Below are 55248 nucleotides of genomic sequence, written 5' to 3'. Positions count from 1 at the left end.
TGGGGTGTCGCCCGCGCTGCGGGACGTGCTGCGTGGGGTGCTGCTGGAGGCGCGCGTGACGGACTCCGCCGCGGGGCTCCAGGCGGCGCTGCGCGGCTGCATGGGGCGCGGCGTGGAGTGCCACGGGCCGGACGCGGTGGTGCGCGAGCTGGCGGCGCTGCCGGGCTCTGGGCCGCTGTCGCCGGTGGACGTGTACGTGGGCGCGGCGTCGGTGATGACGGCCTCCGCGTCCGTGCGCGGGCGCACGTTGCCGTCCTGAAGACGCCAGGAGACTTCGTGCGAGCGCCGGACATCCCGTGATGTTCCGGTGGGTGGCCTTCGTGTGGACTGACGAACGTCGCGCGCCGGGTGCGTGTGAAACGCGACGGGGCGCGAACGGGAGGCTGGTGGTCGCGTGAGGCGACACCCACAGTCGCGCGCGCCTCCGGCCCGTGCATCCGCGGAGGCTCCACGCTGGATGGGGGGAGGGCATGGCTCCGTTGTTCCGCCCGGGGACCGACTCGGTGCTGCGGGCGATCATCGCCCTGGCTCTGGGTGTTCCCGCGGTGTCCCTGGCGGGCCTGTTGCTCCTCGCGCGCAACCCGCTGGGCCGGGGCTCGTTCTCGCCCCGCGAGCAGCCGCTCCCCTTCGACCACCGTCACCACGTCGGCGACGAGGGCATCCCGTGTGGCTACTGCCATGAGGGCGCGTGGCGCTCGCCGGTGGCGGGAGTGCCGCCCACGCAGCGCTGCCTGGGGTGCCACGCGCAGGTGTGGAACGAGAGCGCCCGGCTGGAGCCGGTGCGCGCCAGCGGCTTCGACGACACGGCGATTCCGTGGAACCGGGTGCACGCGCTGCCGGATTACGTCTGGTTCAGCCATCAGATCCACGTGAACAAGGGCGTGGGCTGCGTCACCTGCCACGGCCGCGTGGACACCATGCCGGCGGTGGATCAGGTGGCGCCGCTCACCATGGGCTGGTGCCTGAGCTGTCACCGCGACCCGACGCCGTGGCTGCGCCCCGTGTCCGAGGTCGCGAACCTCACGTGGCGTCCTCCCGGAGACCCGAGGGAGACGGGCCGCGCGGTGCAGGCCGCGCTCGACGTGAACCCGAGGACGGATTGCAACACATGCCACTTCTGACCGACCCCGCACGGACGGATGTCCCTGACGCGCCCGCGACGGACGGGACGGAGCCGGTGCGCGCGTGGAGGAGCCTGGAGGAGTGGCACGCGGGAGGAGCCGGCCGCGAGGCCGTGTCGCGCGAGCATCCCCCGGGCGCGATGTCTCCACCCGAGGGCGTGGCCCGGCGCACCTTCCTGCAGCTCGCGACCGCGTCGCTGGCGGCGGCGGGCTTCAGCGGGTGCTTCCGTCAGCCGCCGGAGAAGATCCTCCCGTATTCGACGCCACCCGAGGGCCTGACGCCGGGAGTGCCGCTGCACTTCGCCACGGGGATGGAGTGGAACGGGCGCACGGTGGGCCTGGTGGTGGCGAGCCACGAGGGGCGGCCCACGAAGGTGGAGGGCAACCCGCTGCACCCGGCGAGCCTGGGCGCGGCGGGCATCTTCGAGCAGGCGGCGCTGCTGGGGCTCTATGACCCCGCGAGGGCGAAGGCGGCGCGGCTGCAAGGCGTGGAGGCCGCGTGGGGCACCGTGAGGGACGCGCTGCGGAAGCAGGCCGAGCGCCAGGACGGAGGCGCGGGGCTGCGCTTCCTGGTGGAGCCCACGGGCAGCCCGCTGGTGCAGGCGCTGTACGCGCGCATCCAGGCGCGCTTCCCGCGGGCGCGGATCATCCCCTGGGGCGTGGCCCTGGCGGACGGGCGCCGCGAGGGCACGCGGCTGGCGTACGGCAGGGTGCTGGACGTGGTGCACGACGTGGGGCGCGAGGTGGTGGTGGCGCTGGACGACGACTTCCTCGCGACCACGCAACCCGGGCACCTGCGCGCGGCGCGGGACTTCGTGAACGCGCGCAAGCCGGAGGCGATGAACCGCCTGTGGGTCGCGGAGAGCACGCTGACCGTCACGGGCGGCTTCGCCGACGAACGGCTGCGGATGCGGCCGTCGCAGGGCGTCGCGCTGATGCTCGCGCTGGCGGCGGAGGTGGGGAGGGGGCTGCGCGGGATTGCCCCCGCGAACCCCTCGCGCGGAGTCACGCCGGCGTTGGCCTCGGGGCTGGCGGGGCTGAGCGCTCCGCCCACCGCGCTGACGGACGCACAGCGCGCCTGGGCGCTCGGCGCCGCGAGGGACCTGCTCCTGCACCGGGGGCAGGGCCGGGTGACGGTGGGCGCGTGTCAGCCACCGCGGGTGCATGCGCTGGCGTTCGCGCTGGACGAGGCGCTGGGCAACACACCCCGGCTGCTCGAACCCGTGGCGCTCCCGGACGGAGACCCGGGGGCGCTGAGTTCGCTCCTGGGGGAGCTGTCCGAGGGGAAGGTGGACACGCTGCTCATCACGGCGTGGAACCCGGCCTGGACGGCGACGGTGGACTCGGACTTCGCGCGCCGTCTGGAGCGCGTCCCCTTCCGCCTGTACCACGGCCTCCACGAGGACGAGACGGCGGTTCGCTGCCCCCACTTCGTTCCCGCGACACACGCCTTCGAGTCCTGGCGCGATGGCCGTGCACCGGACGGCACCGCGTCCGTGCTGCAACCGCTCATCGCACCCCTGTTCCCCGGCGCCGTGTCGGAGGTGGAGCTCCTGTCCGTCTTCGCGGGCCTGGACTCGCAGGGCCCTTACGAGCTGCTCAAGTCCTTGTGGCGTGAGCGCTCGGGCGCACCGGCGGACTTCGAGGCGCGCTGGGAGACGTGGCTCGCGGACGGTGTCATCCCGGAGACCCAGGCCGCGCCCGCGCGGGCGGTGCTGGACGAGGCCGCGGTGTTGAAGGCTGTCCGGGAGGCCGCAGGGCCGAAAGCACCCGAGGGCATGGAGCTGTCCCTGGTGCTGGACGCGCGGCTGTACGACGGCCGCTTCGCGGGCAACGCGTGGCTCCAGGAGCTGCCCGAGCCGGTGACGAAGCTCACCTGGGACAACGCGGCGCTGCTCTCCCCCGCCACCGCGCGGACGCTGGATTTGGAGAAGGGCGACGTGGCGCGCATCGAGATGCTGGGCCAGGTGGTGGAGGTGCCCGTGCTGGTGCTGCCCGGCCAGCCGGACAACACGGTGACGCTGGCGCTGGGCCACGGCCGCGAGCGCGTGGGGCCGGTGGGCCAGGGCGTCGGCGTCAACGCGTACAGGCTGCGGTCCAGGTCGATGCCATGGGGAGGGACCCTCACGAGCCTCACCCGCACGGGACGGCACCACGCGCTGGCGGTCACGCAGGAGCACTGGAGCATGGAGGGGCGCGACCTGGCGCTCCAGTTCACGCAGGCGGCCTTCAGCGCTAAGCCCCAGGCGCTCGAGTTCCTCCAGGAGAAGCAGGAGCGGCTCTATCCGCCCAACGCGCTGCTGAAGAGCGACCGCCACCAGTGGGCCATGGCCATCGACCTGCACCGGTGCACGGGGTGCAGCGCGTGCATGGTGGCCTGCCAGGCGGAGAACAACGTGCAGGTGGTGGGGCGCGAAGGCGTGCTCAAGAGCCGGGAGATGCACTGGCTGCGCATCGACCGCTACTTCCTGGGCGACCCGGACGACCCGGGCTTCATCTCCCAGCCCGTGGCGTGTGTGCACTGCGAGGCCGCGCCCTGCGAATACGTGTGCCCGGTGAACGCCACCGTCCACTCGGACGAGGGCCTCAACCAGATGGTCTACAACCGCTGCATCGGCACGCGGTACTGCTCCAACAACTGCCCCTACAAGGTCCGCCGCTTCAACTACCTGGAGTACCAGCGGCGGGAACCCCTCACGAAGCTGCGCCAGAACCCGGACGTGACGGTGCGCTCGCGCGGGGTGATGGAGAAGTGCACGTACTGCGTGCAGCGCATCGAACGGGCCCGCACCGTCGCGCGCGCGGCGCACCGGGACGTGCGTGACGGCGAGGTCCGCACCGCCTGCCAGCAGGCCTGCCCCACGGAGGCCATCACCTTCGGGGACCTGCTCGCTCCGGAGTCGCGCGTGCGCCGCGAGCACGAGGACCCGAGGCACTACAAGCTGCTCAACACGCTGGGCACCCAGCCGCGCACGGTGCACCTGGTGCGCCTGAAGAACCCGGCGCCGAAGGGAGGCGCATGAGCACGGCCGACCCGCAGGTGCCCGCGCCCGGGGACCCGCTCACCGAGCACCCGATATTGGAGGGGCGCCACTCCGACCGCGCCTACAGCGAGTCGCTGCTGGCCTTCGTGCACCGCCCCGCGGGCCGGACCTGGTGGGCGCTGCTGGGGCTGGGGCTGGCCGGGACCACGCTGCTGGTGGTGGCGATATGCGTCACGCTCTTCGTGGGCGTGGGGACGTGGGGCAACAACATCCCGGTGGCGTGGGCGTTCGGCATCACGAACTTCGTGTGGTGGATTGGGATTGGCCACGCGGGGACGCTCATCAGCGCCATCCTGCTGCTGTTCCAGGAGAAGTGGCGCGGGTCCATCAACCGCTTCGCGGAGGCCATGACGCTCTTCGCGGTGACGTGCGCGGGGCTCTTCCCGCTGCTGCACCTGGGGCGGCCGTGGAAGTTCTACTGGCTGGTCCCCTATCCCAGCAGCCTGCGGGTGTGGCCGCAGTTCCGCTCGCCGCTGACGTGGGACATCGCGGCGGTGGGCACGTACCTCACGGTGTCGCTGCTGTTCTGGTTCGTGGGGTTGATTCCAGACCTGGCCACGGCGCGCGACACGGCGAAGACGCCCCGGGCGCGCTTCTGGTACGGGCTGGCGAGCCTGGGGTGGCGGGGCTCGGCGAAGCACTGGCGGCAATGGCGCACGGGATACCTGCTGCTGGCGGGGCTGGCCACGCCGCTGGTGGTGAGCGTGCACACCATCGTGTCCTTCGACTTCGCGGTGGCGCAGCTGCCGGGCTGGCACACGACCATCTTCCCGCCCTACTTCGTCGCGGGCGCGGTGTTCAGCGGCTTCGCGCTGGTCATCACGCTGTTGATTCCGGCGCGCAAGGCGCTGGGCATCGAGCACGTGGTGACGCCGCTGCACCTGGACAACATGGCGAAGGTGCTGATGGCCACGGGGTGGATGGTGGCCTACGGCTACATCCAGGAGCACTTCTTCGCCTGGTTCAGCGGGAACCCCTTCGAGATGCACGCCACGGAGGCCGAGTTCTTCGGGCCGTACGCGCCGCTCTTCTGGATGCAGCTCTTCTGCAACGTGCTGGTGCCGCAGCTGTTCTGGTTCTCCCGGCTGCGCACGAACGTGGGGGTGCTGTGGGTGGCGGCGCTGCTCATCAACGTGGGGATGTGGACGGAGCGCTTCCTCATCGTGGTGGCGTCGTTGAGCATGGACTTCCTGCCGTCGTCCTGGGCGGCGTACCGGCCCACGTGGGTGGACTGGAGCCTGCTGGGTGGCTCGGTGGCGTTCTTCGGCACGGCGTTCCTGCTGTTCCTGAAGTTCGTGCCAGCCGTGTCGGTGAGCGAGATGAAGGAGCTCCAGCGCGAGGTGGACGCGTCGCTCCAGTTCCGGCGTGAGCAGGGCACGCGGCCAGGCGGTGCGCCATGAGCCGCCACTGGGTGCTGGGAGAGTTTGGGTCCAGCGAGGCCCTGGTGGACGCGCTGAAGGACCTGCGGGCGAGGGGCTTCGAGCAGCTGGACGCGCACACGCCGTTCCCGGTGGATGAGACGTTCGAGGCGCTGGGGCTGAAGCGCTCGTGGTTGCCGTTGCTGACCTGTGTGGCGGGATTGAGCGGGGCGGTGTTCGCGTACGTGACGCAATGGTTCACGAACGCGGTGGACTATCCGTTGGACGTGGGAGGCCGGCCGCTGCACAGCGCGCCCACGAACCTGCCCATCACCTTCGAGCTGGGAGTGCTGAGCGCGGCGCTGACGGTGTTTGGCGCGCTGATGCTGTTCTTCGGCTTCCCGCACGTGACGCACCCGGTGTTCGACGTGGAGTCCTTCCGCAGCGCGTCCGTGGACGGCTTCTGGGCGAGCGTGGCGGTGGACGGCGAGGACGCGCCGAAGGTGGAGGCGGCGCTGCGCGAGCTGGGGGCGCGGCAGGTGTCGGTGGTGGAGGAGGGCGCGCGATGAAGCGCTGGGCGCTCATGGTGCTGCTGGGCTGCATGTCCGCGTGCGACGACACGGACCCCATGGCGTCGCAGCCGCGAGCGGGGGCGTTCGCGCCGAGCGGGTTCTTCGATGACGGCCGCGCCATGCGGCCCCTGGTGCCGGGGACGGTGGCGCAGGAGTGGCGCAAGCAAGAGGACCCCGCGTTGAAGCAGGGCCTCACGACGGACGGGCGGTGGCTTCAGGCCGTGCCGGTGCCGCTCACCCGGGGACTGCTGGAGGAAGGGCGCACGGCCTATGAGACCTGGTGCGCGGTGTGCCACGGGCTGACGGGGGATGGGGACGCCATCGTGGCCAGGAAGATGCCGCAGCGCCGGCCGCCCGGGCTGTTCGTGCCGCACGACCACGCGGGCCAGGTGGTCTACGGAGTCGTGGAGGGCGAAGCCCCGTACACGGGGACGCAGGCCGTGACCGCGAGGGTGGGGCCGGAGGCGTTCCCGCTGCCCAGGAGGGTGGACGGGGAGGGCGCCGTGAGGGACACGGCCGGCGCGGGGCCGCCCGCCGGGACGCCGGGCCACGGGGTGACGGTCAGCGCCGCGGACGCGGCCCTTGCCCGCCAGCATGCGCTCATCGGGCCGCGAGGCATCGCGATGGAGGGGCGGCTCACCGAGCGCTCCACGGCGGGAGACCTGCCGCACCCGCCGGGCTTCTACTTCGAGGTCATCTCCCACGGCTTCGGCGTGATGCCCGCATACGGCCCTCAGCTCACGCCCCGTGAGCGCTGGGCCGTGGTCGCGTACCTGCGAGCCCTGGGCCGCAGCCAGCGCGCACCGCTCACCGCCGCACCGGCCGACGTCCAGGCGCGGCTGCGCCAGGAGGTTCTTTCGCGATGACGCCTCCCGTGCTTCCACGCTTCGAGGGCGGACAGCGCGCGCGGGTCATCAGCGCGGCGCTCGGAGTCCTGGGCCTTGGGGCCACCGCCATCGGTGCCTTCCTCGACGTGCGCCATGCCCTGGCGGGGTACCTCTTCGGGTTCACCTACTGGCTGGGGCTGAGCCTGGGGGCGCTGTTGCTGCTCGCCTCCTTCCACGCGTCCAAGGCGCGCTGGCCCGTGGTGCTGCGCCGCGCCCTGGAGGTCACGGCCGCCATCGCACCGCTGTTCCTCCTGCTCTTCGTGCCGCTCGTGCTGGGGATGCGGCACCTGTTCCCGTGGGTCGAGCCTTCCGCGGACCTGGGCGCGCACACGTTGCATGTGCTCGACCACCGGCGGCTCTACAACAACGTGCCCTTCTTCCTGGTGCGCGCGGTGCTGTACTTCCTCACCTGGGGAGTCGTGGGGTGCCTGCTGTACCGCTGGTCCGTGCAGCAGGACTCGACGGGCGACGTGCGCTGGACGCTGTGGCAGCGGCGGCTGGGCGGGGGCTCGCTGCCCGCGCTGGGCCTCACGTTCTCCTTCATGACGCTGGACTGGATGATGTCGCTGGATGCGACATGGCAGTCCACCGTCTACGCCGCCTACGTCTTCTCGGGCGCCTTCGTGGGCGGGCTCGCCCTGATGATCGTCGCGGGCGCGGCCACGCGTGACACGCGCCACTTCGGCAGCCTGCTGTCCCCCGGCCACTACCACCGGATGGGCACGCTGCTGTTCGCCTTCGTCTGCTTCTGGGCCTACATCGGCTATTCGCAGTTCATGCTCATCTGGGTCGCGGGCCTGCCCGAGGAGGTGAGCTGGTACCGCGTCCGCCTGGAGGACGGTTGGGCGGTGCTGTCGCTCGTGCTGCTCCTGGGCCACTTCGTCATCCCCTTCGGGCTCCTCTTGTCGCGCGAGCTCAAGGCGCGGCCCCGGCCGCTGGCGGCCGTGTCGCTGTGGATGCTCTTGATGCATGCCGTGGACGTGGCGTGGCTGCTGTTCCCCGCGCTCTTCCCGGAGCACGTCGTCATTCCGTGGACGGCATTCACCGCGTGGGTGGGCGTGGGCGGGCTGTCCGTGGCGGCGGCCCTCTGGCTCTCGCGCGGCGCCTATCCCGTGCCCGTGGCGGACCCCTACCTCGTCCACTCGCTCCAGGTGCGCCCGCCATGAGCGAAACCCGTCCGCCGCCGCCAGAGCTGGAGAAGCTGCCCACCGCGTGGCTGGTGCGCGTTGGCGCCGCGGCGCTGGCGCTGCTCGCGTCGGCCAGCGTCGCGGCGTGGGCCCTGTGGGTCCTCTGGCGCCCCGGAACCGAGCGCCCCCTCCCCATGCCCCCGAGCACCCAGCAGGTCGGCATGATTGATCAGCCCCCCTTCTCGCTGGACCGGAGAGCGGACGCGCTGAAGGCCCGGCAGCGCGAGCGGCTGGAGGGTTACGGCTGGGTGGACATGGACGCGGGCGTCATCCACCAGCCCATCGACGCGGCCATGCGGCAGCTGCTCTCCGAAGCGGGAGGGGGCGCGCGATGAACGAGCTGCTGCGCCGGCTCTTCTTCCTCCCGGAGCAGGGCTCCACCTTCGCGGTGAAGGTGGACCACCTGCACTTCGTCCTGCTCCTCACGACGTTCGCGGTGGCGGTGGGCATTGGCGCCGTCGGCATCCTCTTCCTCGTGCGCTACCACCGGCGCACGGCGTCGGACGCCACGCCGCATGTGGTGGCGGCCCCGTGGATGGAGGGGTTGTTCATCGGCGTGCCGCTGTCGCTGTTCCTGCTCTGGTTCGTCCTGGGCTTCAGGCAGTTCGTCTGGGTGATGAGCCCGCCCCAGGACTCGCTGGACGTGTACGTCACCGCCAAGCAGTGGATGTGGAAGTTCACCTATCCCGGAGGCCCCAGCGCCATCGACACGCTGGTGGTGCCCGCGGGCCGGCCCGTGCGGCTGCTGCTCACTTCGCGCGACGTCATCCACTCCTTCTACGTGCCGGACTTCCGCATGAAGCGTGACGCCGTGCCCGGCCGCTACACCGACATCTGGTTCGAAGCGCCGAAGCCTGGCCGCCACCTGGTGCTGTGCGCGGAGTACTGCGGGCTGGACCACTCGGTGATGCGCGGCGAGGTGGTGGTGCTGTCAGCCGGGGACTTCGAGGCGTGGCAGGACGCGCAGCGCCGCAACCTCCCCGTGGCCGCGCTGCCCGGCGCGCGCGCCCCGGAGTCCATGGCCGTCCGAGGAGAACGCGTCGCCGCCGCGCAGGGCTGCCTGCAATGCCACACGGTGACGGGCGCGCCGCACATCGGTCCCACGTGGCTGGGGTTGTACGGCCGGATGGAGCCGCTGGAGGGCGGAGGCACCGTGCTCGCGGACGAGGCGTACCTCACCGAGTCCATGATGGACCCCCTGGCGAAGGTGGTGGCCGGCTACGCGCCCGTGATGCCGGGCTACCACCGCCGGTTGAGCGCGGAGGACACCGGCGCGCTCGTGGAGTTCATCAAGTCCCTGCGTCCCCTGCGCCCGGGTGTCACCGCGGCCGAGGAGCCCGTCTATGTCCCCACCGGCCGCTGAGTCCTACCTGTCGGACGGGCGCACCCTGTGGTCGTGGCTCACGACGCACGACCACAAGCGCATCGGGGTGATGTTCCTCGCGCTGACGCTCTTCTTCTTCTTCGTGGGCGGCCTGTTCGCGCTGGCGCTGCGCATCGAGTTGCTCACGCCCGGCCGCACCGTCATGGGCCACCTGGCGTACAACCGGATGTTCACGCTCCACGGCGTCACCATGGTGTGGCTGTTCATGATTCCGGCCATCCCGTCCGCCTTCGGCAACTTCCTGGTGCCGCTGATGATTGGGGCCCGGGACGTGGCCTTCCCCCGGCTCAACCTGGCGTCCGTGTACCTCTACGTGCTGGGCGCAAGCGTCGCGCTGTGGGGCATGTTCGAGGGCGGCGCGGACACGGGCTGGACCTTCTACACGCCCTACAGCACGACCACGGGCACGGCGGTGCTGCCGGTGCTGGTGGGCGTGTTCATCATCGGGTTCTCCACCATCCTCACCGGGCTCAACTTCATCGCCACGGTGCACACGCTGCGCGCGCCGGGCCTCACGTGGATGAAGGTGCCGCTGTTCGTCTGGGCCGTCTACGGCACGGCCATCATCCAGGTGCTGGCCACGCCGGTGCTGGGCATGGTGCTGCTGCTGGTGGCGCTGGAGCGGGTGGTGGGCGCGGGCATCTTCGACCCCGCGCGCGGAGGAGACCCCATCCTCTTCCAGCACCTGTTCTGGTTCTACAGCCACCCGGCCGTCTACATCATGGTGCTGCCGTCCATGGGCGTCATCAGCGAGGCGGTGTCCGCCTTCAGCCGCAAGAACTCCTTCAGCTACCGGATGATTGTGTACTCCACGCTGGGCATCGCGTTCGTGGGGTTCTTCACCTGGGGCCACCACATGTTCGCGTCCGGCCAGTCCGTCTTCGGCTCCGGCGCGTTCGGCGCCATGTCGATGCTGGTGGCCATCTTCACGGCGATAAAAATCTTCTCCTGGCTGGGCACGCTCTACCGGGGCTCCATCGCCATCGAGTCGCCGCTTATCTACACGCTGGGGTTCATGTTCTTCCTCTTCTTCGGGGGGATGATTGGCGTGGCGTACTCGACCACGTCGCTGAACCTGCACTGGCACGACACGTACTCGGTGGTGGCTCACTTCCACTTCATCATGGTGGGGGCGACGGTGATGGCGTTCCTGGCGGCGCTGCACTACTGGTTCCCGAAGATGTTCGGGAGGTGCTTCCCCACGAAGCTGGCCAACGGCGCGGCGCTGCTGATCATCTTCGGCTTCATCGCCACGTTCGTGCCGCAGTTCCTCTTGGGGAACCTGGGGATGCCCCGGCGGTACGCGGACTATCCGCCGCACTTCCAGTCGCTGCACGTGGCGTCCACGGCGGGCGCGTCCCTGCTGGCGTTCGGGTTCCTGGCCATCGCGGGGTACCTGGCGTGGAGCCTCCGCTACGGCGCGGCCGCGGGAGACAACCCCTGGGGAAGTGAGGGCTTCGAGTGGAGGAGCGCGTCTCCGCCGCCCACGCACAACTTCACCACCACGCCCGAGTACCCCACGGGTCCGCACCAGTACGCGCGGGAGGAGGTGCCGCATGCCGCCTGATGCCGTGACGGAGCACTGGGGTTCCGAGGACGCGCGCAAGCAGGCGGCGTACCTGGGCATGTGGGTCTTCATCGCGACGGAGGTGTTGCTGTTCGCGGGGTTGTTCACGGCCTATGGCGTGTATCGCTCGGTGTACCCGGAGGCGTTCCGCGCCGCGCAGCTCAAGATGGAGGTGGGGCTGGGCACGCTGAACACGTTCCTGCTGGTGACGAGCAGCATCGTGGTGGCGCTCGCGGTGCACGCGGTGCGGGAGGACAGGCCGGGGTTGGGCGGCGCGTTGCTGCTGGTGGCGGCGCTGTTGGGAATCATGTTCCTGGTGGTGAAGGGCGTGGAGTACGCGCACCACGTGGAGGACGGCGGGCTGCCGGGGGACGCGTACCGGTTCACGGAGGTGCCGCGCGTGGGGGCGAGCCTCTTCTTCACGCTGTACTACCTGCTGACGGGGCTCCACGCGCTGCACGTGACGGTGGGCGTGAGCGTGCTGATGGTGCTGGGCGTGCGGTCCGCGTCGGGGACGTTCGGGCCGGCGTACGCGACGCCGGTGGAGCTGGGCGGCATGTACTGGCACCTGGTGGATGTCATCTGGTTGTTCGTCTATCCCATCCTGTACCTGTCATGAGGAGCGGGCCCGTGGCCGAGGACGCGGTGGAGAAGCCGGGGCGTCAGCTGGGTGTGGTCGGCGTGCTCGTCGTGGGCGTGGTGCTGCTCTTGCTGACGGCGCTGACGTACGGGCTGCACAAGTTGCATCACGGCGCATGGTCGCTGCCGGTGGCGCTGCTCATCGCGGGAGCGAAGGGGCTGCTGATTGCCCTGTTCTACATGCACCTGCGCGAACAGCGCGCGAGCAACGGGCTGGTGCTGGTGACGTCGGTGGTGTTCGTGGCGGTGCTGCTGGCGGTGTGCGTGCTGGAGACGCACACGCGCTTCCGGCCCACGATTCCGCCGGGTCCGTTCGCGGTGGAGGCTTTGCCGGGAGCGCTGGAGGACCCGAGGAGCGCGAGGCCACCGGAGCCCGCGGGGCCTCGGGAGCCTTGAGTGTCAGGCTGGGGTGGCCTTCAAGCGCTGGAGTTGACGGCGCAGCCGGTCCAGGCGGGTGAGGACGTCGCGCGCGGCGGGCACCGTTCCGAGCGCCGCGCCGAACGCGAGGTGCAGGAGGAACAGCATCGAGGTTGGGGCTTCGCGCGAGAGCGGTGGCGACGCGAACGGAATCATCAGCCGGGTCATCACCGTCCACAGGCCCATGCCGTAGAGCACCCCCAGGCAGAGCGCCGCGACGGCGGTCCCCTGGCGTGGCAGCAGGAACGCGAAGCCCGTGGCCAGTCCGCCCGCCATGCTGAAGTGGATGAACAGTCCGAGCAGTACCCCGCCAACTCCCTGGGCCGTGCCGTCGCGAAAGAACAGCCCCGCCACGAGGAGCGCTGGCCTCCAGGGCTCGCCGTGGAGCACGCCTGAGAACGCGCAGGCGAGCACCGCCATCGCGAAGGCGCCCAGTGTTCCCGCGAGCGCGCCGGGGAGCACGACATCGCGCACGGGGTTCCACCGCGCCACCGCGAGGTCCGCGACCCGAGTCCTCTTCCGATTGTGCATGCCCCGCCTCCCAATCTGCCCCTCCGGCGAGCGGTCCGGGGCTCCTCCTTCATTCTAGGAACGGCCCATCGTGGAGACGCGCAGGACGCACGGGGCGCCCGGTGGATGTCCCGGACAGCGTGCATGCGAGAGGCCTCGCCGTGCTGCCATCCCGCACCCAGCGCCTAGCTTCATCGTGAAGCCGTCAGGCCCTCGGGGCCCGAAGGAACACGATGCCCTCGTCCACCCGCCGTGACAGCGCCGCGCCCATCGAGCGGGTCGATGTCTCCGCGTACACCGTGCCCACGGACCAGCCGGAGTCCGATGGCACCTTCGCCTGGACGTCCACCACGCTGCTGCTCGTGGAGCCCGTGGCCGGCGGCCAGCGCGGGCTGGGCTACACCTACGCAGCCGCGGCCGGCGCCGCGTTGATCCGCGACACGTTCGGCCCGCTGCTCGTGAGCGAGGACGCCTGGGACCTCCCGGCGCGGATGGCGTCCCTGCTGCGCCGGGTGCGCAACATGGGCTCCGGCGGGCTCGCGGCCCGGGCGCTGTCCGCCGTGGACACCTCACTCTGGGACCTGAAGGCGAAGCTGCTGGGCGTGCCGCTCGCCCGGCTGTTCGGCCAGGCCCGCCCCGCCGCGCCCCTCTACGGCAGCGGCGGCTTCACCAGCTACACGGACCGGCAACTCCAGACGCAGCTCACGGGCTGGGCGGACGCGGGCATCCCTCGTGTGAAGATGAAGGTCGGCACCCAGGCGGACGCCGACCCCGCCCGCGTGCGCGGTGCGCGCGAGGCCCTGGGCCCCGGACCCGCCCTCTTCGTGGACGCCAATGGCGCGTACACCGTGAAGCAGGCGCTGGCGTTGGCGCGGGACTTCCGCGAGGCCGGCGTGTCGTGGTTCGAGGAGCCCGTCTCCAGTGACGACCTGGCCGGCCTGCGCCGCGTGCGCGACGGCGGGCCCGCGGGCCTGGACGTCGCCGCGGGCGAGTACGGCGACAGCGGCCTGTACTTCCGCCGCATGCTGGAGGCGGGCGCGGTGGACGTGCTCCAGGCGGACGCGTCGCGCTGTCTGGGCTTCACCGGCTTCCTCCAGGCGGACGCGCTGGCGGAGGCCTTCCACGTTCCCCTTTCCGCGCACTGCGCTCCGGCCCTGCACCTGCACGTGGCCTGCGCCGCGCGGCGGTTGGTGCACGTGGAGTACTTCCACGACCACGCGCGGCTGGAACGGATGCTCTTCGACGGCGTCGCGCCGCCCGTGGATGGCGCGATGGCGCCGGACCTGTCCCGGCCCGGACTCGGGCTGGAGCTCAAACGGGCGGACGCCGCCCGCTTCGCCGTGGGGACCTCCACATGACAACGACCTTCCTGGACACCCTGCGCCACGTGCGCCGCCCCCGTGCGGCCACCGCGCGCGTGCGCAGGGACGTGGATGTGGCGGGCCTGGGGCGCGAGCTGCGCCGCCGGCTGCGAGGCGACGTGCAGTTCGACGCGGGCGGACGCGCGCTGTACGCCACGGACGCATCCAACTACCGGCAGGTGCCGCTGGGCGTGGTGTGTCCCCGCACCGTGGAGGACGTGGTGGAGACGGTACGCCTGTGCCGCAAGTACGGCGCGCCGCTGACGTCCCGGGGCGGCGGCACCGCGCTCGCGGGCCAGACGTGCAACGTGGCCGTGGTGATGGACTTCTCCCGGTACCTGGACCGCGTGCTGCACATCGACCCCGAGCGGCGGCTCGCCCGCGTGCAGCCCGGCACGGTGCTGGATGTGCTCCGCACGGAAGCCGTGAAGCGTTACGGCCTCACCTTCGGCCCGGACCCCGCCACCCACAACCGCTGCACGCTGGGGGGAATGGTGGGCAACAACTCCTGCGGCGTGCACGCGCAGATGGCCGGCCGGGTGGCGGACAACACCGAGTCCCTGGACGTGCTCACCTACGACGGCGTGCGCCTGCGCGTGGGCCGCACGTCCGACGCGGAGCTGGAGCGCCTGATGCGCGAGCCCGGCCGCGTGGGCGAGCTCTACCGGGGCATGAAGGTCCTGCGAGACCGCTACGCGGACCTCATCCGCGCCAGATACCCGCGCATCCCCCGCCGCGTGTCCGGCTACAACCTGGACGAGCTGCTCCCGGAGAACGGCTTCCACGTCGCGCGCGCCCTGGTGGGCACCGAGGGCACCTGCGTCACCGTGCTGGAGGCCACGCTCCAACTGGTCCCGGAGCCGAAGTCCCGTTCGCTGCTGGTGCTCGGTTACCCGGACGTGTACCGCGCCGCGGACGACATCCCGGAGGTGGTGGAGGCGGGGCCCATCGGCCTGGAGGGCATGGACCAGAATCTCATCGACGGGATGAAGCGCAAGCACCTGCACACCGAGGACCTGCCGCTGCTTTCGGACGGCGGGGGCTGGCTGGTGGTGGAGTTCGGCGGGGACTCCAGGGAGGAGTCGGACGCGAAGGCGCACGCGCTGATGGCCCGGCTGGAGAAGAGGGGACACGCGCCGTCCATGCGCCTCCATGACGACAAGAAGCAGGAGCAGCTCATCTGGGAGGTCCGCGAGTCCGGCCTGGGCGCCACCGCGCGCATCCCGGGGGAGCCGGACAACTGGCCGGGATGGGAGGACTCGGCGGTGCCGCCGGAGCGCATGGGCCAGTACCTGCGGGACTTCCGCAAGCTGCTGGACCGCTTCGGCTACCAGGCGTCGCTCTACGGCCACTTCGGCCAGGGCTGCCTGCACTGCCGCATCAGCTTCGAATTGCACACGCGCGAGGGCGTCGCGCGCTACCGCCGCTTCGTGGAGGAGGCGGCGGACCTGGTGGTGAGCCACGGCGGCTCGCTGTCCGGCGAGCACGGCGACGGCCAGTCCCGCGCGGAGCTGCTGCCGAAGATGTTCGGTGGGGAACTGGTGCGGGCCTTCGGGGACTTCAAGCGGCTGTGGGACCCGGACGGCGGGATGAACCCACGCAAGGTGGTGGACCCGTACCGCCTGGACGAGAACCTGCGCATGGGCACGCGCTACGCGCCTCCCGAACCGCGCACGCACTTCCAGTTCCCGGAGGACCAGGGGAGCTTCTCGCGCGCCACCACGCGCTGCGTGGGCGTGGGCAAGTGCCGGCGCACGGACGGCGGCACCATGTGTCCCAGCTACATGGTCACGCGCGAGGAGATGCACTCCACTCGTGGCCGCGCGCACCTGCTCTTCGAGATGCTGCGCGGCGACGTGGTGGAGCAGGGCTGGAGGAGCCCGCACGTGAAGGAGGCGTTGGATTTGTGCCTGGCGTGCAAGGGCTGCAAGTCCGACTGCCCGGTGAACGTGGACATGGCCACGTACAAGGCGGAGTTCCTCAGCCACCACTACCGGGGCCGGCTGCGTCCCCGGCAGGCGTATGCCTTTGGCCTGGTGATGTTCTGGGCGCGCGTGGGTGGGCGCATGCCGTGGCTGGCGAACCTCGTCACGCACGCGCCGGGGCTGCGCGCGCTGGCGAAGGCGGCCGCGGGTGTGCATCCCGCGCGGGACATTCCCCGCTTCGACGCGACGCCCTTCCAGCGGCGCGTGCGCGGCCGGCGCGTGCAGCAGGGGCCGCGAGGCCCGGTGGTGCTCTTCCCGGACACCTTCAACAACTTCTTCCAGGCGGACACGGCCTCCGCGGCGTTGGAGGTGCTGGAGGCGGCGGGCTTCGAGGTGCACGTGCCCCAGGGCTTCGTCTGCTGCGGCCGGCCGCTCTACGACTACGGGATGCTGGACACGGCGAAGGCGCTGTTGCGGCACACGCTGGCGCGCTTCCGCGAGGAAATCAGGGCGGGCATCCCCTTCGTGATGCTGGAGCTCAGCTGCGCGGCGGTCTTCCGCGACGAGCTGCTCAACCTCTTCCCGCACGACGAGGACGCGAAGCGGCTGGCGGCGCAGACATATGTGTTGAGCGAGCTGTTGCAGAAGCGGGCGCCGGACTTCGAGGTCCCGAGGCTGGAGGGAAAGGCGCTGGTGCAGGGGCACTGCCATCACCAGGCGGTGATGAAGTTCCACGACGAGCAGAGGTGGTTGGACCGCACGGGGTTGGACTGGGAGAAGCCGGACTCGGGCTGCTGCGGCATGGCGGGCTCGTTCGGCTACGAGCGCGGCAGGTACGACGTGTCGCAGGCCTGCGGCGAGAGGGTCATCCTTCCGAAGGTGCGAGGGGCGTCCAGGGACACGCTGCTCATCGCGGACGGGTTCAGCTGCCGGGAGCAGATACGCCAGGCCACGGGGCGCAAGCCGCGGCACCTGGCGCAGGTGCTCCAGAAGGCGCTGCGGCGGGGCGAGGACGCGCCGGAGTCAGCCCCTGCCCGGCCGCGCCTGCCCGCGGCCCTGGTGGTGGGCGGGGTGTTGATGGCGGCGGGCCTGGTCTCCTGGAGGGCCTGAAGGCCCCACACAGGGACATGGGTCCGACTGGAGCCATGGACGGCCCCTGGGGGGAGGCCGTTAGATTTCCGGCTGTGATTGCCTCCGTCCGCTTCGAGCACTACCGGTGCCTGCTTCACGTACAGCTCGCCCTGGAGCCATTGACCGTCCTGGTGGGGCCCTCGGCGTCGGGGAAGACCGCCATGCTGGAGGGGCTCCAGCACCAGCTCGCGTACGAGCCTTCGGACTTCTGGCGGCGGGATGAGTCCCGCCCGCTCTCCATCGAATGGACGTACGCGCACGGCGACCGCACGCGCGTGGAGTACCCGTTCAGCGTGATGGACACGCTGCCTGGCCAGGGGCACTCCACGCAGCAGCTGTCGCTGAGCATGGAGGCGCTGCGCGGTGGGGGCTCGTCCGCGAAGGCGACATGGCTGGAGCGCAAGGGCGGCAACCTCGCGAGCGTCTTCGCGGCGCTGCCCATGTCCACGCGGGACGTCATCTCCAAGGAGCTGGCCATGCGGGTGCCGTCGCTGTCGGAGGTGGACGTGGCGCGCGACCTGGAGGACCGCTCCTTCCGGCTGCGCTTCCGAGACCGCTGGAGTCCGGACGTGTGGTTCGGCCCCGACTACGTGTCGGACGGGGTGCTGTGGCTGCTCGCGTTCCTGGTGTTGCCCTATCAGCGCCCGTTGCCGGAGCTGCTCACGCTGGACGAGCCGGAGCGCGCCCTGCACCCGGGTCTGGTGCGCGAGGTGCTGGAGCTGCTGCGCGCCATGACGCGAGGCGAGTCCACGGGAGGCCAGCCGGTGCAGGTGGTGCTGGCCACGCACTCGCCGGACCTGCTGGAGCACGTGCGTCCGGAAGAGGTGCGCCTGTTGTCGCGAGAGCCCACGGACGGCTCCGTGCGCGTGAGCCCCGTGCCCGCCACCGCGCTCCACTGGCGGCGCGAGTGCCGGGAGCTGCTGGACACGCTGTAGTCGGATTGAGTCCGGCGCCGTCCGGTCCCGGGTAGAGTGGCGGGATGCTGCGCAGCATCCGCCTCCGGAACCTCCTTTCGTTCGGACCTGACTCCGAAGCCTTCCCCCTTCAGGCGCTCAACGTCCTGATTGGTCCGAATGCGTCCGGAAAGTCCAACCTCATCGAGGCGCTGGGCTTGCTGCGGGCGACACCGAGCAATCTGCTGGCGCCCATCCGTGAGGGCGGGGGCGTGTCGGAGTGGTTGTGGAAGGGCGGACCGGGTTCGTCAGCGCCGGTCGCGGAGTTGGACGTCGTTCTGGAGTACCCGAAAGGGGTCATGCCGCTGCGCTACCAACTGGCCTTCACGGTAGAAGGCCAGCGGCTGGACCTTGTTAACGAGGCCATCCAGAACGAGAGGCCAAAAGAGTCGAATCGGTCCTCCACGGATTTCTACCGATATCATTCGGGCTCTCCCGTGCTGAATGCCCGTATGTCGATGGCGAGCCCGCCCGGATCGGCGGATGGACGCATGTGGAGAGCCGTCCAGCAGGTGAGCCCAGACCAATCCATCTTGTCTCAGCGGCGGGATGAGGATGCGTATCCCGAATTGACCTATGTGGGCGCTCAGTTTGGCCGGATCTCCCTGCACCGGGAGTGGAACCTGGGCAGATACACGCCCCCACGGCTGCCTCAGCGAACGGACCTCCCTGGAGACTTCCTGCTGGAGGACGCAAGCAACCTGGGGCTCGTACTCAACGACCTCGAGTTCCGGCCAGGTGTGAAGAAGGCCCTGCTGGAGAACCTTCGTCTTCTCTATGCGCGCGTGGAGGGTCTCTCGGTCAGGATCTCTGGTGGAACAGTGCAGGTGTTCTTCCATGAGGAAGGCCTGAGCGCCCCCATCCCAGCGACGCGTCTGTCCGACGGGACGCTGCGCTATCTCTGCCTGCTCACTCTGCTGTGCCACCCGACGCCTCCGCCCCTGGTCTGCATCGAGGAGCCGGAACTCGGATTGCATCCCGACATCTTGCCGGTGATCGGGCGCCTGCTCATCGAAGCGAGCACGCGCACGCAGCTCATCGTGACGACCCACTCGGACACGCTGGTCTCCGCGCTCTCCGAGGTTCCAGAATCCGTCGTCGTCTGCGAGCAGGAGCAGGGCGGAACGGTGCTGCGGCGCCTGGAGAAGGAAAAGCTTTCGGAGTGGTTGTCGCGGTACAGCCTGGGGGAGGTCTGGCGGATGGGCGAGTTGGGGGGAACCCGATGGTGAAGGAGATCCGGCTCTACATTGAAGGAGGCGGAAATACCAACTACGGCAAGGCGCGACTGAGGGCTGGATTCGGTCAGTTCTTCGAGGAAATCGTCCAGCGCGCGAGGAGAAGAAATGTCCGCTGGCAGCTCATCCTGTGCGGTCCGCGCGATGCCGCTTTTGATGGATTCAGGCACGCACTCAAGGATCACCCTTCCGCCTTCAACATCCTGCTCGTCGATTCAGAAGGCCCGGTGAGCAAGCCGCCCTGGGCCCATCTCGCGACGCGCGACCCATGGCAGCGTCCCGAGAAGGCTTCGGACGACTCCTGCCAGCTGATGGTCCAGACCGCCGAGGCATGGCTCATGGCGGACCCCGAAGCGCTCCAGGGTTACTACGGAAAGGGCTTCGCGCTCGGGAGCCTTCCCAAGACGAACAACGTCGAGGCCATTCCCAAGCCCATCCTCGAAGGCGCCCTGGACAAGGCAACCCAGGGGACGCAGAAGGGCCGGTACCACAAGATCGAGCACTGCTCGGATTTGTTGGGAAAGGTGGACCCCGTGCTCGTCCGCGCCCGTTCAGCGCACTGCGAGCGGTTGTTCACCGTGCTGGAAGGCTTGCTGTCCTGAGCTGTGTCCACCAGCGCACGGCTCCGGCTCCACGAGTGACCTGGGGGTGACGCTCCGCGCGAAGGGCTGACGGTTGTGTGCCTGCACCGGCGGGCCACTCCTAACGTGGGCCTCTTCGCCCATGCCCCTCCTCCTGCCCATCCTCCTGGCCCTGGCGTGCGCGCCGCTCGCCTATGTCGCGGGCCGGTGGCGTCCGGGCGCCGCGGCCTGGATGGGCGCCCTGGGCGCGCTCGCCGCGATGGGGGCGCTGGTCAACGAGTGGATGCAGGGGACCACGCGCCTCGTGCTCCCCTGGGCCCCCTCCTGGGGCCTGTCGCTGGAGTTCACGCGCGACGGCCTGTCCGGCCTCTATGCCGCGTTGGCGCTCGGAATCGGCGCGCTCGTCGTCCTGTACTCGCGCGCGTACATGCCGCACCACCTGGCGGAGGAGAAGCGGCCCCCGGGCGACGAGGTGCGCTTCCAGGGGCTGCTCCTCGCGTTCATGGCCGCCATGGTGCTGCTCGTCACCGTGGATGACCTGCTGCTGCTCTTCGTGGCGCTGGACCTCACCACCATCATCTCCTACCTGCTCATCGGCTTCGACCGCGAGGACCCCGAGTCGCGCGCCGCCGCGCTCCTGTCCCTGGTCCTCACCGGCGCCACCTCCGTCGTCTTCTTCGCGGGCGCCATGACGCTGGGCCTCCAGTACGGCACCTTCTCCCTGCCGCTCGTCTTCGAGCGCGCCGCGCAGTCCCCCGCGTCCACCGGCGCCCTGGTGTGCCTGGCCGTGGGCGCGCTGGGCAAGAGCGCGCAGGTGCCGTTCCACTTCTGGCTGCCTCGCGCCATGGCCGCGCCCACGCCCGTGTCCTCGTACCTGCACTCGGCCGCGATGGTCGCCGCGGGCGTCTTCCTCCTCCAGCGCCTCTACCCCCTGTTCGCCCCCGCCACGGACGTGCGCCACGGCCTGCTCGTCATCGGCTTCCTGTCCATGGGCATGGGCAGCCTGATGGCCCTGGTGGCGGATCCGTTCAAGCGCGTGCTCGCGTACTCCACCATCGCGCAGTACGGCTACGCGCTGGTGCTGGTGGCGCTGGGCTCCGAAGGCGCGCCGCTCTACGTGGCGGCCCACGCGCCGTGCAAGGCCGCCCTGTTCCTCACCGCGGGCGCCGTCACCCAGGTCACCGGGAAGAAGAAGCTGTCCGAGGTCGGAGGCCTGCGCCACTCGCTCCCCCTGCTCGCGGGCGCCAGCGCCGTCGCGGCGGCGGGGCTCGCCGCGCTGCCCCTCACCGTGGGCTTCTTCAAGGACGAGGTCTTCTTCCACGCGCTCGCGAAAGAGGGCCCCGCGTTCATGGCGGCCGGGCTCGTGGGCGCGGGCATGACGCTCGCGTATACGCTGCGCCTGTGGTGGGGCCTCTTCGGCGGCCCGCGCCAGGACGTGCCCGCGGCACCGCGCCTGCTCGTGGCCCCCGTGGTCGTGCTCGCCGCGGCCATCCTCCTGGGCGGCGTGCTGCCGGGGCTCCTGGTCGCGCCCTCCCGCGCCGCCGCGGAGGCGATGCGCGGCGAGCCCTCCACGCTGGAGTTCGCGTATCACCTGGACGCGCGCGCGGAGAACCTGCTCGCCGTGGGGGCCTGGGTCCTGGGCGCGGCGCTGTTCGCCACCCGCCGCGCGTGGACGCCCGCGCTCTCCCGCGTGCTGGAAGGCGCGTCCCACGTGGGCGCCGAGCGAGGCTACCGCCTGCTGCTGCACCAGCTGGACCGGCTGTCCACGTGGCTGCACGAGAAGGAGGTGCGCGACCTGCGCGACCGCGTGGCGTCCGTGCTGGTGCCCACGGGCCTCCTGGGCCTGGCGGTGCTGGGCGTGACGCCGCTGCGCGACCGCTTCAAGGTGGGCACCGTGGGCTGGGCGGATATCACGCTGGTGATGGCGCTGGCCTTCGCGTCCGCCGCCGCGCTGGCCACGCTGCGCGCGAAGGGCCATTTGCGGCTGGTGCTGCTCATCTCCTGCGTGGGCTTCAGCCTGGCCATGGTGTTCGCCTTCGCCGCCGCGCCCGACGTGGCCCTCACCTCCGTGCTGGTGGAGACCACCTTCACGTTGCTCTTCGCGGGCCTGCTGGCCCTGCTGCCCCGCGGCCGCCTCGCGCGCGCCCAGCACGAGTCCCAGAACCCACGCGGACGCGACCGCCTGGCGGCCAGTGTCGCGGGCGCGAGCGCCTTCCTCCTGAGCTGGAGCGCCTTGTCCCATCTGCATGCCGACCGCGTGGGCGCGCGCACGGTGCAGTTGGCGGAAGCGGCGCACTCGCCCAACGTCGTGGCCGCGGTGCTCACGGACTTCCGGGGCCTGGACACGGTGGGGGAGATGACCGTCGTGGTGGCGGCGCTGCTCGGCGTCACCAGCCTCCTGACCCTGAAGGGGAAGCGCTGAAGCCATGATCTCCTTCGTCCCGCCCCTGTCGCGCCTCCTGCTGTGGCCGTCGTTGATCATCGCGCTCTCGTTCTGGCTGAAGGGCGGCGCGTCGGTGGGCGGCGGCTTCCCGGCCGGGGCGCTCGCCGGCCTCGCGGTGCTGCTCCAGTACGTGGTGGTGGGCCGCGACCAGGCCCGGCGCTACGTGGCGGTGCGGTACGCGGCCCCGCTGGCGGGCGTGGGGCTCTTGCTCGTGGTGGGCACCGCGTTCCTGCCCGTGCTCGCGGGCTACACCCCCATGAGCCTCTTCCCCCGCCCGGACCAGCCGGAGCTGGGCATGGGAGCGCTCCACCTGCACACCGCGCTCATCTTCGAGGGAGGACTGATGCTCATCGTCTTCGGGCTGGTGGTCACCGTCATCGACCGCTTCGCCCTGCGCACCGGAGCGGAGGAGGAGTCCGGACCATGATCCTCATCGCGTCCCTGGTGGTGGGCCTGCTGTTCGCGTGCGGCGTGCGCATGGTGCTGGAGCGCGAGCTGGTGCGCGTGGCGTGCGGCACGGTGCTCATCACCAACTCCAGTGTCCTGCTCATCCTCGCGGGCTCCTTCCCGGAGCGGGGCGAGGCGCTGAGCGTGCAGGCTGGCTGGCCGGTGACGGACCCGGTGCTCCAGTCGCTGGCGCTCACGGCCATCGTCATCGGCTTCGCGGTGTCCGCGCTGCTGCTCACGCTGGTGCACCGCACGCAGCGGGCGCACGGCTCGTTGCGCACGGACCGGTTGGTGGAAGCGGAGCTCCGGCGCGTGCACGCAGTGGAGAAGGAGGAGGACTCCTGATGCCGCTCTGGGGTCCTCTGCTCCTGCCGTGGGTGCTGGGCACGGTGCTGGCGTTCCTGGATGGACGCCGCGCGTGGGTGGCGTGGTTGGCCATCGCGGGGCTCGCGGGCACGCTCGTGTGCACGGTGTGGCTGTTGCCCCAGGCCTGGGGCTCGCAGGCGCCCCAGTTCGTCACGGGGGACTGGCCGGTGGGCGTGGGCATCCGCCTGCGAGCGGATCAGCTGTCCATCGTGTTCGCGCTGGTGTCCACGTCGGTGCTGCTGGGCACGCTCGTGTACGAGCACGTGGCCGGAGGCATCACGTCGCGCAGCTTCCCCGCCCTGGTGGTCTTCATGGGCGCGGGGCTCACGGGGGTGTTCTTCACGTCGGACGCGTTCAACTTCTACGTCTTCTTCGAGCTGGCGATGACGGCCGCGTTCGGGCTGGCGTCGTATGGAGAGAGGCCCCGGAACCTGCACGCGGCGTTCACCTTCGTGGTGGTGAACCTGATGGGGTCCACGCTGTTCCTCACGGCGGTGGTGATGCTGTACCTGACCACCGGCACGCTGGACATGCTGTCCATCATCGCGTGGGGACAGGCGCGGGAACCGTTCGCGTTGCTGGTGCCGGGCACGCTGCTGCTGTGCGCGTTCGGCGTGAAGCTGGGCTTCTTCCCGTTCCACTTCTGGGCGCCCGCGGTGTACCGGGACGCGGGCCCCACGGTGGCGGCGCTGCTCGCGGGAGCGCTGGCGAACATCGGCAGCTATGGGCTCTTGCGCTTCGGCGTGGACGTGATGCCGCAGGTGCTGGCGCAGGCCCGGCCGCTGCTGGAGATATTGGGCGCGGCGAGCATCCTCTACGGCTCCGTGCTGGCGCTCTCCCGGCGGGACACGCGCGAGGTGCTCGCGTACGCGTCCATCTCGCAGGCGGGGCTCATCATCGCCGCGCTGAGCCTGGCGGGCCGGGAAGGCCTGTGCGCGGCGGTGGCGCTGGCGCTGGCGGGCTCCGTGGACAAGACGGCGCTGTTCCTGGCGCAGGACCGGGGCGGCGAGCGGGCGCGCAGGGCCTACTCGGTGGCGGCCTTCAGCACGGCGGGAGTGCCGCCCACCGCGGGCTTCTGGTCCAAGGCCTGGCTGCTGCGAGCGGCGCTGGAGCAGGGGCATGCCTGGCTCGCGGGGCTGGTGGTGCTGGCGAGCGCCCTGTCGCTCCTGGCCCTCTTCCGCGCCTACCAGCGCGAGCGGTGGTTGAGGGAGGGCGCGGCCTTGCACCGGGGCACGGGAGCCGTGGTGTACGCGCTGTCCCTCGCGCTCATCGCCGCGGGCCTCTGGCCGGAGCCGCTCCTGCGCGCCGGACGCGACGCCATCCAGGGCCTGGGGACGCTGCCATGAGCCCGCTCACCCTGGTGCACATGCTGTCCCTGACGCTGCTGTACGCGCTGATGGTGGGCAGCTTCCATCCGGTGGACCTCGCGCTGGGCGCGGTGCTGTCCCTGGGGGTGATGCGCCTGTTCCCCCTGGCCGCCCTGCCGCCGGTCCTGAGTGCTCGCGAGCACTGGCGCCGCACGCTGCACCTGCCCCGCTTCGGCTGGGCCCTGGTCGTGCTGGTGACGCGGAGTTGTTTGCATGTGCTCACGGTCATCTTCGGCCCCGCCGACCGTGCGAATCACGCGGGCGTCGTGGAGGTCCCCATGGGCGAGCGCACCGCGCGCGGCGTGCAGGTGTCCTCGTGGGCCATGTCCCTGGCCCCGGGCACGGTGCTGCTGGAGCTGGACTGGAAGAAGCGCGTGATGCGCATGCACGCGCTGGACGCGTCGGATCCAGACAGGTTGATCCGGCAGCAGGACAACTTCTACCAGCGCTACCAGCGCGCGGTGTTTCCGTAGGGAGGCGGCCTGGATGCACGAGACCTTCTTCACCCTGGCCATCGTGTGGATGGTGGGCCTCCTGGGCGCCCTGGTGCTGCTGGCCTCGCGCCAGCGCTCCTCGGCGGACATGCTCATGTCCGTGGACACCCTGGGACTGGCCATCTGCGCGGTGCTGGCGCTGTACGGCGCGACACGCGGCGAGGCCGGCTACCTGGACGCGGCCCTGGTGCTGGCCCTGCTCTCCTACGTGCAGACCGTGGCCGGCGCCCGCTTCCTGCACCACGGCCGCACCTTCCACGATGAGGAGGACAGCCGATGATGTCCGCCGGGGTGCAGTGGGTGGCCGACGGCCTGGTGGCACTGGGCCTGTGCTTCATCACCGCCGCCATCATCGGCATGTACCGGCTGCCGTCGGTGCTCACGCGCGTGCACGCGGCGGGCGCGGTGCCCTTTGGCGGAGCGCTGGTCATCATCGGCGCCACGCTGGCGACGGCGGACGGCTGGCTCATCCTGCGAGGGCTGCTCGTCGCCGCGTTCCTGATGCTCACCATCCCCAGCTCCGCCCACGCCATCGCCTGGCTGGCGGAGAAGCGCCCGGAGCTCGCCCACGACAAGGGCCGGCGGCACCGGCACGAACCGGAAGGCCACGAGCGGCGGTAGCCGCCCGCACGCAGGCCCGCTCACGGGCGGGTGGAACGGGCACCCGGATGCCCCCGGACTCCAGGGGGCATCGCGGTCACTAGCTTGATGCGCGAGGGACCTCCACCCGCCCCTGTCCAGGAGCCTCGCGCATGAGCGCCACCGTCAGCGACTACCTCGTCTACCGCCTCATCCAGTGGGGTGTGCGCCGCATCTACGGATACCCGGGCGACGGCATCAACGGGGTGATGGGCGCGCTGGGACGCAACTCCGAGATGAAGTTCGTGCAGGTCCGCCACGAGGAGATGGCCGCCTTCGCCGCCTGCGCGCACGCGAAGTTCACCGGCGAGGTGGGCGTGTGCATGGCCACCTCCGGCCCGGGCGCCGTCCACCTGCTCAATGGCCTCTACGACGCGAAGCTGGACCACCAGCCCGTGGTGGCCATCGTCGGCCAGCAGGCCCGCACGGCCCTGGGTGGCCACTACCAGCAGGAGGTGGACCTCACCACGCTCTTCAAGGACGTGGCCAGCGAGTACATCACCATGGTGACCGTGCCCTCCGCCGTCCGCCACGCGCTGGACCGGGCCGTGAGAATCGCCCGGTGCGAGCGCACCGTGACGTGTCTGGTGTTGCCCAACGACTTGCAGGAGCAGCCCTATGAGCCGCCCCCGCGCAAGCACGGCACCGTGCACTCCAGCGTGGGCTACGCGTCCCCGCGAGTGATTCCCCAGGACGCGGACCTGCGCCGCGCCGCGGACGTCCTCAACGCCGGCAAGAAGGTGGCGATGCTGGTGGGCGCGGGCGCACTGGGCGCGGCGGACGAGGTGATGGAGGTCGCGGACCGGCTGGGCGCGGGCGTGTCCAAGGCGCTGCTGGGCAAGGCGGTGCTGCCGGACGCGCTGCCCTTCGTGACGGGCCCCATCGGCCTGCTGGGCACGAAGCCCAGCTGGGACCTGATGCAGGACTGCGACACGTTGCTGATGGTGGGGACCAGCTTCCCCTACTCGGAGTTCCTGCCACCGGAGGGCCAGGCGCGCGGCGTTCAAATCGACCTGGACGGCCGGATGCTCTCCATCCGCTACCCCATGGAGGTGGGGCTGGTGGGCGACGCGAAGGAGACGCTGCGCGCGCTCATCCCCCAGCTGAAGCGCAAGGAGGACCGGAGCTGGCGCGAGGGCGTGGAGAAGGGCGTGGCGCGCTGGTGGAAGGTGCTGGAGGCGCGCGCCATGACCGACGCGAACCCCCTCAACCCGCAGCGCGTGTTCTGGGAGCTGTCCCCGAAGCTGCCCGCGGACGTCATCCTCGCGGCGGACTCGGGCAGCTCCACCAACTGGTTCGCGCGCGACCTGAAGGTGCGCCAGGGGATGATGGCGTCCCTGTCCGGCAACCTGGCCACCATGGGCTGCGGCATGCCGTACGCGCTGGGGGCGAAGTTCGCCTTCCCGCACCGCCCGGTGCTCGCGGTGGTGGGCGACGGCGCCATGCAGATGAATGGCAACGCGGAGCTCATCACCGTGGCGAAGTACTGGAAGGAGTGGAAGGACCCGCGCCTCATCGTCCTGGTGCTCAACAACCGCGACCTGAACCAGGTGACGTGGGAGCAGCGGGTGATGGCGGGCGACCCGAAGTACGCCGCGTCCCAGGACCTGCCGGACTTCCCCTACGCGAAGTACGCCGAGTCCCTGGGCCTCAAGGGCCTCCGCGTGGACCGGCCGGACCGGCTCGCCGCCGCGTGGGATGAGGCGCTGGCCGCGGACCGGCCCGTCGTCTTCGAGGCCTATACGGACCCGGACGTGCCGCCCCTGCCGCCGCACATCACCGTGGAGCAGGCGAAGATGTTCGCCTCCGCCGTCGTGAAGGGCGACGCGGACGCGGGCGGCTTCCTCAAGCAGTCCATGAAGGAGGTGGTGGAGACCCTCCTCCCCCACAAGGGCAACAAGTCCTGAGGTGGGGCAGGGGCCCTCAGGCGTCCTGCTTGAGGGCCTCGGCCGGAGAGATGCGGGTGGCGGAGAGCGCGGGAATCCAGCTGGCCGCCAGCGCGGTGAGGAAGAGCAGCGCGGGGGCTCCCACGAAGATGAGCGGGTCGTGGGGCGTGATGCCATACAGCATCGCGGAGAGCGCGCGGGCCAGCAGCCCCGCGCCCAGCAGCCCCACGGCGAGGCCCAGGCTTGTGAGCCGCAGTCCCTGGGTCACGACCAGCCGGAGCAGTCCCCGAGGCGCCGCACCCAGAGCGCTCCGGATGCCCAGCTCCCGGGTCCGCTGCGTCACCCAGAAGGCCAGCAATCCATACAGCCCCACCGAGGCCAGGACCGCGCCCAGCAGCGCGAACGCCGCCAGCAGCCCGCCCAGCACACGCACCCGGGCGGAGCCGGCCTCCACCACGCGCTCCAACGGGCGGACGTTGAGCAGCCGCAGGTTCGGCTCCGCCGCGCGGACCTCCTCCTGTAGCAGCGCCAGCAACCGGGGCGCCGGCAGCGAGGACTTCACCGCCAGGTTCAGGCTCTTGCGCATGTCCTGGCCCAGCGGGACGTAGAGGTCCCCGGCTGGCGCCACCGAGACGCGCTCCATGGGCACGTCCCCAACGACGCCAATGACTTCCCGGGGCGCCGCGTCCCTGTCCAGTTGGAGCCGGACACCCACCGGGTTCCGGCCCGGGAGGTACCGGCGCGCGAAGGCCTCGCTGACGACCACCACGGGGGGATGGTCCGCTGTGTCGCCCGCGTCCATGAGGCGGCCCTGCTTCAACGCGATGCCCATGGCCTGGAACGCGCCCGCGCTGGCCGGCACGTAGCCGGCTCGGGGCGGCATCCCGGACGGAGGGGGCGCCCCCGCGACGTGGAAGCCCGCCGTCTCGCGCCAGACTTCACCGGAGAAGGGGAGCGCCGCGGTGAGCCCGGCCGCGTCCACGCCGGGGAGCGTCTCCAGCCGCGCGGTGAGCGCCTGGGCCAGGGCCGAGGCCCGGGCCTCGTCGGGGAACTGCTCCAGCGGGAAGAACACCTCCGCGACCGTGACGCGCTCGGGCTCGAAGCCCAGCGGCACGGCCTGGAGCTTCCACAGCGTGCGCAGCATGAGCCCCGCGCCCACCAGCGGCACCAGCGCCAGGGACAGCTGCGCGACGACCAGCGCCGAGCGCGCCCAGCCCAGGGACGTCGCGCCGCGCCCACCGCGCATCATCGGCGCGAGCACGGCCCGGGCCTCTCCGCGCGAGGCGTGGAGCGCGGGCAGCACCCCCACCAGCACCGCTGTCGCCAGCGACACGGCCGCCGCGATGCCGAGCAAGGAGGGCTCCAGCCCCGGGCCGCCGGACACGAACCAGCCTGGAATGAAGAGGGTGAGCAGTCCCCTCCCCCAGAGCGCGAGCAGCAACCCGCCCACGCCCCCGAACGCGGCCCGGACCGCGCTCTCCACGAACACCTGCCGGACCAGCTGCCACCGGGTCGCTCCCAGCGCCAGGCGCACCGACAGCTCGTGCATCCGCGCGCTGCCCCGCGCGAGCAGCAGGTTCGCGAGGTTCGAGCACCCCAACAGCAACAGCAGCACCGCCGCCCCGGCCGCGATCCGCAGCTGGGACAGGGATTGCTCGACGAAGTACGCGTGGAGGGGCTCCACGTGCACCCCCACCCGAGGCTCGCCCGGGACGGCCTCCGCGGCGAGCGTGAGCGGAAGCAATTCCCCCCGGGCCTGCTCCAGGGAGACGCCCGGACGCATCCGGCCCACGACGCGCAGCGCATTGCCTCCGTCGTGGAGCGCATCCATCGCCAGGGGCTTCCACGCCTCCACCTCCGGCTCGAAGCGGAAGTCCTCCGGCAGCACGCCCACGATGACGTGAGACAGGCCGTCCAGCAGGACGCTCCGGCCCAGGACGGCGGGGTCCGCCCCATACAGCCGCTGCCACAGCGCATGGGTCAGCACCAGCTCGCGGTCGCGGCCGGGAACCTCTCCTTCCGTCCCCCAGAGCCGCCCCAGGGCGGGCCGGACGCCCAGCAGGGGCATCAGCCCCGCGGAGGCGCGTCCCACGGTCAGCCGCGCCTCCAGCCCCGCTCCGCCCAGGAGCTGCTTCGCCACCCGCACGCCCTCGATGCCGGAGAAGCTCCGGGCCCCCTCGCGCCACGTGTTCCACACGGGCAGGCTCACGCGGGTGCGGTCCTTGTGCGGCCCGGCCCCCGCGCCCGGCGTCGTCGCCTGGAAGAGGCGGACCAGCTGCGCTGCCTCCGGATACGGCAGGGGTTGCCAGAGCACCGGGTACACGACACTGAAGACCGCGGTGGTCGCACCGATGGTGAGCGCCAGCGTCAACACGACGACCGCGGTGAAGAGCTTCTCCCGGGCCATCGAGCGCAACGTGCGCCGGACTTCGAGCAAGAGCATGGACCTGTGTCAGGGGTGGGGGACGAGGACGCGCGTGTAGCAACGAGGATGCCACGCACGGCCTTCCCCTGCCGGGCGGCTCACCCGGCCCCGGATGCCGACCGGAATTGGGAACGGCCGTCCCACTTCCGCGAAACGGCCTACTTCGTGAGCCAGCGCATCGTCGCCTCGGTGACCACGCCGAACAGGGCCGTCTGCGCGAACAGCCAGGCGTGCTCCTCGCGCGTCCAGGTGCTCTCCGCGGCCGTCGCCTTGAAGAGGGGAAAGGCCATGCGCTCGAACGCGAGCACCCCCAGGCCCAGCAGCACACCGCTGTGCGGCAGGGCCCACTTCGACGTGCGCATCCGCACCAGGCCCCAGCCCATCCCCAGCAGCGGGCCATAGCCCGCGCGCAGCGCGAACGCCCAGTTCGCGGCCTCCCGCCGGGACAGCTTCCGGCCGAACAGCCGGCTCAGCACGTGCCGCGCGATGTTGCGCGCGGAGTAGGGCGGCGGATGGCCCAGCGAGGCATTGCGCACGGCGACCAGCATGCCCAGGGCACCGGTGCCCACGGCCCCGGCGACATAGGCCGCGGCGTATGGATTCCTCATGGCCTACCCCTTCATCAGGTTGCGCATCACGAACCACAGGTTGGCCGGACGCTCCGCCAGCCGGCGCATGAAATAGGGATACCAGTGCTTCCCATACGGGACGTAGACACGCACCGGATGGCCGTCCCTCGCCAGCTGCTCCTGGAGGTCGCGCCGGATGCCATACAGCATCTGGAATTCGAAGGCGCCCTTGGGCAGATGCTGACGCGCGGCGTACTCCAGCGTGGCGTCAATCATCCGCTCATCATGCGTGGCGATGCCGTGATACACGCCGCTGTCCAGGAGGATGCGCATGCAGCGCACGAAGTTCGCGTCCACGTCCTTCTTGTCCGGGAAGGCCACGTCGGGACCCTCCAGGTAGGCCCCCTTGCACAGCCGGATGCGGACGCGCTCGGCGCACAGGGCCTTCGTGTCCTCCTCCGTGCGCTTGAGGTAGCTCTGGAGCACCGCGCCCACGTGCCGCTCGCCGAACTCCGCGTGCAGATCCCGCACGATGTCCAGGGTCGTCTGGGTGACGGCGCTCTCCTCCATGTCCACGCGCACGAACGAGTCCCGCGCCGTCGCGTCCGCCACCACCGCCCGCGCGTTCTGCAGCGCCAGGTTCCGGTCGAACAACAGACCGCACTGCGTGAGCTTCAGCGACACGTTGGCCCGCACGCCCACCTGGTCGATGCGCGCCAGCAGCCGCAGGTACTGCTTCACCTCGTCGCGAGTCTCCGGAGGTGAGCGCACCGCTTCGTTGAGGTGGTCGAAGCTGGCCATCAGCCCCTTCGCCGTGAGGGCCTTCACCGCGTCCACGGCTTCCTCCAGCGTCTCTCCCGCGATGAAGCGGGACGCCAGCTGTCGAAAGGGTTTGAGCCGCGTGGCCACGTCCTTCAGGTTGGACTGACGCGACAGGAACAGCAGCGCGGAGCGGGACAGCTGGTCTGCGGCGGTGGTCATCTGGATGTGTTCCCCCGCGACTAGAAATAACGCCTGCTCAGTCAGGGTGCCGCGACAGGAAGTCGGACACGCGTTCATTGAACGCTTCCGGGTGGCTCATGTACGGCAGGTGACTGGCCGCCTCCAGGAACTCCAGCCGGGCGCCTGGCACGTGCTCCGCCACGTCGCGCGCGGCCGCGGGCGGCACCAGCAGGTCCCGGCCGCCCTCGATGATGAGCGTGGGCACGCGCAGCTCCCGCAGCCGGTGCAGGAAGTCCGCGGCCAGGATGTCGCGCAGCCGCCGCATCAGCTCCAGCGGCGAAATGCGCCGGGCCTCGCGCACGATTTCCGCCCGCCCCTCCGCCGGCAGCCACCGGCCTCCCATGACCCGCGCCACCGTGGGCGCGAACACATACGCCAGCGGCCGGGGCGCCCGCACCAGCGTGGACAGCGACAACGCCAGCCGCCGCACCTTGCGCACGCTGGCCACCGGCGACACCAGCACCAGCGCCTTCACCCGCTGGGGGTGCTCCAACGCATACGCGATGGACAGCAGGCTGCCGTAGGAGGACCCCATCAACGCGAAGCGCTCCGGCAGCCCCGCCTCCGGGTGGTTGAGCACCGACAGGTTCCACTGCAGCGGTGTATGCGTCGCGGGCGTCTTCAGCGGCGGCGTCCACAACAGCAGGTTCCACGCCTGGGCCAGCGGCTCCATGGGCGCGAAGGACCGGCCACTGGCGCCCAGCCCCGGAAGACAGACCACCGTGCGTGATACATCCCTGTTGCCCCCGGGAAAGGTGAACAGGCGTACCGGCGTGCCCCGGACGGCGCGCTCCTCGCAGTCCAGCCGCTCATAGCCGCGCTGGATGTCTTCCACGTCCGGCACCAGCGGCGGCGTGCGGGGCGGGGAGGGGACGGGAGTGGCGGCGGTATCAAGCATGACAGGCTCTCAGCAGCAGGCGCCGGACGCTGGCGGCCACGCGGTCCCGGAAGGCTCGCACGCGTGACTCCGACGCACCCGACGGCGGCGGTTCATGGGGTTCACCCACGGCGAAGGTTAGTTGAACTGGCAGCGGCAGGGGGCCCAATCCCATCACCAACGGCATGCGGTATTTGTCCTCCGCGGCCAGGCGCACACACCACCGGTCCTCGTCCGGAGGCCAGAAGAAGGTGTCATCCACCCCGAAGCCGGCGAAGGGCACCACCGGCACCCCGGCCTGCATGGCCAGCCGGACGAAGCCCAGCGCGCTCTCCCACCGGAGCTGGTAGCGGCCCTGACTGCGTTTGAAGGTCTCCCGCGCGCCGCCCGGATAACAGACGACCAGCTGCCCCTCCCGGAGCGACCGGAGCGCGTTCTCCCGCGTCCCCTCCACCCCGCCCAGCCAGGGCAACACCGTGCGCACGAGGGGAATCTTGAAGAATCCCCGCTCCGCGAGCCCCAGCGGATAGCGCCCCGTGGCCCGGTGCAAGAGGTGGAAGAAGGCGGGGGTCTCGTATCCCCAGACACCGTGATTGCCCACGAGCAGCAGCGGCCCATGTCTGGGCAAATGTTCAGCTCCCACCAGCCGGGCGCGGTGATAGCGCGCGGACAGGGCGGCGCCGCCCTCCGCGAAACGGAAGACGGCCTGCCGGACGCGGGTGAGTGGGTTTTCCACGGTGGAGCCAAGATGCAGCCGCCCTCGCATGCCGGCACCCCGACACCAGGCGGCCGGGCAGGGGCTCCACCGCCGCCATCACCGGAAAAGGGCATGCACGCCAGCAGGCTGCCTTTCGCGGCGGGGGGATGGGTGCGGTTGTCTGCTCCCGGAGCCGTGCTGATGCTTGGGGGCATGGCCGGCCCGTTCGACATCCTCCTTCATCAACACCGCGAACTGGAGGAGCTGCTGGCGCGGCTGGCTTCGGAGGCGGACACAGAGGAGGTGACTCACGGTCAGGAGGCCCTGGCCCGCCTCCTTCGCCTGCACTCCCGCCTGGAGGAGCGCTGCGTCCAGCCGCTGCTGACACGCGTGGAGGGCCGCACCCGCGCCCGGGAGGAGGCCGAGGACCACCTCACCCTGCGTGAGCTGATGGAGGAATTGCAGGAACTGACGCCTCGCGGCGTCGAGTGGCAGGCGCGCCTTTTCACGCTGGAGGATCAGGTCGTGGCGCATGTGCAGGCCACCGAACACGGGGTGCTCCCCCGCCTCTCCGCGTCTCTAGACGCGGAGGAATTGGACGAACTGGGACACGACCTCGCACTGACGTACGAGGAACTGCTGGATCGCTCGCAGCAGCCCCCCGCCCCCGGTCGGGGAGCGTTGTTGGAACCCCTGCATTGGGATGCGTGAGAAGCGCCTGAAAGCGTCGCCGAGACCCATTTCCCGGGCCTTTCTCGCCTGCTGATACGCAGTGGCGTCACAACTTTTTATCGCTTCCTTCGACAATTGCCTTTCTGGAAGGTATTGGTAGTCCGGCGTGCCGGTTCACGCCAAGGCAATGCTCCCCCCTTAAACCGAGGATTGGTCGAAATGTCAGTTGACAAGGCGTTCCGCGAGATGATTCGCAACGAGATTGAAGTCCAGCTCAAGCCCCTGCGCGACGTGGTGTCTCGTCTGGAGTCGGGCACGGCGGACCTGGATGCGCTGCGCAGCGTGGCCGAGCGGCTGGCGCCCCTGGCTCAGGTGGTGGGCCCCCTCTTCGGCGCGAACGCGCCCGCGGCCGGCAAGCCCGGTCGTCGTCCCGTGGGTCGTCCCGCGGGCCGTGCGGCGGTGAGCGCGCCGGTGGCGGCGGTGGGTGGCAAGCGCCGGGGCCGCAAGCCGGCGGCGGTGGAAGGCGGCGCCCGTGAGTGCGCCATCAAGGGCTGCGGCAAGCCCAGCCGCACCAAGGGCTACTGCGCGGCGCACTACCAGAAGCTGCGCATGCTGGAGAAGACCAACCGCCGTCCTTCCGAGTGGTCGGACTACGCCAACCCCAACAGCGTGGAGGACATCAAGCTGCCCCGTGGCCGCGCTGCCTCCAAGGCGCTCGCGGAAGCCGCTCAGAAGAACGCTTAAGCAGTTTCAGTCGCCCCGGCCCGGGCATACAGGTGGACCGCGTCCTTCCGTCTGGGAGTACGTGGCTGGATTGACCGCGCGGAGGATGTGCTTGCGCCGCGAGGGGGTTGGTGTGCATGAGTGCCCGGGCCATGAACAAACGCGACCTGGAGCCTGGAATCGTCACGGACCTCGCGGGCCGGACGACCTATGGCGATTACCTGCAGTTGGACCGCCTCTTGTCCGCGCAGGTGCCCCGTTCCCAGCCTCCCCATCACGACGAGTTGTTGTTCATCGTCCAGCACCAGACGAGCGAGCTGTGGATGAAGCTGCTCATCCACGAGCTGTCCGCCTGCATCCGTTACATCCAGGCGGACCGGCTGGAGCCGTCGTTCAAGATCTTCGCGCGCGTCGCGCACATCCAGCGGATGCTCTTCGAGCAGTGGAGCGTGCTGGAGACGCTCACGCCCAACGAGTACCTGGAGTTCCGCGACACGCTGGGACACGCGTCAGGCTTCCAGAGCTTCCAGTACCGGGCGCTGGAGTTCCTTTTGGGCAACAAGGACGACGCGGCGCTGGGGCCCTTCAAGCACGTGCAGGGCGTGCACGCGGAGCTGGACCGCCTGCTGGAGTCGCCAGGCATCTACGACGAGTTCCTGCGTCACCTGGCGCGCATGGGCCACGACATTCCCAGAAGCCACGTGGAGCGCGACTGGCGTCAGCCGTATGAGAAGAGCCCCCAGGTGATGGAGGCGTTCCGGCGCATCTACGAGGACACCGAGAAGCACTGGGACGCGTATGAGATGTGCGAGAAGCTGGTGGACACGGAGGAGCGGTTCCAGCTCTGGCGCTACCGGCACATGATGACGGTGATGCGCATCATCGGCTTCAAGCAGGGCACGGGCGGCTCGTCGGGCGTGGGCTTCCTGCGCAAGGCGCTGGACCTGCGCTTCTTCCCGGAGCTGTGGGATGTGCGCACGGCCCTGACGCCGCCCGCGAAGCCCCGGGGCGTCTGAGGGCTCCATCCGCCCCGCTCGTGCCCCCGCATGCTCCGCGGACCGGCAGGGGCGGGGTGCCAGCCGGGGCGCGGGCTCCCTAGCTTGGGAGAGGTCAAATCCTCTCAACGTGCGAAGGAGCCACCATGGGTGAGCACGAAAGCCCCCGGAAGGAACCGCAGCTTCCGGAAGACGAACAGAAGAACAAGCGTCAGGCGGGAGACCGCCCTGTCCCCACGCCCGGCCACATTGGCAACCTGCCGGACAACGGCGAGGGCCCGGGTGGCATTGGCATCAAGCTGCCCGAGGGCGGCGGCGACTGAGTGAAACATTCGGAAATGTTTCAGGCCCGGGGGCCCTTCCGGGGCTCCCGGCCGCCGGGGTACACGTGTCAGACGGGCATGAGAGTGTCCGGGCATGTCCCTACCTGCTAGGTTGCTCGTCCCAGAGATGACCCGAAAGCCCGCCACCTACGCCGACCTGGAAGCGCTCCCCTCGAATCAGGTGGGGGAGATCGTCAATGGGGAGCTGTACGCGAGCCCCCGGCCGGCGTCGCGGCATGTGCTCGCGGCGTCGCATCTGCAGGGGGAACTCCACGGTCCCTTCGACCGGGGCCGTGGAGGACCCGGAGGGTGGATCATCCTCACCGAGCCGGAGCTGCACCTGGGCAAGGACGTCCTGGTGCCGGACCTCGCGGGTTGGCGCCGGGAGCGGATGCCCAGGGTGCCCGACGTCGTAGGCTTCACGATGGCGCCGGATTGGCTGTGCGAGGTGCTGTCCCCGTCCACGTCCCGGTTGGACCGCTTCCGGAAGCTGCCCATCTACGCCCGCGAAGGGGTCGGACACGTCTGGTTGGTGGACCCGCTTGAGCACACGCTGGAGGTCTTCCGGCTGGAGAGCGGCCACTACCTGCTGCTGGGGACCTACGTAGACGAGGAGATCGTCCACGCGGAGCCATTCGAGGCGCTCGCGCTGGAACTTCGCGTCTTGTGGGAGGACATCGCGGAGTAGGCTCTTCCGCACCATGTCCGCGCCCGCCGGAATGACGCTGCTCTTCGAACAGGCCCACATCCTCTGCTACCGCACGTTCGACATCGCGGAGGAGATCGACCTGGAGCGCGCGCGCAAGGCGCTCACGGAGGACTCGCGCCGCTTGAAGCTGTCGCGCGAGAACAGCCAGTACATCCAGCTGCCCAACCCGCCCGTGGCCTATGAGCTGGGCCGCCGGCCGCTCGCGCTGCGTGACGGTCCCGTCACCGTGGACGCCACCGCGCGCCTGTTCGACCATGGCGCCGCGTCCATCATCCTGCGCGTCCCCGTCGCGTCCGGCACCACCTGGGAGACGCTCACCCAGGTCGCGGACGAGCTCTATGACAGCCAGGCCCTGGAGGACCTGGCGCGGGAGCTGGTGGAGGGCGTGCGCCGCACCATCGCCTCCGCCGTGCAGGGGCCGCACCTCTGGGACCAGAGCGAGAGCTACACCGTCATCTTCGCCGAGCGCATCCAGGGCAATCCTTCCGCGGAGGAGCTGTTCCAGAGCGCGGACATCGCGCGGCTCCTCTTGGGAGAGAGCACCGCCGCGCCGCTCGCGCCGCGCGAGCGCGAGGCCGTCACCCAGGTGCGCTTCAGCTACACCGCCCATGACCTGGTCGTCGTGGACTGGAACAGCGCCTTCGTCTACGAGCCGTCCGGCTCGCGCGACATCCCGGACCTGTTGGAGATCGCCAACGCGCAGCTCCTGGAGTTCCGCTACTACGACGAGCGGTTGGACAAGCACATCGCGCGCATCCACGACGAGGTGCAGGCGCGCAAGCCCGGCTGGCTCACCCTGTTCCGCAGCCCGTACCGCAACCTGGCGCGCGAGACGCTGGGCACGCTCGTGGACCTCAACGAGTTCGTGGAGCGGGTGGAGAACAGCCTGAAAATCATTGGCGACTTCTACCTGGCCAAGGTCTACGAGGGCGCCGTGCGCCGCCTGCGCATCCCCGCGTGGCAGGCCTCCGTCACGCGCAAGCAACAGCTGCTCGCGCAGACCTATGGCCTGCTCAAGGGCGAGGTGGACATCGACCGCTCGCACGTCCTGGAGGTGATGATCGTCGCGTTGATCATCCTGGAGATCGTCCTCGCCTTCGGCCGCGTGTTCCAGCACTGACGGCGAGCCGGCCCGGGACGCCGCGCGGTGCTCTCTTTGGACCGTCCGAAGGGACGACGGTCCCGTCGGATGGGGGACGTGAGGGAGGGGAGAAGACGGGGTGAGGGGTTCGCGGCGGCCGGGGTTGCGCTACGCTCCGCGGACGGGTGTGTGACGGAGGCTTCCGCGTGAGTGCATCAAACCCCCTCTTCGGTGATTTGTTGCTCAAGCTGGGCGTCGTCACACCGGGTCAGGTTCAGGAGGCGCTCGCGCTGCAGGCCCTCACCGGCCAGCGCGTGGGAGAGGCGCTCATCTCCCTGGGCTACGTGTCGCGCGAGCAGATTCAGGACGCATTGGGAGAGGCCCTGGGCTTGAACCACGAGAAGGGGCCCGCGCAGCCGCCCCTGGGCGAGCTGCTGGTGGGGCTCAAGTACGTGACGCTCGCGCAGCTGGACGAAGCGCTGGCGCGGCAGCGGCGCGACGGGCGGCGGCTGGGAGAGATTCTCGTCGAGCTGGGCCACTGCACGTACAAGCAGATCTACGAAGCGCTGGGCGTGCAGAACCGCATCGTCGGCCGGCAGGACCTGCCACGTCCCGCGACGGAGGGGCGCCGCCGCGTGGTGGTGGTGGACGACAGCCCCCTGGCGTGCGCGTTCGTGCAGGAGGGGCTGGTGGCCCTGGGCTACGAGGTCCTCTGCTTCCAGGACCCGTACGAGGCGCTGGAGGGCATGGGGCGGCTGCAGCCCGCCATCGTGCTGAGCGACCTGGAGATGCCGGGGCTGGACGGCGTGGAGCTGTGCCGGCGGCTGAAGGAGGGCCCGCGCAGCGCCATCCCCGTCATCATGCTCACCGCCAACGACCGGGAAGCGGAGCGCGTGCGCGGCCTGCGCGCGGGCGCGGACGACTACGTGAACAAGTCCGCGTCCCTGGACGAGCTGGCGGCGCGCATCGAGAGCGTGGTGCGCCGCACGGACGAGACGGAGCGCATGCGCAAGCTGTTCGCGCGCTACACGTCCGACGCGGTGGTGGAGGAGATCCTCAAGAGCGCGGACGCGGCGGTGCTCGCCGGAGAGAAGCGCGAGGTGACGGTGCTGTTCGCGGACATCCGCAACTTCACCGGCCTGGCGGAGAGCCTGCCTCCCGAACAGGTGGTGGCGGTGCTCAACCAGGTGCTGGGCCGGCTGTCGGACGCGGTGCTCACCTGCGGCGGCACGCTGGACAAGTTCCTGGGGGACGGGCTGATGGCCGTCTTTGGCGCGCCGGTGGGCCGCCCGGACGACGCGCTCCGGGGCCTGCAGTGCGCGAAGATGATGATGGAGGCCGTGGCGGAGCTGCGCGCCGTGGCGGAGGCCGAATGGGTGGCCCACGGCCGCGAGGGCCGGCCCCTGGTGCTGGAGCTGGGCGTGGGGTTGAACTCGGGCGTGGTGGTGTCCGGCAACATCGGCGGCGCGATGCGGGCCGAGTACACCTGCATTGGCGACGCGGTGAACGTGGCCGCGCGGCTGTGCGCGCTGGCCGGGCCGGGGGAAATCCTGGTGGGCGAGCGCACGCGCGAGCTGGTGGACGCGAACGAGACCGCCTTCGAGGACCTGCCGCCGGTGCGCTTGAAGGGCAAGCAGCAGCCGGTGCCGCTTTACCGCGCCCTCTGACGCGGTAGGGTGGGCGGGCCATGGCCGCCACCTCCTCCTCGTCCGCTGTCCCCGAGAAGTCCCGCCGCTCCCCGCTGCCCTGGGTGGCGGTGGTGTTCGGGCTGGCGCTCGTCGTGGCCCTGGTGCTCACCGCCTTCCGCCGCCGCGACCCCGAGCAGGCCCAGCAGATCCACGCCGACTTCACCCTCATCCTGGGAGCGCTGGAGCGCTACCAGGCCGACCACGGGGGGCAGCTGCCGGAGGAGGGGAGCCTGGACGAGATGCTGGTGCCCCGCTACCTGAACGCCGTGCCGCGGGACCCCTGGGGCCGGCCCTACCAGTACGCGAGCAGCTCGCAGGGCGTGTTCCTGTCCTCCTTCGGCCGCGAGAACCAGCGCGGCGGCGCGGGCGACAACCAGGACCACACCAACCACGACGGGCACCAGCAGCTCCTGCGCTAGGGAGGGCCCCGCCGCCGGGACGCCCCACCCCGCCAGGCAGGCAGGCCGGCATGCGCGGGCCGCGCGTCACCGGGTGTCCGGCGTGCGCATCCTTGGTGACGGGGGAGGCTCCAGCGGGCATCGCCTCCTCGGGGGGCCCCGCCATGGCCATCATCTGCGCAACCAACCTGTCCGCCGACGCCGCGCACGCGGCCACCGTCGCGGCGGCGCTCGCCGGCCGCCTGGGAGAGCCGCTGCTGCTCCTGGGGGTGGATGACGAAGTGCCGGACGCGGAGTCCCCGGACGCCCTGTCCGCGGCGGAAGGGGGGCTGGCCGCGGAGGCCGCGCGCCTGAGGCCGCTCGCGCGCATGGTGGAGCCGCGCATGCAGCGGGGCGCCTCCGTGGAGACGCTGCTGGGGGACGAGGAGTGCCGCAGCGCCCGGCTGGTGGTGGTGGCCGCGGAGGGCTGGCGCACGTCCCCCTGGCGCAAGACGTCCCTGGCGGAGCGCCTGGCCCGCCACGGCTGCGCCCCGGTGCTGGCGGTGCGCCGGGACACGGCGCTCCTGGACTGGGCCCGCGGCCGGCGCCGGCTGCTGGTGATGGTGGGCGTGGACCCCCGCTCCGCCACGTCCGACGCGGCCATCACCTTCCTGCGGGAGCTGCGGCGCGTGGGCGGGTGTGACGTGCTGGCCGCTTACGTGTGCTCGCCGCTGGAGGAGCGCGAGCGGCTGGGCATCCACACCCCCGTGCACGTGGAGCGGCTGGACGCGCGCGAGCGCACCATGGAGGGGCTGGAGCCGCTGGTGGAGCGCGTGCTCCATCGCGAGGTGCGCGAGCGCCTGGGCGACCTGGAGGGCGAGGGCAGCGTGGAGGTGGTGCTGGAGCCCGGCTATGGCCGCCCGGCGGACCACCTGCTGCACGTGGCCCACGCGCGCAGCGCGGAGCTGACGGTGGTGGGCATGCACCTGCGCGGCGGCGTGCAGCGGCTGTGGCACGGCTCCGTGTCGGAAGGCGTGCTGCGCCGCGCGGAGCGCTCCGTCGCGTGCATCCCTCCTGGGGCGCGCGAGCCGCGCCGGTTTCCTCCGCCCCGGAGCGCGCTGGTGCCGGTGGACTTCACCCTCGCCTCCGGACAGGCCATCGCGCAGGCGTGCTCGCTGGTGGGGCCGGGAGGCCGCGTGCACCTCTTGCACGTGCACCGGCTCCGGGGCCGCGAGCGGGGCCCCCGGGACTTCCACGGCGTGCTCCCGGAGCCCAACGGCGAGCAGGACCGGGTGCTGCGGCGGCTCTGGGCGCAGGTGCCCGGGGACACGGTCGCGCAGGCGGTGCACTGGAGCGTGGAGGGGGTCAGCGGGGACGACGTCGCCGTCGCCATCTGCCAGGCCACGGAGCGCGAGGGCGTGGACCTGGTGTGCGTGGGCACGTCCGCCCACCGCGAAGTGGTTCCGGACGTGCTCGAGGAGGCGGTGGCGCGCGAGCTGGTGCTGCGCTGCCGCCGGCCCGTGATGGTGGTGCCTTCGGTTTGACCCGGGAACGGGCGTCCAGTGGAGGGGCTCCTCGCGGAACGGGTCCCTGGTTTTTTCCCACGCGTAAGGGATTGAACAGGCGACCCTGGAGGGCGTTAGACTTTGGGAGGACCCGCTTTCCCAGAAGGGTAGGGCATCCCGTGGCTCTTCGCGGTTATCGAGAAGAGGACCTCGTCTCCAACCGTGCATCGCTGCTCATCCACGGAGGCACCGAGGATGAGCGCAGGGCCTGGGCGGAGGAAGCCGCGCGCAACTTCGGCGTTCCGCTCACGGAGGTGCGCCAGGCCCCGGAGCTGGCCGGAGCGCTCCGTCAGCCCAACGGCGTGGTGTTCATCGCGGACGCGGGGAAGCTGCCGCTGGACGCCCAGGGCCTCATCCTGCGCTGCCTGCAGATGCAGGAGGAGCGGCCCAAGGTGGTGGTGGGCGTGTCCGGCACGGCGATGGCCGCCCTCACCCGGGGCACGCTGCGCGAGGACCTGCACTACCGGCTGAACCAGGCGCAGGTGGACCTGCAGACGGACGGCCTGCGGGACGCGCTCAAGCGCCGCTGGGCGCAGCAGGCGGAGCAGCTGGCCGTGCGCGCCGCGGCGCTGAAGGCCGCCGAGGAGAAGGAGCGCGCCGCCGCCGCGGCCCGCCGCCCCGGCTCCGTCACCCGCATCCTGCCCAAGCGCAAGGCCGCGGCCCCCGTTCGCAAGGGCGCGCCCCGCAACGCGGTCCGCTGAACCCCGGGGCTTCCCAGGGTAGGGCGTGGGGCCGCCCGGGGCGGGGAATGGGTACTACTGGAAAGATGGGCTAGAGTTGTTCCCAGCCGTCTTTCCTCTCCTCTCCGGAGCGAAACCGCAATGTCCCAGCAAGCCCCTGGCAAGAAGCGTGGTCTGTCCCGTCCCGTGGAAGTCGTTCGCGCGGAGCTCCTCAAGGATCCCGAGACGAAGCGCATCGCGGATGCCGTGGGCATGAAGCTGGAGGACTACGTCGAGCTGGTGCTCGAGTACGCGCAGGACAAGGACAAGGAGCCCATGCTCAACGTCGTGTCCGACGAGGAGCTGAAGGCGAACGGCTTCCCCGTGCACACGGTGGATGAGGTCGGTGAGTTCCTGGTCGCGGGCGCCAAGGGTGAGCTGCCCGGCCAGGGCAACCCCTTCGCCAAGTCCGAGTTCGAGGCCGGCAAGGGCGCCGGCGCCGGCGCCGGCAAGCCCAGCCTGAACCCCACGGGCGAGGCCCCCAAGGCGCCCCAGGACGAGGCGAAGCGCCAGGAGCTGATGGACCAGCTGAAGAAGGGCGGCGGCGGAACCCGCAGCTGAAGCTCGCCCGGAATCCCCGTGAAATAGATCGGAAAATGAGGAGGAAACATTTTCCTCCCCCCTCCGAGAATCCTTTTGAAGCTTCACTCCGGCACACACTCTCCAAACCACTTTAAGCAGGGGGTATCACCATGGGCGGCATCGGCAAGGTTGTCAGCAGCGTCGCGAAGACGGTCGGCAAGATCGCGGGCGGCGTCGCGAACATCGCGGGCAAGGCGCTGAACTTCGTGCAGAACCCCATGGGCGCCATCGCCGGCGGCCTGAAGGGCATCGCGGGCGGCCTCCTGGACAAGCTCCCGTTCGGCCTGGGCAACCTGGCGAAGCCGTTCGTCGACAAGTTCATCGACTCCGGCGCGTCCCTGCTCGCCAAGGGCCCCCTGGCCGGTCTGTCCCAGCTGACCAAGTTCGCCCCCACCGTGAAGTCCATCGCGGACATCGCGACCACCGTGAAGCAGGGCGCGGACCAGGTCGGCGCGCTGGCCTCCCAGCCCGCGCAGCAGAACGTGCAGAACCTGTTCGCCCACGCCCAGGCGGCGCTCATCAACTGAGTTTCCCGCTGAAGCTGGCGTGACTCAGGCACGAGGGCCGGTACTCACCGCGAGGTGGGAGCCGGCCCTTCGGCTTTGCGGGCCAACGCCGCGCGAGGCACCAGGGCCGGTCCCCGTCCGTCATGGGCGGGGCGCCGGCCCTTCGGCGTTGAGGGCTCCGGTGCCGGCTTCGATGCCGGCTCCGTTACGGGCTCCGGTTTCGGCTCCGTTACGGGCACGGCGCCGGGGTGGAACGCGACCCGGAGTGTCGCACCCGGAGTATGGGCGCGATCAGGAAGTGGCGGGGCTCAGCCTTCTTCGCGGGTGATGCGGAAGGCGTCGGTCTCCAGCTTCTGGGTCGCCTCGGGGTCAGCGCTGTCGTAGTAGCCGCGGATCTCCCCGGTGCCGTCCACCAGCACGAAGTGGGTGCCGTGGAAGATGGAGAGCAGGTCGTCCTCGGGGGCGCCGGCCTCGCGGCCCATGCTGATCTTGAAGCCCTGGACGATGGTGTCCTTGAGGGTGGCGTAGTCGCCGGTGAGGAAGTTCCAGCGGGTGAAGTCCGCTTTGTACTTCTGCCCGTACTCGGCCAGCCGCTCCGGGGTGTCGTAGGCCGGATCCACGGAGAAGGACACCAGCTGGAGATCCGTCCCCAGCTTCGCGGTGTGCTCCTGCACGCGCGCCATCTTCTGCGTGAAGACGGGGCAGACGGTGGGGCAGCGGGTGAAGATGAAGTTGGCGATGAACGGGTGGCCGCGGAGCTGCTTCGACCCGAAGGGCTGTCCGTCCTGCCGCGTGAAGGTGAAGTCCGGCAGCGCGCCCAGGCGGGGCGGCGGCTGGGAACGGCCCTGCACCAGGTCGTGGACCGCCACCCCCATGAAGCCGAGCGACGCCACGGCGATGCCCGCCCAGAGCCACGAGCGGCGGACGGGACGGGAGCGGGGGGCGGACGGAGTGGTGGGCGATTCGACGGACATGCGTCGGCACGTACGGCATCAGCGGGGGGCGCACAAGCGCCGGGCCGGCCGGGGTAGGGGCTGGCCGCATGCGAGGCATGAGGGAGAGTGGCCGCTTCAGGGCGGACGGGGTGCTGCTTGAGGGGACGTTGGGTGCGTGCTAGCCCGGAGGCCATGCCCCATGCCCTCTTCCAGCCCCTGGGTGGACGCACTTCGCCGGGCGGGTGGGGAGGCTTCCGGTCGCTGGCGGGGAGGCTCTTCCGGAAGTCCGGGCCGTGGCTCGGGCTCGTCGGGGGGCTGGTGCCGGCGGCGGCGCTAGCGTGCCCCTCGTGCACGGCCCGGGCGCCGGAGTCTCCGGGTGGGGCAGGCGAACTGCTGCTGGCGCTGATGCTGGTGCCCTTCGCGCTGGTGGGCGTGGGGCTCTGGGCGGCCTGGCGGGCGGGGCGAGTGGAGCGGGCTTCGGCCCCCGTGGAACAGGAGCATCCGTGATGGCGGAGTCCCCGGCGTTGTCCCCGTCGTCCGCGAGCGACGTCGCGCCGCCGGATGCGCAGGCGCCCCTGGCGGTGCCGCCCGCGCGTGGCGCCTGGAGCCTGGCGCCGCCGGAGAACGCGAGCGCGACGGGCGACCGCATCGACGCGCTGCTGGCCACGAGCCACGGCTTCGACATGGCGCTGGCGGCGGTGATGCTCGGGTGGATGTTGCTGGCGGTGGCGCGCTTCCGGGGTGCCCGGAAGGTGGCGCCGGACGGGGGCACGCGGCGCTCGCGGGCGTGGGTGCTGGGGCTGGCCGTGGGCGTGTTCGCCGTGGTGGATGGGACGCTGTTCCTGGGCTCCCAGGGCTACCTGGACGACGTGCTCTGGAACTTCCGCGTCCCCACGGAGGATCCGCGCACGGTGCGCATCCAGATCAACGCGCACCAGTGGTCGTGGGAGGCGCGGTACGCGGGCGCGGACGGGGCGTTTGGCACGAAGGACGACGTGGTCACGTGGAACGACCTGCGCGTGCCGGCGGACGTGCCCGTCTGGGTGCAGTTGGTCTCCACGGACGTGGTGCACGGGTTCGCGCTGCCGGCCTTCCGCGTGAAGCTGGACGCCATTCCGGGCCGCGTGAACCAGACGTGGTTCCAGGCCGCTCGCGAGGGCGCGTGGGAGGTGGCCTGCTACCAGCACTGCGGCACCAGCCACTACCGGATGCGCGGCATGCTGACGGCGCTGTCCCCGGAGGCGTACGCGGCGTGGCTGCGCGAGGCGAGCCTCAAGGCGGAGCAGGGCTACGACCCGGATGACACGGCGGCCCACTGGGGCTGGGTGTGGAGGACGCCATGAAGGCGGGGGCGCTGCTGAAGTCGCTCTGGACGACGGACCCCCAGCGCGTGGCGCGGCAGTACCTGTGGGGCGGGTTCCTGTTCCTGCTGATAGGTGGCCTCTTGGCCATGCTCATCCGCTTCCAGTGGGCGTGGCCCGGGCAGCCGGTGCCGGGGCTCGCGTGGGTGCTGCCCGAGTCGAAGGGCGCGCTGACGCCGCCCACGTATACGGCCGTGTTCACGATGCACGGCCTCCTGATGATCTTCTTCGCGGTGACGCCGCTGCTCTTCGGCGCGCTGGGGCACTTCGTGCTTCCGCTGGCCATCGGGTCGAAGCAGATGGCGTTCCCCCGGCTGTCGCCGTTCGGCTTCTGGGCCTACGCGGTGGGCGGCGCGCTGATGCTGGTGTCGTTCGTGGTGCGGCTGGGACCGGCGAGCGCGGGGTGGACGTCGTATCCCCCTCTGGCGACGCCCGCGTTCACGCCAGGGCTGGGGCAGACGCTGGTGACGGTGGCGGTGCTGTGCGTGGGCGTGTCCGCGTTCCTGTACGGGCTCAACTTCGTCGTCACGGTGGTGCGCTGCCGCGCGCCGGGGATGACGTGGGACCGGCTGCCGCTGGTGGTGTGGGGGCTGTTCTACGGCGCGGTGCTCAACGTGCTGTTCGTGCCGGTGCTGGCGGCGGCCACGGTGCTGCTGCTGTTGGACCGGGTGGCGGGCACGCAGTTCTTCATCGCGGGCGCGGCGGCGGTGGGCGGGGGCGGCGACCCGGTGGTGTACCAGCACCTGTTCTGGCTGTTCGGCCACCCGGAGGTCTACATCCTCATCCTGCCCGCGTGGGGCATGGTGGGGGACTTCGTGGCGTTCTTCAGCCGCAAGCCCGCGCACGGCTACCGGCTGACGGCAGGGTCCATGGGCGTGGTGACGGCGCTGAGCGGCGCGGTGTACGCGCACCACCTGTTCACCAGCGGGATGGCGCCGGTGCTGGGGCGCACGTTCATGGTGCTGACGCTGCTGATTTCATTGCCGGCGCAGGTGATGTTCCTCAACTGGCTGATGACGCTGTGGCGGGGCAGCGTGCGGCTCACGTCGCCCATGCTCGCGGCGCTGGCGACGATGGTGGTCTTCGGCCTGGGCGGCATCACGGGACTGGCGCTGGGAGCGGTGGCGACGGACGTGCCGCTGCACGGGACGATGTGGGTGGTGGGCCACTTCCACCTGACGATGGGCGCGGCCAGCTTCCTCGCGGTGTTCGCGGGGCTCTACTTCTGGTTCCCCCGCATGTACGGGCGCGCGTTGGACGAGCGCATGGCCAAGGTGCACGTGCTCTTGAGCGCGGTGCTGTTCATCGCCGTCTTCGGTGGACAGCTGGTGGCGGGCTACGCGGGGCAGTTGCGGCGGCTCTATGACCCGTACCAGTACACGTTCCTCGCGCACCTGCTCACGTTGAACCGGTGGACCAGCTGGGCCGCGTTCGCGTTGGGCGCGGTGCAGCTGGTGTTCGTGGTGAACCTGGTGCGGACGCTCAAGTGGGGCCGGGCCGCGGAGCCGAACCCGTGGCAGGTGGGCACGCTGGAGTGGATGGACGCGGGCCCTGGCGCCGTGGTGCTGCGCGGGCCGCATGCGCTGTCGCAACCGGAAGTACAGGAGCAACTGGGTCGCGATTGGATTGGTCAGGCGGAGCCGATGCCCTCGGGCGTGTCCGTGGCGGAGCCGGTGGTTCCGCCGGTGCCCGGGGTGGAGGGCGCCGGCTAGCGGTGCTCCCAGAGGTCCACGCCGCCGGCGCCGCCTTCGGGGAAGCGGCGGATGAAGCGCTGCTTGAACCAGGGGCGGCTCTCCGGCGTGAGCTGCCAGGTGCCCCGCCAGCCGAGGACGACGAAGCGGCAGGCGCCCAGCGTGATGCGCAGGGCCTGCTGGGCATCGGAGGAGGAGAGGGCCTCGTCGGTGGTCTCGAAGCGGTCGCCGGTGCTCATGGCGTCCTGGAGCATGGTGGCGTAGCCATCCACGATGGGCGTGGCGCCCATGGGGAGCCGGCCCGCCGCGAGCGCCCAGCCGGGCTCGAAGGAGAAGAGGCACGCATTGGGAGGCACGTCCGCGCGGATGTGCTTCGCGAGCGCCACCACGTCCGGGGCCTGCAGTTGGGCGCTCTGGTAGACGTGCCGGGCGCCGGGAATGAACGCGGCGGCGAGCAGGAGCGCGGCCACGGCGTGTGAGGCCGTGCGGCCCCAGCGGGTGCTGAAGGCGTGGAGCACGGAAGCGCCCAGGCCCGCGAGCACGGCCTCCGAAGCGGCGAGGTGCGCGTTGTACTGGTTCCAGTAGGTCCGTGACGCGAGGAACAGGACCACGCTGAGGACGAACGCGCAGGCGAAGAAGCGCGCGGCGGGGCGGTGCTCCGGAGCGGCTCGGAAGGCGCGCACGCACGCGGTGCCCAGGCCCACGAGGGCGAGGAGGACTCCGCCCCACCGGCGCTCGTGGAAGATCTCGTGCAGGCGCAGCCAACGGTCCAGTTCACCATCCGGAGGACGCGCGGCCTGGAAGGTGATGACGTCGCGGAGGAACTCGGACGGGGCGAGCGCGGCCAGGGGGCCCACGACGACGACGAAGGTGGCGAACGCGACGAGCACGGGCAGGAGCGCGTGACGCCAGGACTCCTTCCCCGGGCGCGCGAGCAGCGCGGCGATGAGCCATAGTCCACCCGGAAGCTTCACGGAGATGGCGAGCCCCAGGAGCACGCCCGCGCCGATGCGGCGTGCTCGGGAGTGGGGGCCGGAGGCGAGCCAGAGGTTCGCGAAGCCCAGGCACAGGACGTTGAGCAGGGGCTCGAGGAAGGTGCCGCGCTCCACGAGGGCGGCCTCCGGATACGCGGCGTAGGCGAGCGCGGCCACGCAGCCCGCGAGCGGACCCCAGGCGCGCCAGGCCACCCGGCCGGCGAGGAACACGCACAGGGCGCCCACGGCGGCGGCGAGGTATCGGGTGATGCCGTAGGCGGTGGCCGCGTCGAGCCCCAGTGTGAGCGCGGCGCCGGGAGCCCAGAGCAGGAGGCTGCCGGGCGGGTGGACGAAGATGAAGTCGCGGTAGGGCAGGTCCCCGCGCAGCAGGAGCGACGCGGCGGAGAAGTACACGCCCTCGTCGTAGTCCATGGGGTAGCCCATGGCGCCGGAGCGATGGAAGAACGCCAGTGCGCGCAGCACCCAGGCGCCCAGCGCCACGATGATCAACGGCCAGACATCCAGGCCCCTCGAAGCGCGAGGAGGAACGGACGGGGACGGCGCTGCGAGCGGAGTGGGCGCGGGTTCCATCGGAGTCAGCGCGACAGGCTACTACCGGCGGGCCGGGACACACGCGGGGTTCTTGCGTCGGGGGAGGCACGGCCGAGCCAGGGACACATCGCATCCCGGAGGTGCGGGGCCGTCAGCGCCGGGTTTCCATGCCACGATGCATGGAGGCGCGTGGGCCCCGCTCGAGCTGGCTTCGTACGTTGGCAGGCCCGGAGGCGCGGGGCCGTTGGCGCTGGGTTTCCATGCCACGAAGCCTGGAAGCCCGTGGGCACTCCCCGGGCTGGCCTCGTGCGTTGGCAGTCCCGGAGGCGCGGGGCCGTTAGCACCGGGTTTCCATGCCACGCTGCCTGGATGCTCGTGGGCACTGCCCGGACTGGCCTCGTGCGTTGCGCCGTGCCTCACGCGGATGCCCGCTCCGGGCACGGGTGCGATGCGCGGAGGTGATTCGGTCGATGGGCGCCGCTCCGAGGGACGGGGGGCCGCCCGGCTTCCTGGTGCTTTCCGCCGGGCCCAGGCATGCGAGAGTCCAGCCCTGTGAGCACGAACGACCCCGCCGGGACGCTGGCCTCCACGTCCCCCCAGCGCGACGAAGCGAACCTCTGGTTCGGGGTCGTCATCGCGCATGGCGCGGCGGCGATGCTCTTCTGCGCGATGGCCTTCACCGCGGGCTTCTACCGGCTGCGCGGCTTCTGGCCTCCCGCGTCCGCGCGCCCCGGCGTCCTCGTCCCCGCGCTGGCCGGTGGGCTCCTCGTCATCGGGGTCGTGCTGCTGCACGTCGCGCTTCGGCAGCCGCGGCCGGGCCGGCTCACGTTGGCGGGCGTGCTGGGCACCGGGGCGGCGTTCCTCGCGACGCAGGCGGCCTGGCTGCACGTGCTGTTCTGGTACCGGGACCTGCGCATCCCCGACAGCGGCGTCTTCGCCTCCGCGCTGTATGGCTTGTCGGCGGTGCAGGCCGTGCATCTGGCGGTCGTGCTCGTGGGCTTGCTGCGCGCGGGACTTCGCGTTCTTCGCGGTCAGGACGCAAGCGCTCCGTTGCGGCGCGCCCTGCCTGGCTGGTGGTGTTCGACGGTGATGTACGGCGTCCTCTTCGCGGTGGTGTACCTCCCATGAAGCCCACTCCCTGCTTCTCGTTCCGTGTGCTCGCCGTGCTCGCGTTGGGGGCGCTCGCTCCCGCGTGCCGCAAGGAGACGCCCTCCTTCGAGCCCCTGAAGCTCGCGGATGGCACCGTCATCCCCGCCGCGACGCTGGCTCGCGGATATGACGTCTACACGCACTACTGCGCGTCCTGTCACGGTGAGAAGGGCGACGGCCAGGGCCCTGCGGGCACCGGGATGCGGCCCCCTCCGCGCAACTTCCTCCAGGGCCTCTACAAGTTCGGCGGCGTGGCCGCGGGAGAGCTGCCCACCGACGACGCGCTGAAGCGCACGCTGCGCCGGGGCCTGCACGGCACGCCCATGTTCGCGTGGGACGTGCCTCCGGCGGACGTGGACGCCGTGGTGCAGTACCTCAAGACCTTCAGCCCGCGCTGGAAGCAGGAGTCGCCCGGCGCGGCCATCGCCCTGTCCGACGACCCGTGGAAGGGCCGTGAAGCCGAGGCCGTGGCGCGCGGCCGCACCGTCTACCACGTGGCCGGCAAGGGCAACGCGGGCTGCGCCAGCTGCCACGTCGCGTACCTGCCCCGAGCAGAGCTCGCCGCGCTCATGGAGAGCGTCACCGGCCGCAAGGTGAACCTGGCGAACGCGGATCCGTACACCGCGCTGCAGCGGGATTCGGACTACTCGCTCACCGTGGACGCGAAGGGCGAGGCCACGCAGTTCGCCAAGGTGCTGCCGCCAGACTTCCTCTTCCACCGCCTGCGCACCGTGTGGCCGCAGGACACCCGAGTGGAGGGCCAGCCGTACACCGCGCAGGCCCAGCGCGAGGACCTCTACCGCGTGATGGCCGCGGGCGTCGGCGGCGCCGCCATGCCGTCGTGGAAGGGCGCCATCCCGGAGGAGAACCTCTGGGCGCTCGCGTACTACGTGCAGAGCCTCGTCGTGATGCACGACACCGGCGCCGCCCGCGACCTTCAGCAACGGTTGCGTGACTCGAAGGCGCAGCAATAGCGGATAGATGCAGTAACCTGAAAAGTAGGTCTTCCTGGGAAACTAATTCCCAGGCGTCGCGAAAATCCGGGCACTGATTCCATCTTTTCCCGGAGTTCCATTCGTGACGACCTATTCCGTTCGCAGCGGCGACACGTTGAGCGGCCTCGCGCAGCGCTACAACACGTCGGTGGCTTCGCTCCAGAAGACGAACCACATCGCGAACGCGAACCTCATCCGCGTGGGCCAGAGGCTGACGGTCCCGGACGGGTTCCAGGCGGCGCCGTCGAAGGCGGGCAGCTACACGGTGCGCAGCGGGGACACGCTGAGCGGCATCGCGGGGCGGCACGGCACGACGGTGGGCGCGCTGGCGAAGGCGAACCACATCGCGAACCCGAACAAGATCTACGTGGGCCAGCGGCTGACGATTCCGGGCGCGGGTGGGGGCGCGGCGCCGGTGACGTCGAAGCCGCCGTCGTCCGGGGGCGCTTCGTACACGGTGCGCAGCGGGGACACGCTGAGCGGCATCGCGGGGCGGTACGGCACGACGGTGGGGGCGTTGCAGCAGGCGAACCACATCGCGGATCCGAACAAGATCTACGTCGGGCAGAAGCTGACGATTCCGGGCCGCACGGGAGGCACGGGCGGGACGTCGAAGCCGCCTCCGTCGACGGGGGGCGTGGGTGGGACGCCGGGCACGTCGGGTGGGAAGGGTGGGGTGACGGTGGCGCAGTTGCGGCGGATCATGCCGAACCTGTCGCAGGCGAAGGCGGAGCAGTACCTACCGCACCTGAACAAGGCGATGGCGGAGGCGAACATCAACACGCCCCGGCGCAAGGAGATGTTCCTGGCGCAGCTGGCGCATGAGAGCGGCGAGCTGCGCTACATGGAGGAGATCGCCTCCGGCGCCGCGTACGAGGGCCGCAAGGACCTGGGCAACACGCAGCCTGGAGACGGCAAGCGCTACAAGGGCCGGGGTCCCATCCAGCTGACGGGCCGCGCGAACTACCGTGCGGCGGGCAAGGCGTTGGGTATCGACCTGGAAGGGAACCCGGAGCGCGCGAAGGATCCGGACGTCGCGTTCCGCATCGCGGGTTGGTACTGGCAGTCGCGCAACCTGAACAGCTACGCGGACGCGGGCAACTTCCGTGAAGTCACCCGCCGCATCAACGGCGGCTACAACGGACTCGCGAGCCGCGAGATGTACTACCGCCGCGCGCAGGACGTGCTGGGCTGAGCCCGTCTGGGGCGCGGGACCCGGGTCCCATGCCCGGGCGCATGGAGGCGAACGGGTGCCTGTGATTCCGGGCACCTGACCGTGGCGCACCAACTGCACAGGGCACGGGCTCCTCCTTCCTCGGAGCGAGCCTGATGTCCCGAATCGATGCGCCCGGTAGCAGTCCCCTGTCCCCTGAGCCCACGCTTCCCGAACCCGATGCACCCACGCCCGAACTCCGCGTGGGCACGACCGCGTCCCGCAGGACCTCCGTCAGTGAGAGCAGTGCGTCCTCGCCCTCGCGCAACGAGCTGCGGCCCTATGACGGCCCCTCCGTTGCCCCTTCCGTACCCCGTCCCTCCACGCACGCGGAAGGTCCCGCCGTATCCGCGCGCGAGCTCGCGGCCATGGGCGGCCGGCTGCGTTCCCCCTCCGCTCCCGTTCCCGAGGACGTCTATGCCTCGGTCCGCTCGCACCTGACGCGCAGCCTGTCCAACCCCTTCCTCACCGACAGCGATGTGAAGACCACGCACGATGCGCTCGGCTCCGTGCCTCGCGATGCGTACCGCGCCACGCTGGAGCGCATGGATCGTGACGGGCTGCTCTCCACCTACGTGTCCCGGATGGATGCTCCGTCGCGCCAGGCCTTCCTCGAACAGGCTGCGTCCAACGGCGTCCTCTCACTGCGCCCGGGCGGTGTGGAGGGACCGCTCGGCATGCCTGGACGCCCGGAGACCTTCGTCAATGATCCGAAGCTGCCCGCTGCCCTTCGCGACGCGGTGAACGCCCACGCCACCGACACGGGCCGTGCCGCTGTCGTCGCCTACGACGCCTACCTGCAACGCTACGGCGACGCCGTGGCCCAGGCCGGCAGTCTCCAGGCCCTTCGCACGCTCGGGCCTCCTCAGTCTCTGGACCTGCGTGAGACGTCGCTCGGCCTCTCCTGGTCCGACCCCCAGCGCGAACGCTACGAGTCCGAATGGAAGGCCGGCCTGGGACGCCCCCAACACTCGCTCGTCCAGGCCTACGAGACCGTCACCGCCCGCGCGCAGGTCCTCTCCGGCGCTCGTCCCGCCGGGGCCTTCGTCTCCGCGGAAGCGAGCGCATCCCACGAGATGCTCCACTTCAAGCGCACGGCCCATGCCTCCGCGCGCGGCACCACCGACTTCCAGACACAGGCGGGCATCGCCTCGAAGGCTGGCCCCCTGGGCCTGGAGGTGATGATGGACGCTCACGGCAAGGCGGAGGCCCAACTCCAACTGGAGCTGGGTATCGCCAGCGTGAGCCGCGACTCGGAGGGCAAGGTGGAGCTGTCCCTGAAGGCGGGCCCGCATGCCCGTGCCCATGCGTCCCTCAACCCTCGCACCGCGGAGTTCGGCGGCGGTGTCTCCTTCGAAGCCTCCCACAAGGAAAGCCAGAGCCACGCCGGCCTCAAGCTGAGCTACGGCATTCGCGGCCTCACCCCCGAGCGTGCCGCCCAGGCCGTCCGCGACGACATCCCCGGCCTCTTCAGCCGCCCCAAGGACCTGGACCCCGGCGTCGCCTGGGAGGCCCTGCCCTCGGAGCGCCGGGCCCTCTATGAACGGCAGGGCTGGACGCGCGAGGAGTGGGCCCAGGACGCCCGGCGCTGACTACCGCACGGTCATGGCGAGGACCGCGTCGAGCTCTTCGCCGGCGCCTCCTCCGCCTCGGCCTCCGGGCGCAGGGCGATGGCGGTCCACAGCGAGAGGTGCCACGGGACGAAGAGCAGGGCCACGCCATTCGTGAACAGGGCCAACGGGAGGGCGACGAGGGTCCACACCACCGCCGCCGCCCACAACACCACCGAACTGATGGACTGCAGGTCCCGCGACCGTGAGTGGTGGCCCACCAGGGAGGCCACGGTGAAGAGCCAGAGGACCGCGCCGATGCCGAACGTCACCTCGGGCGCCGCCGGCATCCCGAAGTACTCGAGGAAGAACCACACCGTCACCAGGCCCGCCGACTGGTACAGCGCACTCCCCACCGCCAGGGTGACGTTGCCCGCGGTCAGCCCCGCCGCCCTGCCGTCAGCTCCCTTCGCCTCCAGCAGGTCGGGCGGCAGCTCCATCGCGTACGGATAGCCCATGGCGAGCAGGGACTCCTTCGCCGCGTGCCGCACCTTCATCCCGCCCGAACCCGTGTAGTCCCCCACCGGGTTGCTCCGGTCCAGGAGCCCCAGCAGCAGATCCGCCCGCTCCCGCGGTGGTTCGTCCGGCGCGGGCGGACGGCCCAGACCCACGATGAGCGCGTCGATGTCCGCGCGCACCATCCCCGGCGAGCGCACCTCTTCCAGCAGGAACGTCAGCGGCGGGAACGACTCCGCCGCGATGGACTCGGGAACGTCCGCGGGCGCCTCGTCGACGGAGGAGGGTGACGGCGCGGAACGGAGGGCTTCCTGGGACATGGGTGCTCCTGGAGGACAGTCATCCTCCGGCGGGAGGCCCGCGAGCAAGAGGGGCACCCCCCTGTCCTCGGGTGCCATGAGGAGACAGTGTCCGTGGCCCCCCGGACGTGTCAGCGCAGGACCTTCTCCACCACCACCACGTCGTGCCACGCGCCGTCCACTCGCGCGTGTTTCGCGTGGGTGCCCACCGTGGTGAACCCCTGGTGTTCGAACAGCTTCCGGGTGTGCTCCTGGTCCGCGAGGACGCAGGTGGTGAGCTTGTGGAAGCCCGCGCCTTCCGCGGCCTTCAGCAGCGCCTCCAGCAGCAGCGCGTCCACGCCCCGGCCCCGGGCGTCCTTCGCCACGAAGAGGCTGAAGTCCGCCACGCCCGCGTAGCACTCGCGCGAGCTGTAGGCGCGGGTGGCCGCACACGCGACGACGCGCCCGTCCTCCTCCGCCACCAGCACCGGGTGCCGTCCGTCCTCCTCGCCTTCGAGCGGAGACTCGAAGGTCGTGGGCCGCCGCGCGAGCGCCGCGTCCTGGAGGCCCGCGATGGCGTCCCGGTCCTCGGGCGTGGCGGGCCGCACGGTGGGCGGGGGCGGCGGCGCGCGCGCGGGCACCGGGGCCTCCAGCGGCGGCGGATCCAACGTGTACATCTGGATGGCGCACACCAGCGCCAGGTGCCACGGCATCAGGAGCGCCGTGACGAACTCCCCCTTGAACAGGGCCACCACGGCCATCAACGCCCAGACCACCGCCTGGAGCACGAGCCACACCGACCCGCTGGCCTGACGCTTCAGGTCGCCCCTCGCGATGCCCCACAGCGACACCAGTGAGGGGAACAGCACCAGGAACGCCACGGTGCCGGAGCCCTTGGAGAACAGCGCCTCGAAGTCCCACGGCGTCACGTTCGCCAGCGGCATCACCCGGCGCAGCTGGTACAGCGCGCACAGCGCGACGAAGACCGCCGTGCCCCAGCCAGGCGGCGA

54 protein-coding genes (2 of these 54 only partly in view) are annotated in these 55248 nt (G+C 71.0%); 44 read left to right on the top strand and 10 right to left on the bottom strand.

The annotated features are described in order from the left end of the window. The 12 genes from D7X30_RS20310 to D7X30_RS20255 form a co-directional block, all read left to right on the top strand. Window positions 1-259: the 3' end of a protein kinase gene (locus tag D7X30_RS20310; RefSeq protein ID WP_120564599.1), read on the top strand. Its footprint begins 701 nt before the window's first position; the window shows 259 of its 960 coding nt (coding positions 702-960); the start codon falls outside the window, past its left edge; its stop codon occupies window positions 257-259. A gap of 211 nt (window positions 260-470) precedes the next feature. Further along, window positions 471-1121, top strand: a complete 651-nt coding sequence (locus D7X30_RS20305) for a cytochrome c3 family protein (protein WP_120564598.1) — start codon at window positions 471-473, stop codon at window positions 1119-1121. After that, window positions 1109-4144: a TAT-variant-translocated molybdopterin oxidoreductase gene (locus D7X30_RS20300; protein ID WP_120564597.1), complete on the top strand. Its 3036-nt coding sequence runs from the start codon at window positions 1109-1111 to the stop codon at window positions 4142-4144. Before D7X30_RS20305 ends, D7X30_RS20300 begins: the two co-directional genes overlap by 13 nt. Further along, on the top strand, window positions 4141-5565 hold the full coding sequence (nrfD, locus tag D7X30_RS20295) for an NrfD/PsrC family molybdoenzyme membrane anchor subunit (protein ID WP_120564596.1): 1425 nt from the start codon (window positions 4141-4143) through the stop codon (window positions 5563-5565). Before D7X30_RS20300 ends, nrfD begins: the two co-directional genes overlap by 4 nt. Continuing rightward, window positions 5562-6092, top strand: a complete 531-nt coding sequence (locus D7X30_RS20290; RefSeq protein ID WP_120564595.1) for a DUF3341 domain-containing protein — start codon at window positions 5562-5564, stop codon at window positions 6090-6092. Before nrfD ends, D7X30_RS20290 begins: the two co-directional genes overlap by 4 nt. Next, window positions 6089-6961, top strand: coding sequence for a cytochrome c (locus D7X30_RS20285; RefSeq protein ID WP_233591679.1), 873 nt, complete (start codon window positions 6089-6091; stop codon window positions 6959-6961). The genes D7X30_RS20290 and D7X30_RS20285 overlap by 4 nt, the downstream gene beginning before the upstream one ends. Continuing rightward, window positions 6958-8148 carry a hypothetical protein gene (locus D7X30_RS20280; RefSeq protein ID WP_120564594.1) on the top strand — a complete coding sequence of 397 codons (1191 nt, stop codon included), beginning with the start codon at window positions 6958-6960 and terminating at the stop codon, window positions 8146-8148. The genes D7X30_RS20285 and D7X30_RS20280 overlap by 4 nt, the downstream gene beginning before the upstream one ends. Then, window positions 8145-8504 carry a hypothetical protein gene (locus D7X30_RS20275; protein WP_120564593.1) on the top strand — a complete coding sequence of 120 codons (360 nt, stop codon included), beginning with the start codon at window positions 8145-8147 and terminating at the stop codon, window positions 8502-8504. The genes D7X30_RS20280 and D7X30_RS20275 overlap by 4 nt, the downstream gene beginning before the upstream one ends. Next, entirely contained in the window at window positions 8501-9532 is a 1032-nt protein-coding gene (gene coxB, locus D7X30_RS20270; protein ID WP_120564592.1) for a cytochrome c oxidase subunit II, read from the top strand. Before D7X30_RS20275 ends, coxB begins: the two co-directional genes overlap by 4 nt. Beyond that, complete coding sequence (locus D7X30_RS20265; protein WP_120564591.1) at window positions 9513-11120, top strand: cbb3-type cytochrome c oxidase subunit I; 1608 nt, start codon at window positions 9513-9515, stop codon at window positions 11118-11120. Before coxB ends, D7X30_RS20265 begins: the two co-directional genes overlap by 20 nt. Next, window positions 11110-11739 (top strand): cytochrome c oxidase subunit 3, encoded by a 630-nt coding sequence (locus D7X30_RS20260; RefSeq protein WP_120564590.1) that lies wholly within the window; start codon window positions 11110-11112, stop codon window positions 11737-11739. The genes D7X30_RS20265 and D7X30_RS20260 overlap by 11 nt, the downstream gene beginning before the upstream one ends. An 11-nt stretch (window positions 11740-11750) precedes the next feature. Further along, on the top strand, window positions 11751-12155 hold the full coding sequence (locus D7X30_RS20255; protein ID WP_233591678.1) for a cytochrome C oxidase subunit IV family protein: 405 nt from the start codon (window positions 11751-11753) through the stop codon (window positions 12153-12155). A 3-nt stretch (window positions 12156-12158) separates the two neighbouring features. Here D7X30_RS20255 and D7X30_RS20250 read toward each other — a convergent pair whose 3' ends face one another. Then, the gene (locus tag D7X30_RS20250; protein ID WP_120564588.1) at window positions 12159-12707 is read right to left on the bottom strand and encodes a hypothetical protein; all 549 of its coding nucleotides are present in this window, start codon (window positions 12705-12707) and stop codon (window positions 12159-12161) included. 212 nt (window positions 12708-12919) lie between these two features. Between D7X30_RS20250 and D7X30_RS20245 the strand changes: the two genes are divergently transcribed. From D7X30_RS20245 to D7X30_RS20185, 13 genes are all read left to right on the top strand, one after another. Then, a complete protein-coding gene (locus D7X30_RS20245) occupies window positions 12920-14044 on the top strand; it encodes an enolase C-terminal domain-like protein (protein WP_120564587.1) in 1125 nt (374 codons plus the stop codon). Continuing rightward, a complete protein-coding gene (locus D7X30_RS20240; RefSeq protein WP_120564586.1) occupies window positions 14041-17082 on the top strand; it encodes an FAD-binding and (Fe-S)-binding domain-containing protein in 3042 nt (1013 codons plus the stop codon). Before D7X30_RS20245 ends, D7X30_RS20240 begins: the two co-directional genes overlap by 4 nt. 74 nt (window positions 17083-17156) lie before the next feature. Continuing rightward, window positions 17157-18038, top strand: a complete 882-nt coding sequence (locus tag D7X30_RS20235) for an AAA family ATPase (RefSeq protein WP_120564585.1) — start codon at window positions 17157-17159, stop codon at window positions 18036-18038. Between the two features lie 44 nt (window positions 18039-18082). Then, on the top strand, window positions 18083-19285 hold the full coding sequence (locus D7X30_RS20230) for an AAA family ATPase (protein ID WP_120564584.1): 1203 nt from the start codon (window positions 18083-18085) through the stop codon (window positions 19283-19285). Further along, the gene (locus tag D7X30_RS20225) at window positions 19279-19893 is read left to right on the top strand and encodes a DUF4276 family protein (RefSeq protein ID WP_120564583.1); all 615 of its coding nucleotides are present in this window, start codon (window positions 19279-19281) and stop codon (window positions 19891-19893) included. Before D7X30_RS20230 ends, D7X30_RS20225 begins: the two co-directional genes overlap by 7 nt. Before the next feature lie 121 nt (window positions 19894-20014). Beyond that, window positions 20015-22294, top strand: a complete 2280-nt coding sequence (gene mbhE, locus D7X30_RS20220) for a hydrogen gas-evolving membrane-bound hydrogenase subunit E (protein WP_120564582.1) — start codon at window positions 20015-20017, stop codon at window positions 22292-22294. 4 nt (window positions 22295-22298) lie between these two features. Further along, on the top strand, window positions 22299-22742 hold the full coding sequence (locus D7X30_RS20215; RefSeq protein ID WP_120564581.1) for an MnhB domain-containing protein: 444 nt from the start codon (window positions 22299-22301) through the stop codon (window positions 22740-22742). Continuing rightward, complete coding sequence (locus tag D7X30_RS20210) at window positions 22739-23107, top strand: sodium:proton antiporter (protein ID WP_120564580.1); 369 nt, start codon at window positions 22739-22741, stop codon at window positions 23105-23107. The genes D7X30_RS20215 and D7X30_RS20210 overlap by 4 nt, the downstream gene beginning before the upstream one ends. After that, on the top strand, window positions 23107-24474 hold the full coding sequence (locus tag D7X30_RS20205; RefSeq protein ID WP_120564579.1) for a complex I subunit 5 family protein: 1368 nt from the start codon (window positions 23107-23109) through the stop codon (window positions 24472-24474). The genes D7X30_RS20210 and D7X30_RS20205 overlap by 1 nt, the downstream gene beginning before the upstream one ends. Continuing rightward, on the top strand, window positions 24471-24968 hold the full coding sequence (locus D7X30_RS20200) for a Na+/H+ antiporter subunit E (protein WP_120564578.1): 498 nt from the start codon (window positions 24471-24473) through the stop codon (window positions 24966-24968). Before D7X30_RS20205 ends, D7X30_RS20200 begins: the two co-directional genes overlap by 4 nt. Window positions 24969-24981: 13 nt before the next feature. Beyond that, a complete protein-coding gene (locus D7X30_RS20195) occupies window positions 24982-25269 on the top strand; it encodes a monovalent cation/H+ antiporter complex subunit F (RefSeq protein WP_120564577.1) in 288 nt (95 codons plus the stop codon). Beyond that, window positions 25266-25610, top strand: coding sequence for a monovalent cation/H(+) antiporter subunit G (locus tag D7X30_RS20190; RefSeq protein WP_120564576.1), 345 nt, complete (start codon window positions 25266-25268; stop codon window positions 25608-25610). Before D7X30_RS20195 ends, D7X30_RS20190 begins: the two co-directional genes overlap by 4 nt. 131 nt (window positions 25611-25741) lie before the next feature. Further along, on the top strand, window positions 25742-27535 hold the full coding sequence (locus D7X30_RS20185; RefSeq protein ID WP_120564575.1) for a thiamine pyrophosphate-requiring protein: 1794 nt from the start codon (window positions 25742-25744) through the stop codon (window positions 27533-27535). Between the two features lie 16 nt (window positions 27536-27551). Here D7X30_RS20185 and D7X30_RS20180 read toward each other — a convergent pair whose 3' ends face one another. The 5 genes from D7X30_RS20180 to D7X30_RS20160 form a co-directional block, all read right to left on the bottom strand. Next, window positions 27552-29957 carry an ABC transporter permease gene (locus D7X30_RS20180; RefSeq protein ID WP_120564574.1) on the bottom strand — a complete coding sequence of 802 codons (2406 nt, stop codon included), beginning with the start codon at window positions 29955-29957 and terminating at the stop codon, window positions 27552-27554. Between the two features lie 140 nt (window positions 29958-30097). Next, window positions 30098-30547, bottom strand: coding sequence for a hypothetical protein (locus tag D7X30_RS20175; RefSeq protein WP_120564573.1), 450 nt, complete (start codon window positions 30545-30547; stop codon window positions 30098-30100). A 3-nt stretch (window positions 30548-30550) separates the two neighbouring features. Then, on the bottom strand, window positions 30551-31489 hold the full coding sequence (locus D7X30_RS20170; RefSeq protein WP_120564572.1) for a proline dehydrogenase family protein: 939 nt from the start codon (window positions 31487-31489) through the stop codon (window positions 30551-30553). Window positions 31490-31526: 37 nt separating this feature from the next. Further along, window positions 31527-32408 carry an alpha/beta fold hydrolase gene (locus D7X30_RS20165; protein ID WP_120564571.1) on the bottom strand — a complete coding sequence of 294 codons (882 nt, stop codon included), beginning with the start codon at window positions 32406-32408 and terminating at the stop codon, window positions 31527-31529. Then, the gene (locus D7X30_RS20160) at window positions 32401-33123 is read right to left on the bottom strand and encodes a lysophospholipid acyltransferase family protein (protein WP_120564772.1); all 723 of its coding nucleotides are present in this window, start codon (window positions 33121-33123) and stop codon (window positions 32401-32403) included. Before D7X30_RS20160 ends, D7X30_RS20165 begins: the two co-directional genes overlap by 8 nt. A gap of 138 nt (window positions 33124-33261) precedes the next feature. Between D7X30_RS20160 and D7X30_RS20155 the strand changes: the two genes are divergently transcribed. The 12 genes from D7X30_RS20155 (at window position 33262) to D7X30_RS20105 (ending at window position 43045) form a co-directional block, all read left to right on the top strand. Beyond that, on the top strand, window positions 33262-33795 hold the full coding sequence (locus tag D7X30_RS20155; RefSeq protein WP_233591677.1) for a hemerythrin domain-containing protein: 534 nt from the start codon (window positions 33262-33264) through the stop codon (window positions 33793-33795). A 180-nt stretch (window positions 33796-33975) separates the two neighbouring features. Further along, the gene (locus D7X30_RS20150; RefSeq protein WP_120564570.1) at window positions 33976-34500 is read left to right on the top strand and encodes a cell wall protein; all 525 of its coding nucleotides are present in this window, start codon (window positions 33976-33978) and stop codon (window positions 34498-34500) included. A gap of 131 nt (window positions 34501-34631) precedes the next feature. Beyond that, on the top strand, window positions 34632-35495 hold the full coding sequence (locus tag D7X30_RS20145; RefSeq protein WP_120564569.1) for a tryptophan 2,3-dioxygenase: 864 nt from the start codon (window positions 34632-34634) through the stop codon (window positions 35493-35495). 125 nt (window positions 35496-35620) lie between these two features. Further along, on the top strand, window positions 35621-35797 hold the full coding sequence (locus D7X30_RS41990; RefSeq protein WP_014400762.1) for a hypothetical protein: 177 nt from the start codon (window positions 35621-35623) through the stop codon (window positions 35795-35797). 127 nt (window positions 35798-35924) lie between these two features. Continuing rightward, window positions 35925-36485, top strand: coding sequence for a Uma2 family endonuclease (locus D7X30_RS20140; RefSeq protein WP_120564770.1), 561 nt, complete (start codon window positions 35925-35927; stop codon window positions 36483-36485). 13 nt (window positions 36486-36498) lie between these two features. After that, window positions 36499-37626 (top strand): hypothetical protein, encoded by a 1128-nt coding sequence (locus D7X30_RS20135; protein ID WP_120564568.1) that lies wholly within the window; start codon window positions 36499-36501, stop codon window positions 37624-37626. A 167-nt stretch (window positions 37627-37793) separates the two neighbouring features. Next, complete coding sequence (locus D7X30_RS20130; protein ID WP_120564567.1) at window positions 37794-39254, top strand: adenylate/guanylate cyclase domain-containing protein; 1461 nt, start codon at window positions 37794-37796, stop codon at window positions 39252-39254. A 20-nt stretch (window positions 39255-39274) separates the two neighbouring features. Continuing rightward, entirely contained in the window at window positions 39275-39694 is a 420-nt protein-coding gene (locus tag D7X30_RS20125) for a type II secretion system protein GspG (protein ID WP_120564566.1), read from the top strand. 143 nt (window positions 39695-39837) lie between these two features. Further along, the gene (locus D7X30_RS20120) at window positions 39838-41196 is read left to right on the top strand and encodes a universal stress protein (RefSeq protein ID WP_120564565.1); all 1359 of its coding nucleotides are present in this window, start codon (window positions 39838-39840) and stop codon (window positions 41194-41196) included. Between the two features lie 140 nt (window positions 41197-41336). Continuing rightward, window positions 41337-41918 (top strand): Fis family transcriptional regulator, encoded by a 582-nt coding sequence (locus D7X30_RS20115; protein ID WP_120564564.1) that lies wholly within the window; start codon window positions 41337-41339, stop codon window positions 41916-41918. A 120-nt stretch (window positions 41919-42038) separates the two neighbouring features. Next, window positions 42039-42497 carry a hypothetical protein gene (locus D7X30_RS20110; protein ID WP_120564563.1) on the top strand — a complete coding sequence of 153 codons (459 nt, stop codon included), beginning with the start codon at window positions 42039-42041 and terminating at the stop codon, window positions 42495-42497. A 131-nt stretch (window positions 42498-42628) separates the two neighbouring features. Next, window positions 42629-43045: a hypothetical protein gene (locus D7X30_RS20105; RefSeq protein WP_120564562.1), complete on the top strand. Its 417-nt coding sequence runs from the start codon at window positions 42629-42631 to the stop codon at window positions 43043-43045. A gap of 287 nt (window positions 43046-43332) precedes the next feature. Here D7X30_RS20105 and D7X30_RS20100 read toward each other — a convergent pair whose 3' ends face one another. Beyond that, on the bottom strand, window positions 43333-43998 hold the full coding sequence (locus D7X30_RS20100) for an SCO family protein (RefSeq protein WP_120564561.1): 666 nt from the start codon (window positions 43996-43998) through the stop codon (window positions 43333-43335). Window positions 43999-44151: 153 nt separating this feature from the next. Between D7X30_RS20100 and D7X30_RS20095 the strand changes: the two genes are divergently transcribed. Genes D7X30_RS20095 through D7X30_RS20085 form a run of 3 tightly spaced genes read left to right on the top strand, consistent with a single transcriptional unit; the run spans window position 44152 to window position 47032 of the window. Continuing rightward, a complete protein-coding gene (locus D7X30_RS20095; RefSeq protein ID WP_120564560.1) occupies window positions 44152-44466 on the top strand; it encodes a hypothetical protein in 315 nt (104 codons plus the stop codon). Then, complete coding sequence (locus D7X30_RS20090; RefSeq protein WP_120564559.1) at window positions 44466-45302, top strand: cytochrome c oxidase subunit II; 837 nt, start codon at window positions 44466-44468, stop codon at window positions 45300-45302. Before D7X30_RS20095 ends, D7X30_RS20090 begins: the two co-directional genes overlap by 1 nt. Beyond that, window positions 45299-47032 (top strand): cbb3-type cytochrome c oxidase subunit I, encoded by a 1734-nt coding sequence (locus tag D7X30_RS20085; RefSeq protein ID WP_120564558.1) that lies wholly within the window; start codon window positions 45299-45301, stop codon window positions 47030-47032. The genes D7X30_RS20090 and D7X30_RS20085 overlap by 4 nt, the downstream gene beginning before the upstream one ends. On the opposite strand, the gene D7X30_RS20080 is transcribed toward D7X30_RS20085, so the two are convergent. After that, complete coding sequence (locus tag D7X30_RS20080; protein ID WP_233591695.1) at window positions 47029-48486, bottom strand: glycosyltransferase family 87 protein; 1458 nt, start codon at window positions 48484-48486, stop codon at window positions 47029-47031. The genes D7X30_RS20085 and D7X30_RS20080 overlap by 4 nt on opposite strands. A 603-nt stretch (window positions 48487-49089) precedes the next feature. On the opposite strand from D7X30_RS20080, the gene D7X30_RS20075 reads away from it, so the two are divergent. The 4 genes from D7X30_RS20075 (at window position 49090) to D7X30_RS20060 (ending at window position 53486) form a co-directional block, all read left to right on the top strand. Continuing rightward, window positions 49090-49665, top strand: coding sequence for a hypothetical protein (locus D7X30_RS20075; protein WP_120564556.1), 576 nt, complete (start codon window positions 49090-49092; stop codon window positions 49663-49665). Beyond that, window positions 49662-50660: a cytochrome c gene (locus tag D7X30_RS20070; RefSeq protein ID WP_120564555.1), complete on the top strand. Its 999-nt coding sequence runs from the start codon at window positions 49662-49664 to the stop codon at window positions 50658-50660. Before D7X30_RS20075 ends, D7X30_RS20070 begins: the two co-directional genes overlap by 4 nt. A 103-nt stretch (window positions 50661-50763) precedes the next feature. Further along, window positions 50764-51876, top strand: a complete 1113-nt coding sequence (locus D7X30_RS20065; protein ID WP_120564554.1) for a LysM peptidoglycan-binding domain-containing protein — start codon at window positions 50764-50766, stop codon at window positions 51874-51876. Window positions 51877-52010: 134 nt separating this feature from the next. Further along, window positions 52011-53486 carry a hypothetical protein gene (locus tag D7X30_RS20060; RefSeq protein WP_147443250.1) on the top strand — a complete coding sequence of 492 codons (1476 nt, stop codon included), beginning with the start codon at window positions 52011-52013 and terminating at the stop codon, window positions 53484-53486. Window positions 53487-53497: 11 nt separating this feature from the next. Here D7X30_RS20060 and D7X30_RS20055 read toward each other — a convergent pair whose 3' ends face one another. Together D7X30_RS20055 and D7X30_RS20050 are read right to left on the bottom strand one after the other, a co-directional pair. Beyond that, the gene (locus D7X30_RS20055; RefSeq protein ID WP_120564552.1) at window positions 53498-54280 is read right to left on the bottom strand and encodes a hypothetical protein; all 783 of its coding nucleotides are present in this window, start codon (window positions 54278-54280) and stop codon (window positions 53498-53500) included. Between the two features lie 110 nt (window positions 54281-54390). After that, window positions 54391-55248 carry the 3' portion of a GNAT family N-acetyltransferase gene (locus D7X30_RS20050; RefSeq protein ID WP_120564551.1) on the bottom strand. 162 nt of this gene lie beyond the right edge of the window, so only the last 858 of its 1020 coding nucleotides appear in the window; its start codon lies off the right edge, out of view — the gene reads right to left on this strand; it ends in the stop codon at window positions 54391-54393.

Source organism: Corallococcus sp. AB011P, assembly GCF_003611605.1.
GTDB classification, from domain to species: domain Bacteria; phylum Myxococcota; class Myxococcia; order Myxococcales; family Myxococcaceae; genus Corallococcus; species Corallococcus coralloides.
Note: the sequence above shows the minus strand (reverse complement) of the source record. Positions and strands in the feature narration are given on the sequence as shown.

What these genes read in the sequence shown, in the direction of transcription:
- D7X30_RS20305 (WP_120564598.1), top strand. Translation starts at nt 471, where the DNA reads ATGGCTCCGTTGTTCCGCCCGGGGACCGACTCGGTGCTGCGGGCGATC.
- D7X30_RS20300 (WP_120564597.1), top strand. Translation starts at nt 1,109, where the DNA reads ATGCCACTTCTGACCGACCCCGCACGGACGGATGTCCCTGACGCGCCC.
- nrfD (WP_120564596.1), top strand. Translation starts at nt 4,141, where the DNA reads ATGAGCACGGCCGACCCGCAGGTGCCCGCGCCCGGGGACCCGCTCACC.
- D7X30_RS20290 (WP_120564595.1), top strand. Translation starts at nt 5,562, where the DNA reads ATGAGCCGCCACTGGGTGCTGGGAGAGTTTGGGTCCAGCGAGGCCCTG.
- D7X30_RS20285 (WP_233591679.1), top strand. Translation starts at nt 6,089, where the DNA reads ATGAAGCGCTGGGCGCTCATGGTGCTGCTGGGCTGCATGTCCGCGTGC.
- D7X30_RS20280 (WP_120564594.1), top strand. Translation starts at nt 6,958, where the DNA reads ATGACGCCTCCCGTGCTTCCACGCTTCGAGGGCGGACAGCGCGCGCGG.
- D7X30_RS20275 (WP_120564593.1), top strand. Translation starts at nt 8,145, where the DNA reads ATGAGCGAAACCCGTCCGCCGCCGCCAGAGCTGGAGAAGCTGCCCACC.
- coxB (WP_120564592.1), top strand. Translation starts at nt 8,501, where the DNA reads ATGAACGAGCTGCTGCGCCGGCTCTTCTTCCTCCCGGAGCAGGGCTCC.
- D7X30_RS20265 (WP_120564591.1), top strand. Translation starts at nt 9,513, where the DNA reads ATGTCCCCACCGGCCGCTGAGTCCTACCTGTCGGACGGGCGCACCCTG.
- D7X30_RS20260 (WP_120564590.1), top strand. Translation starts at nt 11,110, where the DNA reads ATGCCGCCTGATGCCGTGACGGAGCACTGGGGTTCCGAGGACGCGCGC.
- D7X30_RS20250 (WP_120564588.1), bottom strand. Translation starts at nt 12,707, where the DNA reads ATGCACAATCGGAAGAGGACTCGGGTCGCGGACCTCGCGGTGGCGCGG.
- D7X30_RS20245 (WP_120564587.1), top strand. Translation starts at nt 12,920, where the DNA reads ATGCCCTCGTCCACCCGCCGTGACAGCGCCGCGCCCATCGAGCGGGTC.
- D7X30_RS20240 (WP_120564586.1), top strand. Translation starts at nt 14,041, where the DNA reads ATGACAACGACCTTCCTGGACACCCTGCGCCACGTGCGCCGCCCCCGT.
- D7X30_RS20230 (WP_120564584.1), top strand. Translation starts at nt 18,083, where the DNA reads ATGCTGCGCAGCATCCGCCTCCGGAACCTCCTTTCGTTCGGACCTGAC.
- D7X30_RS20225 (WP_120564583.1), top strand. Translation starts at nt 19,279, where the DNA reads ATGGTGAAGGAGATCCGGCTCTACATTGAAGGAGGCGGAAATACCAAC.
- mbhE (WP_120564582.1), top strand. Translation starts at nt 20,015, where the DNA reads ATGCCCCTCCTCCTGCCCATCCTCCTGGCCCTGGCGTGCGCGCCGCTC.
- D7X30_RS20215 (WP_120564581.1), top strand. Translation starts at nt 22,299, where the DNA reads ATGATCTCCTTCGTCCCGCCCCTGTCGCGCCTCCTGCTGTGGCCGTCG.
- D7X30_RS20210 (WP_120564580.1), top strand. Translation starts at nt 22,739, where the DNA reads ATGATCCTCATCGCGTCCCTGGTGGTGGGCCTGCTGTTCGCGTGCGGC.
- D7X30_RS20205 (WP_120564579.1), top strand. Translation starts at nt 23,107, where the DNA reads ATGCCGCTCTGGGGTCCTCTGCTCCTGCCGTGGGTGCTGGGCACGGTG.
- D7X30_RS20200 (WP_120564578.1), top strand. Translation starts at nt 24,471, where the DNA reads ATGAGCCCGCTCACCCTGGTGCACATGCTGTCCCTGACGCTGCTGTAC.
- D7X30_RS20195 (WP_120564577.1), top strand. Translation starts at nt 24,982, where the DNA reads ATGCACGAGACCTTCTTCACCCTGGCCATCGTGTGGATGGTGGGCCTC.
- D7X30_RS20190 (WP_120564576.1), top strand. Translation starts at nt 25,266, where the DNA reads ATGATGTCCGCCGGGGTGCAGTGGGTGGCCGACGGCCTGGTGGCACTG.
- D7X30_RS20185 (WP_120564575.1), top strand. Translation starts at nt 25,742, where the DNA reads ATGAGCGCCACCGTCAGCGACTACCTCGTCTACCGCCTCATCCAGTGG.
- D7X30_RS20180 (WP_120564574.1), bottom strand. Translation starts at nt 29,957, where the DNA reads ATGCTCTTGCTCGAAGTCCGGCGCACGTTGCGCTCGATGGCCCGGGAG.
- D7X30_RS20175 (WP_120564573.1), bottom strand. Translation starts at nt 30,547, where the DNA reads ATGAGGAATCCATACGCCGCGGCCTATGTCGCCGGGGCCGTGGGCACC.
- D7X30_RS20170 (WP_120564572.1), bottom strand. Translation starts at nt 31,489, where the DNA reads ATGACCACCGCCGCAGACCAGCTGTCCCGCTCCGCGCTGCTGTTCCTG.
- D7X30_RS20165 (WP_120564571.1), bottom strand. Translation starts at nt 32,408, where the DNA reads ATGCTTGATACCGCCGCCACTCCCGTCCCCTCCCCGCCCCGCACGCCG.
- D7X30_RS20150 (WP_120564570.1), top strand. Translation starts at nt 33,976, where the DNA reads ATGTCAGTTGACAAGGCGTTCCGCGAGATGATTCGCAACGAGATTGAA.
- D7X30_RS20145 (WP_120564569.1), top strand. Translation starts at nt 34,632, where the DNA reads ATGAACAAACGCGACCTGGAGCCTGGAATCGTCACGGACCTCGCGGGC.
- D7X30_RS41990 (WP_014400762.1), top strand. Translation starts at nt 35,621, where the DNA reads ATGGGTGAGCACGAAAGCCCCCGGAAGGAACCGCAGCTTCCGGAAGAC.
- D7X30_RS20140 (WP_120564770.1), top strand. Translation starts at nt 35,925, where the DNA reads ATGACCCGAAAGCCCGCCACCTACGCCGACCTGGAAGCGCTCCCCTCG.
- D7X30_RS20135 (WP_120564568.1), top strand. Translation starts at nt 36,499, where the DNA reads ATGTCCGCGCCCGCCGGAATGACGCTGCTCTTCGAACAGGCCCACATC.
- D7X30_RS20125 (WP_120564566.1), top strand. Translation starts at nt 39,275, where the DNA reads ATGGCCGCCACCTCCTCCTCGTCCGCTGTCCCCGAGAAGTCCCGCCGC.
- D7X30_RS20120 (WP_120564565.1), top strand. Translation starts at nt 39,838, where the DNA reads ATGGCCATCATCTGCGCAACCAACCTGTCCGCCGACGCCGCGCACGCG.
- D7X30_RS20110 (WP_120564563.1), top strand. Translation starts at nt 42,039, where the DNA reads ATGTCCCAGCAAGCCCCTGGCAAGAAGCGTGGTCTGTCCCGTCCCGTG.
- D7X30_RS20105 (WP_120564562.1), top strand. Translation starts at nt 42,629, where the DNA reads ATGGGCGGCATCGGCAAGGTTGTCAGCAGCGTCGCGAAGACGGTCGGC.
- D7X30_RS20100 (WP_120564561.1), bottom strand. Translation starts at nt 43,998, where the DNA reads ATGTCCGTCGAATCGCCCACCACTCCGTCCGCCCCCCGCTCCCGTCCC.
- D7X30_RS20095 (WP_120564560.1), top strand. Translation starts at nt 44,152, where the DNA reads ATGCCCCATGCCCTCTTCCAGCCCCTGGGTGGACGCACTTCGCCGGGC.
- D7X30_RS20090 (WP_120564559.1), top strand. Translation starts at nt 44,466, where the DNA reads ATGGCGGAGTCCCCGGCGTTGTCCCCGTCGTCCGCGAGCGACGTCGCG.
- D7X30_RS20085 (WP_120564558.1), top strand. Translation starts at nt 45,299, where the DNA reads ATGAAGGCGGGGGCGCTGCTGAAGTCGCTCTGGACGACGGACCCCCAG.
- D7X30_RS20070 (WP_120564555.1), top strand. Translation starts at nt 49,662, where the DNA reads ATGAAGCCCACTCCCTGCTTCTCGTTCCGTGTGCTCGCCGTGCTCGCG.
- D7X30_RS20060 (WP_147443250.1), top strand. Translation starts at nt 52,011, where the DNA reads ATGTCCCGAATCGATGCGCCCGGTAGCAGTCCCCTGTCCCCTGAGCCC.
- D7X30_RS20055 (WP_120564552.1), bottom strand. Translation starts at nt 54,280, where the DNA reads ATGTCCCAGGAAGCCCTCCGTTCCGCGCCGTCACCCTCCTCCGTCGAC.